48 protein-coding genes, 1 tRNA gene and 1 pseudogene (1 of these 50 running past the window's edge) are annotated in these 57,671 nt (G+C 67.2%); 33 read left to right on the top strand and 17 right to left on the bottom strand.

Annotated elements, in window-relative coordinates:
- Window positions 1–132 (top strand): annotated as a pseudogene (locus VEC57_08710) (transposase).
- 643 nt (window positions 133–775) lie between these two features.
- Here VEC57_08710 and VEC57_08715 read toward each other — a convergent pair.
- On the bottom strand, window positions 776–2,425 hold the full coding sequence (locus tag VEC57_08715) for a YifB family Mg chelatase-like AAA ATPase (protein ID HYB99204.1): 1,650 nt from the start codon (window positions 2,423–2,425) through the stop codon (window positions 776–778).
- Window positions 2,426–2,719: 294 nt separating this feature from the next.
- Here VEC57_08715 and VEC57_08720 point away from each other — a divergent pair, with 294 nt between their 5' ends.
- Together VEC57_08720 and VEC57_08725 are read left to right on the top strand one after the other, a co-directional pair.
- Window positions 2,720–5,269, top strand: coding sequence for a hypothetical protein (locus tag VEC57_08720; GenBank protein ID HYB99205.1), 2,550 nt, complete (start codon window positions 2,720–2,722; stop codon window positions 5,267–5,269).
- A 149-nt stretch (window positions 5,270–5,418) separates the two neighbouring features.
- Window positions 5,419–6,201 (top strand): ankyrin repeat domain-containing protein, encoded by a 783-nt coding sequence (locus VEC57_08725; GenBank protein ID HYB99206.1) that lies wholly within the window; start codon window positions 5,419–5,421, stop codon window positions 6,199–6,201.
- Between the two features lie 20 nt (window positions 6,202–6,221).
- On the opposite strand, the gene VEC57_08730 is transcribed toward VEC57_08725, so the two are convergent.
- On the bottom strand, window positions 6,222–6,938 hold the full coding sequence (locus tag VEC57_08730) for a hypothetical protein (GenBank protein ID HYB99207.1): 717 nt from the start codon (window positions 6,936–6,938) through the stop codon (window positions 6,222–6,224).
- 278 nt (window positions 6,939–7,216) lie between these two features.
- Here VEC57_08730 and VEC57_08735 point away from each other — a divergent pair, with 278 nt between their 5' ends.
- A complete protein-coding gene (locus VEC57_08735; GenBank protein HYB99208.1) occupies window positions 7,217–8,536 on the top strand; it encodes a pectin acetylesterase-family hydrolase in 1,320 nt (439 codons plus the stop codon).
- Window positions 8,537–8,703: 167 nt separating this feature from the next.
- On the opposite strand, the gene VEC57_08740 is transcribed toward VEC57_08735, so the two are convergent.
- Together VEC57_08740 and VEC57_08745 are read right to left on the bottom strand one after the other, a co-directional pair.
- Window positions 8,704–9,969 (bottom strand): RNA polymerase sigma factor, encoded by a 1,266-nt coding sequence (locus VEC57_08740; protein ID HYB99209.1) that lies wholly within the window; start codon window positions 9,967–9,969, stop codon window positions 8,704–8,706.
- Window positions 9,947–10,336, bottom strand: coding sequence for a YciI family protein (locus VEC57_08745; protein ID HYB99210.1), 390 nt, complete (start codon window positions 10,334–10,336; stop codon window positions 9,947–9,949). Before VEC57_08745 ends, VEC57_08740 begins: the two co-directional genes overlap by 23 nt.
- A gap of 301 nt (window positions 10,337–10,637) precedes the next feature.
- Here VEC57_08745 and VEC57_08750 point away from each other — a divergent pair, with 301 nt between their 5' ends.
- From VEC57_08750 to VEC57_08770, 5 genes are all read left to right on the top strand, one after another.
- A complete protein-coding gene (locus VEC57_08750) occupies window positions 10,638–11,753 on the top strand; it encodes a hypothetical protein (GenBank protein ID HYB99211.1) in 1,116 nt (371 codons plus the stop codon).
- Window positions 11,750–12,046 carry a MoaD/ThiS family protein gene (locus VEC57_08755; GenBank protein ID HYB99212.1) on the top strand — a complete coding sequence of 99 codons (297 nt, stop codon included), beginning with the start codon at window positions 11,750–11,752 and terminating at the stop codon, window positions 12,044–12,046. Before VEC57_08750 ends, VEC57_08755 begins: the two co-directional genes overlap by 4 nt.
- A 22-nt stretch (window positions 12,047–12,068) precedes the next feature.
- Complete coding sequence (locus tag VEC57_08760; GenBank protein HYB99213.1) at window positions 12,069–12,434, top strand: YciI family protein; 366 nt, start codon at window positions 12,069–12,071, stop codon at window positions 12,432–12,434.
- A gap of 102 nt (window positions 12,435–12,536) precedes the next feature.
- On the top strand, window positions 12,537–14,129 hold the full coding sequence (locus VEC57_08765) for a YdiU family protein (protein ID HYB99214.1): 1,593 nt from the start codon (window positions 12,537–12,539) through the stop codon (window positions 14,127–14,129).
- A 40-nt stretch (window positions 14,130–14,169) separates the two neighbouring features.
- The gene (locus VEC57_08770; protein HYB99215.1) at window positions 14,170–14,742 is read left to right on the top strand and encodes an aminodeoxychorismate/anthranilate synthase component II; all 573 of its coding nucleotides are present in this window, start codon (window positions 14,170–14,172) and stop codon (window positions 14,740–14,742) included.
- A 20-nt stretch (window positions 14,743–14,762) separates the two neighbouring features.
- Here VEC57_08770 and VEC57_08775 read toward each other — a convergent pair whose 3' ends face one another.
- A complete protein-coding gene (locus tag VEC57_08775; GenBank protein HYB99216.1) occupies window positions 14,763–15,293 on the bottom strand; it encodes a gamma-glutamylcyclotransferase in 531 nt (176 codons plus the stop codon).
- A 105-nt stretch (window positions 15,294–15,398) separates the two neighbouring features.
- Here VEC57_08775 and dprA point away from each other — a divergent pair, with 105 nt between their 5' ends.
- From dprA to VEC57_08825, 10 genes are all read left to right on the top strand, one after another.
- Complete coding sequence (gene dprA, locus VEC57_08780) at window positions 15,399–16,568, top strand: DNA-processing protein DprA (GenBank protein ID HYB99217.1); 1,170 nt, start codon at window positions 15,399–15,401, stop codon at window positions 16,566–16,568.
- A 27-nt stretch (window positions 16,569–16,595) separates the two neighbouring features.
- A complete protein-coding gene (topA, locus tag VEC57_08785) occupies window positions 16,596–18,965 on the top strand; it encodes a type I DNA topoisomerase (protein HYB99218.1) in 2,370 nt (789 codons plus the stop codon).
- Between the two features lie 169 nt (window positions 18,966–19,134).
- Entirely contained in the window at window positions 19,135–20,484 is a 1,350-nt protein-coding gene (gene trmFO / locus VEC57_08790) for a methylenetetrahydrofolate--tRNA-(uracil(54)-C(5))-methyltransferase (FADH(2)-oxidizing) TrmFO (protein ID HYB99219.1), read from the top strand.
- A gap of 150 nt (window positions 20,485–20,634) precedes the next feature.
- Window positions 20,635–20,904 carry an HU family DNA-binding protein gene (locus tag VEC57_08795; GenBank protein HYB99220.1) on the top strand — a complete coding sequence of 90 codons (270 nt, stop codon included), beginning with the start codon at window positions 20,635–20,637 and terminating at the stop codon, window positions 20,902–20,904.
- 157 nt (window positions 20,905–21,061) lie between these two features.
- On the top strand, window positions 21,062–21,835 hold the full coding sequence (locus VEC57_08800) for a hypothetical protein (GenBank protein HYB99221.1): 774 nt from the start codon (window positions 21,062–21,064) through the stop codon (window positions 21,833–21,835).
- A gap of 65 nt (window positions 21,836–21,900) precedes the next feature.
- A complete protein-coding gene (gene glnE / locus VEC57_08805) occupies window positions 21,901–24,954 on the top strand; it encodes a bifunctional [glutamate--ammonia ligase]-adenylyl-L-tyrosine phosphorylase/[glutamate--ammonia-ligase] adenylyltransferase (protein HYB99222.1) in 3,054 nt (1,017 codons plus the stop codon).
- A gap of 31 nt (window positions 24,955–24,985) precedes the next feature.
- Window positions 24,986–25,903 carry a branched-chain amino acid transaminase gene (locus VEC57_08810; GenBank protein HYB99223.1) on the top strand — a complete coding sequence of 306 codons (918 nt, stop codon included), beginning with the start codon at window positions 24,986–24,988 and terminating at the stop codon, window positions 25,901–25,903.
- Window positions 25,904–25,997: 94 nt separating this feature from the next.
- Entirely contained in the window at window positions 25,998–26,675 is a 678-nt protein-coding gene (locus VEC57_08815) for a rhomboid family intramembrane serine protease (GenBank protein HYB99224.1), read from the top strand.
- Between the two features lie 466 nt (window positions 26,676–27,141).
- Complete coding sequence (locus tag VEC57_08820) at window positions 27,142–27,927, top strand: alpha/beta hydrolase (protein ID HYB99225.1); 786 nt, start codon at window positions 27,142–27,144, stop codon at window positions 27,925–27,927.
- Window positions 27,928–27,986: 59 nt separating this feature from the next.
- Window positions 27,987–28,997, top strand: a complete 1,011-nt coding sequence (locus VEC57_08825; GenBank protein ID HYB99226.1) for a sulfotransferase — start codon at window positions 27,987–27,989, stop codon at window positions 28,995–28,997.
- Between the two features lie 8 nt (window positions 28,998–29,005).
- Here the strand turns inward: VEC57_08825 and VEC57_08830 are convergent, their stop codons facing one another.
- Window positions 29,006–29,890 carry a LysR family transcriptional regulator gene (locus VEC57_08830; GenBank protein ID HYB99227.1) on the bottom strand — a complete coding sequence of 295 codons (885 nt, stop codon included), beginning with the start codon at window positions 29,888–29,890 and terminating at the stop codon, window positions 29,006–29,008.
- A gap of 297 nt (window positions 29,891–30,187) precedes the next feature.
- Between VEC57_08830 and amt the strand changes: the two genes are divergently transcribed.
- On the top strand, window positions 30,188–31,657 hold the full coding sequence (amt, locus tag VEC57_08835) for an ammonium transporter (GenBank protein ID HYB99228.1): 1,470 nt from the start codon (window positions 30,188–30,190) through the stop codon (window positions 31,655–31,657).
- Between the two features lie 136 nt (window positions 31,658–31,793).
- Here amt and VEC57_08840 read toward each other — a convergent pair whose 3' ends face one another.
- The 4 genes from VEC57_08840 to VEC57_08855 form a co-directional block, all read right to left on the bottom strand.
- Entirely contained in the window at window positions 31,794–33,002 is a 1,209-nt protein-coding gene (locus VEC57_08840) for a VWA domain-containing protein (protein HYB99229.1), read from the bottom strand.
- 4 nt (window positions 33,003–33,006) lie between these two features.
- Complete coding sequence (locus VEC57_08845) at window positions 33,007–33,888, bottom strand: MoxR family ATPase (GenBank protein HYB99230.1); 882 nt, start codon at window positions 33,886–33,888, stop codon at window positions 33,007–33,009.
- Between the two features lie 85 nt (window positions 33,889–33,973).
- Window positions 33,974–35,137, bottom strand: a complete 1,164-nt coding sequence (locus tag VEC57_08850) for an acyl-CoA dehydrogenase family protein (protein ID HYB99231.1) — start codon at window positions 35,135–35,137, stop codon at window positions 33,974–33,976.
- Between the two features lie 288 nt (window positions 35,138–35,425).
- Window positions 35,426–39,856, bottom strand: a complete 4,431-nt coding sequence (locus VEC57_08855) for a DUF4215 domain-containing protein (protein HYB99232.1) — start codon at window positions 39,854–39,856, stop codon at window positions 35,426–35,428.
- Between the two features lie 542 nt (window positions 39,857–40,398).
- On the opposite strand from VEC57_08855, the gene VEC57_08860 reads away from it, so the two are divergent.
- Entirely contained in the window at window positions 40,399–40,845 is a 447-nt protein-coding gene (locus VEC57_08860) for a YkgJ family cysteine cluster protein (GenBank protein ID HYB99233.1), read from the top strand.
- Here the strand turns inward: VEC57_08860 and VEC57_08865 are convergent, their stop codons facing one another.
- The 7 genes from VEC57_08865 to gap form a co-directional block, all read right to left on the bottom strand.
- Window positions 40,846–41,397 carry a gamma-glutamylcyclotransferase gene (locus VEC57_08865; protein ID HYB99234.1) on the bottom strand — a complete coding sequence of 184 codons (552 nt, stop codon included), beginning with the start codon at window positions 41,395–41,397 and terminating at the stop codon, window positions 40,846–40,848.
- A gap of 8 nt (window positions 41,398–41,405) precedes the next feature.
- A complete protein-coding gene (locus tag VEC57_08870) occupies window positions 41,406–42,695 on the bottom strand; it encodes a hemolysin family protein (GenBank protein ID HYB99235.1) in 1,290 nt (429 codons plus the stop codon).
- 122 nt (window positions 42,696–42,817) lie between these two features.
- Window positions 42,818–42,903: transfer RNA gene (locus VEC57_08875), tRNA-Leu, on the bottom strand.
- Between the two features lie 25 nt (window positions 42,904–42,928).
- Window positions 42,929–43,717 carry a preprotein translocase subunit SecG gene (secG, locus tag VEC57_08880; protein HYB99236.1) on the bottom strand — a complete coding sequence of 263 codons (789 nt, stop codon included), beginning with the start codon at window positions 43,715–43,717 and terminating at the stop codon, window positions 42,929–42,931.
- Window positions 43,714–44,478 (bottom strand): triose-phosphate isomerase, encoded by a 765-nt coding sequence (tpiA, locus tag VEC57_08885; protein ID HYB99237.1) that lies wholly within the window; start codon window positions 44,476–44,478, stop codon window positions 43,714–43,716. The genes secG and tpiA overlap by 4 nt, the downstream gene beginning before the upstream one ends.
- Window positions 44,475–45,668: a phosphoglycerate kinase gene (locus VEC57_08890; GenBank protein HYB99238.1), complete on the bottom strand. Its 1,194-nt coding sequence runs from the start codon at window positions 45,666–45,668 to the stop codon at window positions 44,475–44,477. The genes tpiA and VEC57_08890 overlap by 4 nt, the downstream gene beginning before the upstream one ends.
- A gap of 19 nt (window positions 45,669–45,687) precedes the next feature.
- A complete protein-coding gene (gene gap, locus VEC57_08895) occupies window positions 45,688–46,692 on the bottom strand; it encodes a type I glyceraldehyde-3-phosphate dehydrogenase (protein HYB99239.1) in 1,005 nt (334 codons plus the stop codon).
- Window positions 46,693–46,989: 297 nt separating this feature from the next.
- Here gap and VEC57_08900 point away from each other — a divergent pair, with 297 nt between their 5' ends.
- From VEC57_08900 to pyrH, 12 genes are all read left to right on the top strand, one after another.
- Window positions 46,990–47,652: a MotA/TolQ/ExbB proton channel family protein gene (locus tag VEC57_08900; protein HYB99240.1), complete on the top strand. Its 663-nt coding sequence runs from the start codon at window positions 46,990–46,992 to the stop codon at window positions 47,650–47,652.
- Between the two features lie 10 nt (window positions 47,653–47,662).
- Window positions 47,663–48,076 (top strand): protein TolR, encoded by a 414-nt coding sequence (gene tolR, locus VEC57_08905; protein HYB99241.1) that lies wholly within the window; start codon window positions 47,663–47,665, stop codon window positions 48,074–48,076.
- A gap of 11 nt (window positions 48,077–48,087) precedes the next feature.
- Entirely contained in the window at window positions 48,088–49,158 is a 1,071-nt protein-coding gene (locus VEC57_08910; protein HYB99242.1) for a TonB family protein, read from the top strand.
- A 17-nt stretch (window positions 49,159–49,175) separates the two neighbouring features.
- Window positions 49,176–50,492: a Tol-Pal system beta propeller repeat protein TolB gene (gene tolB / locus VEC57_08915; protein HYB99243.1), complete on the top strand. Its 1,317-nt coding sequence runs from the start codon at window positions 49,176–49,178 to the stop codon at window positions 50,490–50,492.
- A 67-nt stretch (window positions 50,493–50,559) separates the two neighbouring features.
- Window positions 50,560–51,102 carry an OmpA family protein gene (locus VEC57_08920; GenBank protein HYB99244.1) on the top strand — a complete coding sequence of 181 codons (543 nt, stop codon included), beginning with the start codon at window positions 50,560–50,562 and terminating at the stop codon, window positions 51,100–51,102.
- A gap of 10 nt (window positions 51,103–51,112) precedes the next feature.
- A complete protein-coding gene (ybgF, locus tag VEC57_08925) occupies window positions 51,113–51,907 on the top strand; it encodes a tol-pal system protein YbgF (protein ID HYB99245.1) in 795 nt (264 codons plus the stop codon).
- A gap of 18 nt (window positions 51,908–51,925) precedes the next feature.
- Entirely contained in the window at window positions 51,926–52,858 is a 933-nt protein-coding gene (locus tag VEC57_08930) for a bifunctional riboflavin kinase/FAD synthetase (protein HYB99246.1), read from the top strand.
- A gap of 22 nt (window positions 52,859–52,880) precedes the next feature.
- Window positions 52,881–53,810 (top strand): RluA family pseudouridine synthase, encoded by a 930-nt coding sequence (locus tag VEC57_08935; GenBank protein HYB99247.1) that lies wholly within the window; start codon window positions 52,881–52,883, stop codon window positions 53,808–53,810.
- A 340-nt stretch (window positions 53,811–54,150) separates the two neighbouring features.
- The gene (rho, locus tag VEC57_08940) at window positions 54,151–55,494 is read left to right on the top strand and encodes a transcription termination factor Rho (protein HYB99248.1); all 1,344 of its coding nucleotides are present in this window, start codon (window positions 54,151–54,153) and stop codon (window positions 55,492–55,494) included.
- A gap of 155 nt (window positions 55,495–55,649) precedes the next feature.
- Complete coding sequence (gene rpsB, locus VEC57_08945) at window positions 55,650–56,495, top strand: 30S ribosomal protein S2 (GenBank protein ID HYB99249.1); 846 nt, start codon at window positions 55,650–55,652, stop codon at window positions 56,493–56,495.
- Window positions 56,492–57,409 (top strand): translation elongation factor Ts, encoded by a 918-nt coding sequence (gene tsf / locus VEC57_08950; protein ID HYB99250.1) that lies wholly within the window; start codon window positions 56,492–56,494, stop codon window positions 57,407–57,409. Before rpsB ends, tsf begins: the two co-directional genes overlap by 4 nt.
- Before the next feature lie 62 nt (window positions 57,410–57,471).
- Window positions 57,472–57,671: the start of a UMP kinase gene (pyrH, locus tag VEC57_08955; GenBank protein ID HYB99251.1), read on the top strand. Its footprint extends 514 nt past the window's final position; the window shows 200 of its 714 coding nt (coding positions 1–200); the start codon lies at window positions 57,472–57,474; its stop codon lies off the right edge, out of view.

The following is a 57,671-nucleotide window of genomic DNA, read 5'->3' on the forward strand; positions in this document are numbered from 1 at the left end:
ATCCAGATTCGCTACATCCAACCCGGCAAGCCCGATCAGAATGCGTTCGTGGAGCGGTTCAACCGCAGCTTCCGCCAGGAAGTGCTCGACGCTTACCTGTTCGGTTCTGTCGCTGAGGTGCAGGAACTCAGCGACGATTGGTGTGGCGCGACACGCCATCCTCGTCGTAAGGCGACAGCCAGTTTCGCGCACCCTCTGACCTGACGCCGCGGCGGCTTCCGGCCAGATTCCCGCATCAGCGGGAGGTGGTCGGGCGGTGAAGCTGGGCGTTGATGCGAGGGTGACAATGAGGCATCTGGCAGAGTTGGGGACGGGTAGCCGGCAGATCGCGCGGCTGCTGGGCGTCTCCGAGAGCACCGTCCGCTACCACTTGGCCCGGCAAGCCGCCGGCGCCAGGGACGGACGCGCCGATCAGCCGCAGCGCGCCGCCGGCATGGCCGAGGCAATCACGCAGTACGTCGAGTCGACCGGCGCCGGCCCCGTCAACTACGTTCCGCCGGCGGAATTCGAGCAGGCCTACTACGGTCTGCAAAACAGCGCCGTCATGTCGGCGGTACTCAACTACCAGAGTCTCCGGAGAAACCGGGGCGGTTCAAGTATTCATAAGCTTCCTCAGCGCGAGTCGAACCGAACTCGACGCTCCTATAACGAGGCTATGCCCTGGGGAGTACCGAACGAAGAAATGGCCGACCGAGGTCCGGATGGAAGGCAAGGGCCTGAAACTTCGGTCACCGCCAGCAACCTCGGAAGAACCTGCACACGAGTTCACGCCCGGTCACGATGCGCAACCTCCGGATGTCGTGCGCGGCCTGGAGGCAGCGCCGCGCCGGAGTTTCCGCGGCACGGCGTTGACATGCTGGCCAGCGCTCGCACTCGGGATCGCTGCGGCCTCGCGTAGCACAGTCGACGAGGGCGATGCCTCCAGGCTGGTGCGGTACTGGACCGCCTCGGCAGCATGCTCATCGCCGACCCGTTCGGCCAGCGCGAGATGCGCAATCGTGCGCGCCACCGCCAGGCACCGCTCGATGGCACGCGCCGACATCGCAAAGCGCCCCGCCGCCTCTTCGAGCTGCAGGCGCGCGGCGTCGGTCACCTCGAGCACGCCTGCGCGCCTGCGATGCTCGATCGCCGCCAGCACGCGCTCACGTACAACCGATGAGCTTTCCCCGCCCTGCCGCCGCCGCAGCTCGCCGTAGTCGGTGCTCGGCACCGCCACGTGCAGATCGATGCGGTCCAGCAGCGGCCCGGAGAGCCGTCCGCGATAGCGCATCACTGCGCTGTCGGCGCAGCGGCACTCGCGCACGCCGGTCTGCCAGTAGCCGCAAGGACAAGGATTCATCGCTGCGACCAGAAGAAACCGCGCGGGGAACGTCACCTTGGCGCCGGCGCGGCTGATCGTCAGCCGCTTGTCCTCGAGCGGCTCGCGAAGCTGGTTGAGCACGACCGGCGAGAACTCGGGCAGCTCATCGAGGAACAGCACGCCGTTGTGCGCCAGACTGATCTCGCCCGGAACCGGGAAGGAGCCGCCGCCGACCAGTCCCGCGCCCGAAGTCGTATGGTGCGGCGCGCGAAACGGACGCTCGGTCACGAGCGGCGTCTCGGCCGACAGCCCGGCAACGCTGTAGACCGACGTGGTCTCGATGGCTTCCTCGACGGTCAGCGGCGGAAGAAGAGTGGGCAGCCGGCGCGCGAGCATGGTCTTGCCGGCGCCCGGCGGCCCGCACATCAGCAACGGGTGGCCGCCCGCCGCGGCGATCTCGAGGGCGCGCCTCGGCATGACCAGCCCGCGCACGTCCGACAGGTCGATGTTGGCATCGCGGCCGCGCGAGCTCGCGAGCAGATCGGCGGCGTCGGTGCGGACGGGCGCTTCGCGATAGCCGGTGCTGGCCAGTCGCAGCGCATGCGCCAGGTCGCGCGCGGCCAGGATATCGATGCTGGCTGCGACGCTGGCCTCGTGCGCGTTTGCCGACGGCAGCACCAGGCGCTCGCGGCCGGCACGTCCGGCGGCGATGGCGGCGGGCAGGCTGCCGCTGATTCGGCGCAGCCCGCCGTTCAGGCCGAGCTCGCCGATGAAGACGCTGCGCGCCAGCGCGGAAGCCGGACACTTCTTGTCCGCCGCCAGGATCGCCATGGCGATGGCCAGGTCGAACGCCGAGCCTGCCTTGCGCCGCCACGCCGGCGACAGGTTCACGACGCAGCGGCCCTGCGGGAAGGCTCCGGTAGTGGCGCGGATCGCCGCGCGGACACGCTCGGCGCCTTCGCGAACGGCGGCATCGGGCAGCCCCACGATGATGAACTGCGGCAGGCTGCCCGTGGTGATGCGCGCCTCGACGCGCACGAGGAAGCTGTCGACGCCGTGATGAGCGGCGGTCGTGGTGGCGGCGTACACGGTGTCTTCATCGCGCGCACCCGAATGCCCGCGCAATGCCGGTCGCGAATGAATCGCGGGGCCACGGGCCGTGCGCGAGCGGGCGGCGGTGTGCGCCGGCTGCCAAACCGTCGGCCGCCGAAACGGCCACGCCGCTGCCGTGCGGCCGCACACCGAAAGCCCTTTTCTGCTCTGGCTTTAGCCCGGCTCCTGAGGGCATAGTCGGCCGCTGCATTCCAACCGGCGAGGCCTGGGGGCCTCGCCAATCACCAGGGGAGATTCATGGCATTCCAACTCGTGGGGAGACCTTCGTTTTTTTCCGTCCTGACGGCCGCGTGCCTGCTTGGGACCATGCCGGCAGGCGCCGACGCCGCCGGCGAGTTGTGCGCGCAGGCCGTCGTCAAGTCGGTGGCCAAGTGCGTCAAGAAAGCGGCCGGAACGCACGCCAAGTGCTACAAGCTTACCGGCGCGCCGTGCTTCGAGAACGATGACAAGATTGCCGGCGCCGGCCAGGGCGCGGCCAAGGTCATTCGCGCCAAGTGCGCCGATGCGACCGAGGTCGATGCAGCGGGCTATGGACCGCTGAGCCCCAACGCACTCGCCAACAACTTCGGCGACACCTGCGTGATCCAGGGCAAGGCCGTGGCCTCGCGTACGTTCGGCCACGACGGGTCGCTGTATGCGAACGCGGACGATGACGGCAAGAAGTGCCTGCTCGGAGCAGCCAAGGAAGCCGCCAAGTATCTGAGCGCCGCGCTCGGCGTGCACGCCAAGTGCATAGGCGGCGACTGCACCGGCGAAGCGACGGACGCCGCCATCGCCGCGCTGGCGACGGCGACCGCAACCAAGATCGACGACAAGTGCGACGACTTCACCAGCATCCACGGCACGGATGCCGCCAGCTACGTCGCTGCCGCCACCGACCAGGTTCCGTCGGCAGTGGCCTCGCCGTGCGATCCGCTCGATACGAGCCGCTGCGCCTTCCCTTTCCCAAGCGATCATTTCTCGGTGCCGGGCGCGGGCACGCCCTCCGGCCGCCAGGTCGCCATCGGCCGTGACGTGTTGCCGGCCCATCGTCTGGGCCGCCCCATCGTCACAACGGGATGGAACCGTCACGACGGCTTCAGCGTCGGCCCCATGCTGCTGATGAACGATCCGTCTATCGATCTGACGATGACCGGCGCGGCGCCGCTGACCGACCTCGCGCGCTCGCTCGATGCCGATGCGCCGGTCGTCCTCATCGACGCCGAAACCGGTGAGAAGCAGCTGCTGTGGGTCGAGCGCGATCTTCGCGGCGCCACGGCGGCCGACCAGCCGATCATCATTCGCGTCGGCCGCAACCTGAAGAACTCGCACCGCTACATCGTGGCCATGCGCAACATGAAGGACTCGGCCGGCAACGTTTTGAGCCCGAGCGCGGGCTTTGCGCTGTATCGCGACAACACGCCCACGGACATTCTGGCGGTGGAACTGCGCCGCCCGCACATGGAGGAGATCTTCACGACGCTCGAGAGCGCCGGCATCGAGCGCGACGAGTTGTACCTGGCGTGGGACTTCACGACGCAGAGCGAGGACAGCACGGCCGGCTCTCTGCTCGAGATGCGCGACGATGCCTTCGCCACGCTAGGGACCGACGCGCCTTCCTTCACCGTCACCTCGGTGACCGAGCCGCTGGACGCGCAGATCTTCCGTCGCATCGACGGTACCTTCCAGGTGCCCTCGTACATCCTGAATCCGAACCTCACCCAAACCAGCCGCGTCGGCTCGCCGCTGCGCAGGGACGCATTCGGAACGCCGTACGCCGACGACGTCGTCACGGCCAAGTTCCGCTGCATCATCCCCTACGCGGCCACTACCGGTGGCGCCGCTCCGGCGGTGCCTGCGCGCGCCTCGCTGTACGGTCATGGCCTGCTCGGCAGCCATACCGAGGTTACCGCGGGCAACGTTCGCGCGTTCGCCAGCGAGCACAACCTCGTCTTCTGCGCCACCGACTGGATGGGGTTTGCGGGCGACGATCTGTCGGTCGTGCTCAAGGTGCTGGCGGATTTCAGCAACTTCCCCTCCTTCATCGATCGGCAGCATCAGGGAATGCTCAACTTCCTGTTCCTCGGCCGTCTGATGATCCATGCCCAGGGCTTCGCCAGCCACTCGGCCTTCCAGGTGGGCGGCGAGTCGGTCATCGATCCGAGCGGGTTGTTCTATGACGGCAACAGCCAGGGCGGCATTCTCGGTGGCGTGCTGGCGGCCATCGCGCAGGACGTGACGCGGTTCTCGCTCGGCGTGCCCGGCATGAACTACAGCACGCTGCTCAACCGCAGCGTGGACTTCGACTCGTTCGACTTGCTGCTGACCGACTCCTATCCCAGCTCCGCCGATCGCAACCTGCTGCTGTCGGCGGCACAGCTTGTGTGGGACCGCACCGATCCGAGCGGCCACGTCAAGCACGTGCTCTCGGATACGTACGAGAACACGCCGCCCAAGAAGATCCTGTACCAGGTCGCGTTCGGCGATCATCAGGTGGCGCCGCTGACGGTGGAAGTGGCGGCGCGCAGCAACGGCGCCTCCATCCACACGCCGGTCGTCGATCCCGCCAAGCCGCTCCCGGACGTGACGCCGTACTACGACATCACGCCCATTCCCGCCTATCCGTTCGACGGCTCGGCGGTGGTGATCTGGGACAGCGGCAATCCGGCGCCGCCGACCGGCAACGTTCCGCCCGAGGCCATCACGCCGTCGGACCCGGAGTGGGCCGTCCTGGAAGCGTGCACCAGCGACGCCAACGGCGATCCGCACTCGTGCCCGCGCAGCGATCCGGACGCGCGCATCCAGAAATCGGAGTTCCTCAAGAACAACGGCATGGTCGTGGACGTCTGCGGCGGAGCTGCCTGCAAGGCGCAGTAGCTCGACGCCCAGCATCGAAGCGATCGACGGCCCGCTCCGGCAACGGAGCGGGCCGTCTTTCGTTGGGGCACTTCGATCCGCAATCCGCACTGGTATGAGCGTGCTGCGGTGCTGACGTGCCGCAAAACCGTGGGAGCAGCTCACACCCGATGAATCAGCCCACCTCCTCGGCGCACGCGCTTGCCGCCGCGGCAGCTCTCTCATTTATGGTCTCGGCCGCCATCGTCGATGCGGCTGCAAGGTCGACCGATGCCGCCGTGCCGGAGGCTCCCCCGCCGCCAGCGGCACCGGCCGAGGTCTCTCCGCCGTCGGGGCTGCTGCCCAAGCGCGGGGCGCCGGCGCCGGCCGCCTTCCGTCTTGAGGACCGCTACCTGGACGCAGCCGCACGCGGTGACATGGCGATGGTGCGCACCTGCATCGACAAGGGCGTGGATGTGAAGGTCAGGGACAGCTTCGGGCGCTCGGCGCTGCTGCTGGCTGCCATGACCTCGCGCGACCTGGAGCTGGTCAAGTTCCTGCAATCCAAGGGATTGCCGGTGGACGAGCCGGACAACCAGTCTCGCACCGCGCTGTCCTATGCGGCAGGAAACGGCGATGCCGCCATGGTCGCGTATCTCATCGACCAGGGCGCCGACGTGAAGCGCAAGGACTGGCAGGGGCAGACGGCGCTCATGAACGCCGCCCTTTCGGGCGACAAGGCGACGGTGGAGCGCTTGCTTGCAGCCGGCGCCGAAATCGATGCACGGGACAACTTCGACGACACGCCGCTGATCGGCGCGTGCACCAAGGGACAGGACGAGGTGGCGCGGCTGCTGTACGAGCGCGGGGCGGACCCGGCACTGCGCGACCAGGAAGGCCGCACGGCCAGGGAGCGCGCGCTGGACACGTCGACGTTCTGCCGGAGCATGCCCGAGATCCGGGCCGGCAAGTAACGCAGCAAAGGGCGGCTCGTTCAGCCAGGCTCGTGGCCGCTCGGCGCATCGCCGAACTCGGCCTGCTGGCGTTGCCACTCTTCACGCGCCCTGGCGCGCTGGCGGCTGTGCTCGATCGACATCTGGCGGTCGTTCGGGATCTGCGCCAGGCGCGCGGTGTGCAGCTTGATCGCCAGGTCGAGCATGCCCGCAAAGCGCTCGTCGACCTTGTCGCCGAAGCGGCGCTTCACGTAGTCGGCGAACTCGAGGAAATCGGTGGAAAGGCGCTCGCGGTAGTCGTAGTAGGCATGGACCTCCTCCTCGTTGGCATCGCCCGCGAGGACGCGGCCGTACTCTTCATTGCGACGCGCCTTTTCCTTGGCCCGCGCTTCCAGGACGGCCTCGTCCTTGGTCGGCGAGGCCAGCTCCCAGTAGAGATTGTCGGGCATCACCAGCTGGACCTCGCGCAGGTCGAGATCGCCGTAGAGCCATCCATCGATGTACGGGGGCGGCTCGACGGCCGGTGCCTGCGCCGTTGCCGCACCTTCCGGTGAAGGATCGGAGGGCCCGCGAAGGCGCGGGCCAGGCTCGCGCTTTCGTTGCGAAGGCGTCTCCGATGATTGCGGCTTGGCCGTCGTTACACTGTTGTCGGGAGCCGATGGCTTCTGCCGGGCCAAAAGTGTGAGCACGAGCGCAAGCGCCGTCAGCCCGCCGATGACGGCGAGCCAAACAACCGGCCGGATCGATCGATCTTGCATCGGAGAACCGTACATCGCGTCGGCGTCGCAGGCCAGAGGCGCCTCTCCATGCGCAGCACCGCCTCGACCTACGACGCACTGCACTGACATGAGCGTACGCATTCATTCCCGGTGACGGCAGCGAGCTGTCTGGCTGCTACGCGGACACGTCGTCGTGTGCGGCGATGCGCATCGCGTAGATCTTGTTCTATCCGCTCCGGCAGCGTAACGATGAACGCTCGGCCTCACCGCTCAGGGGAATCCACCGCAGGCCGTTTTTCCGAACAGGAGGGTAAGTGATGCATAAGGACCGAACCAGGTTGCGGCGTATCGTGCTGGCCTTCGCGGCAGCCGCACTCCTTCCGGCCAGCACTGCGCTGGCACAGATGGAGCTGATCGTCGACATCGCGGTCGACGGCGGCAACAGCTACAACTGGCAGAGGGTAGCGTTACCGGGCACGGTTTGCGGCAACGGATCGCAGTACAAGTTCTGGTACTACGACTCTCCGACGTCCAACAACATGGTCGTCATGTTCGAAGGCGGCGGCGCCTGCTGGGACTATGACACGTGCAGCGGCCGCGCCGGCGTCCTTGGCGCATCCAACGCCAACGGGCTTCCCGACAACTACATCGACGGCATGGCGCCGCGCTACGTGTCGCCGATCGTCAACGGCGCCGATCCGGGGCTGCCGTTCCGCGCCAAGAGAAACATCGCAACCAACGGCTGGGACATGGTCTACATGCCGTACTGCACCGGTGACGTGCATACCGGCAACGCGACCGCGACCTACTACGATCCGACCGGCGCCAACCCGCCGCTGGTCTGGCGGCACGCCGGCTACAACAACACGGTGGCCGCGGCCAACTTCCTGCGCGGCCGCTTCCCGTCCATCGGCAAGCTGCTCGTCACCGGTTTCAGCGCCGGCGGCGTGGGAACCGCAACCCAGTACTTCGTCATGCGCCGCACGTTGCGGCCGACGGTCAAGGGCTATTCGCTGAACGACTCGGGCCCTCTCTTCCCTGCTCCCAACTCGAGCTACAAGAGCTGGCTGCTGCACCGCAAGATCGAGGTCTCGTGGAATCTGGCAACGGTCTATCCGACGTTCCCAGCCAGCTTCACTCCCAGCGACATCGGTACCGCCACCCGCGCGCTGGCCACCGAGTTCCCGACCGATCAGCACGCCTACACCGGCTACATGAGCGACTACAATTTCTCGCGCTTCTCCTACGAGAGGTTCTACCCGGGCATCACGCAGGCCACCGTGCTGTCGTACTGGCGCACCGACTCCAACAACCTCGTCAACGTGATGAGCCAGTACGCCAATTTCAGCTGGCACATGCCCTGGCACCGCCCGCTCAACGACAGCCACTGCTCCTCGATCATCACGTTCGTGGGCAGCCACGCGTGCTCGTCGATCCGGAAGAAGTACTGGTACGAATACGTGCTCGAACCCTGGCAGAGCTGGAAATGCACGGGCACGTTCAAGCCGTTCGAGACCTTCTTCGACCAGTGGGTCATCAACGGCACGCGCAGCCGCATCAAGGAGACCGAGAACTACTACAACAACGAGGATCCGGGCATGGTCATCCTCAACGACCTGATCAGCGCCGCGCTCTGAGCGGCAGCTTTCGCGCCGTTCTCCGAGCGGCGCTTTTCGGCAGGGGCTCCGAAAGGGGCCCCTGCTTTTTTGTGCCGACCGCTGGCCCAAAAGACGCCGGTCCGGGCATGCGGCGTCGTACGTTTTCGGCGACAGCGTACGACCGCGCCCGGTCATGCCATGGACGTTCATGCAGGCAGCTCGGCGAGCCGCCGTTCCAGAAAACGCTTCTCCGGCTCCTGTCGCGCAAGCTCCAAAGCCCGCTCGTAGCTGGCGCGCGCTTCGCGCGTGCGCCCGAGACGCCGGCACAGATCGGCGCGGGCGGCATGCGCGAAGTGATAATCGGCCAGTTCGCCGCGCCGAAGAATCTCGTCGATGAGCTCGAGCCCCGCCTCCGGGCCGTCGCGCATGGCGACGGCCACCGCGCGATTGAGCTCGATGACCGGCGACGGCTCCACGCGCGCGAGCACGTCGTAAAGCCCGACGATCTGCGCCCAGTCGGTGGCCTCGGGGGTCGAGGCCTGCGCGTGCACCGCGGCAATGGCCGCCTGCAGCGTGTAGGGGCCGAAGCGTCGCGAGCCCATCGCCCGCTCCACCAGCGCCATCCCTTCGGCGATGAGCGCACGGTTCCATAGCGTTCGGTCCTGATCGTCGAGCAGGATCACCTCTCCGGCGGCCGAGGCTCGCGCCTCGCGCCGGGACTCGTGCAGCAGCATCAGCGCCAGCAGCCCCATCGCCTCCGGCTCCGGCAGTAGCTCGATGAGCAGCCGGCCCAGGCGAATGGCCTCGCCCGACAGATCGGCGCGCGTCAGCGAGGCTCCGGAAGATGCCGAATAGCCCTCGTTGAACACGAGGTAGATGACCTGCAGGACGGCGTCGAGGCGCTCGGCGAGCTCGGCGCGCGCGGGAACCTGGTAGGGGATGCGAGCGTCGCGAATCTTGGCCTTGGCCCGCACGATGCGCTGAGCCACCGTGGGCGCGGCGGTCAGAAACGCGCGCGCGATCTCTTCGGTGGTCAGCCCGCATACTTCGCGCAGCGTCAGGGCGACCTGCGCCGGCGGCGGAAGCGCCGGATGGCAGCACGTGAAGATCAGCCGCAGGCGGTCGTCGTCGAGCCCTTCGTCGTCGGCTGGAGCTTCGTCGGCGTCGGCGCCCAGGCGCTCGGCGATCTCGCCGAGACTGGCCTGGAAGCGCGCGCGTCGCCTCAACGTGTCGATGGCCTTGAAGCGGCCGGTCGAGACGAGCCATGCCCGCGGGTTGTCGGGCTCGCCGTCGCGCGGCCAGCGCTCGGCGGCCGCCATGAATGCCTCGTGCAGCGCCTCTTCGGCCAGATCGAAATCGCCGAGCAGACGGATGAGGGTGGCCAGCACGCGCCGCGACTCGCGGCGATAGATCTCCTCGACCCTGTCGCGCGCTCGTTGCGCCGTTTCCTCATTGCCCGGATTCGATGCCATCGCCCTCTGCATGCGGCCGCGCGAGGTCCCGTACCGGCCGCACCTCGACGGCGCCAAAGCGCGCGGGCGGAATGCGGGAGGCGAGCTGAATCGCTTCATTCAGATCGCGGGCCTCGACGAGAATGAAGCCTCCCAGCTGCTCCTTGGTCTCGGCGAAGGGGCCGTCGGTGGTGGCCACGCTGCTGCTGCGCACGCGCAGAGTGGCCGCCGCGTGCGATCGCTCCAGCGCCTGACCCATCACGAAGTGCCCGCCCCGCCGTAGCTCCTCGTCGTAGGCCAGCGCCTCGGCCACCAGCCTCTCGTACTCGGAGCGGGGCAGGGCGTCCAATGCGCGTTCGTCGCAGTAGATCATGCAGAGGTATTTCATCGTGCCTCGTCTCCTTGCGGGCGCTCCCGCCTCGCGCACTGGTGGTCGCGGCAGAGGAGCCGGGATCGACAGCGCCGGATTTTTTTCGCAAAGGATTGTCGATCCACGGCCGCCGCGACGACCAGGGGCAGCAAGGCAAGCCCGGATCGATTTCCGGCGGGGCCGCGGGCGTGTCTGCGGCGGACCGCGCCGCGCTTCGCGCTTCGTGTCCGCCGTGGACACGCCCGCGGCCGCGCCTCTTCGGCCTCGGCCGCAAGCATCGACACTTGCTCGAGCGCACGATCAGGAGAAGGAGGACGGAATGAGCGGAGTACGAGTACTGGTGGGGACGCGCAAGGGAGCCTTCGTGCTGACGTCCGACGGGAAACGGCAGAGCTGGGAGGTCAGCGGCCCGCATTTCGCCGGCTGGGAGATCTTTCATGTGAAGGGCTCGCCCGTCGACCCCAACCGCATCTATGCCTCGCAGACCAGCGGCTGGTTCGGGCAGGTCGTCCAGCGCTCCGACGACGGCGGCAGGACCTGGGAGCCGATGGGCAACGAGTTCAAGTACGATGGCGTTCCCGGGACGCACCAATGGTACGACGGCACGCCGCATCCCTGGGAGTTCGCGCGCGTCTGGCATCTGGAGCCTTCGCTGTCGGATCCGGACATCGTCTACGCGGGCGTGGAGGACGCGGCGCTGTTCCGCACCACCGACGGCGGCCGCACCTGGAGCGAGATGTCGGGGCTGCGCAAGCATGGCTCGGGCCCGCACTGGCAGCCGGGCGCCGGCGGCATGTGCCTGCACACCATCATTCTGGACCCGACCAACCGGCAGCGGATGTTCATCGCGATCTCGTCGGCCGGTGCATTCCGCACCGACGACGGCGGCGAGAGCTGGCAGCCGATCAACCGCGGGCTGGTTTCGGAGGGGATCCCCGATCCCACGGCCGAGGTCGGTCACTGCGTCCACCACATCACGATGCACCCGTCGCGGCCGAACGTGCTGTTCATGCAGAAGCACTGGGACGTCATGCGCAGCGACGACGGCGGCGACTCGTGGCGCGAGGTCAGCGGAAACCTGCCTTCCGACTTCGGATTCCCCATCGACGTGCATGCGCACGAGCCCGACACCGTCTACGTGGTGCCCATCAAGAGCGACTCCGAGCACTTTCCGCCCGATGGCCGCCTGCGCGTCTACCGCAGCCGCAGCGGCGGCAACGAATGGGAAGCCCTGACCAAGGGACTGCCGCAGAAGGACTGCTACGTGAACGTGCTGCGCGATGCGATGGCCGTGGATTCGCTCGACCGTTGCGGCATCTACTTCGGCACCACCGGCGGCCAGGTCTATGCGTCGGCCGACGAGGGCGATTCGTGGAACGCGATCGTGCGCGACCTGCCGGCGGTCCTGTCGGTGGAGGTGCAGACGCTGCCATGATCCGCGTCGTGCTGCCGCAGCATCTTCGCACGCTGGCCCGCGTCGGACGTGAGGTTGGCGTCGAGGTGCGCGGCGACGTCACGCTGCGTGCCGTGCTCGATGCGCTGGAGGAGCAGTATCCGGTGCTGCGAGGAACCATCCGCGGCCACGGCGGCGGGCAGCGGCGCGCGTTCGTGCGGTTCTTCGCGTGCGAGCAGGACCTGTCGCACGAGCCGCCCGATACGGTGTTGCCCGCGGCCGTTGCGAGCGGACGCGAGCCGCTGCTGATCGTCGGAGCAATGGCCGGCGGATGATCCAGGCCGGCGAGGACCTACGATGAAATACATGCTTCTGATCTATGGCGACGAGAATGCGCTCACCCAGGACGAGCGCGAGCAGTGCTACGAGGAGTCGGCGGCGCTGGCGCGCAAGCTGCACTCGGCGGGACAGTTCATCGCAACGGCCCCCCTGCAGCCGACCGCACTGGCCACGAGCCTGCGCGTGCGCGACGGCAAGCGCGTGGTCACCGATGGCCCCTTCGCCGAGACGCGCGAGCAGCTGGGAGGGTTCTTCCTCATCGACGCCACCGACCTGGATGCGGCGCTGGCGGTGGCGGCCCAACTACCGATGGCAAAGAAGGGCACGATCGAGGTGCGACCGGTCATCGAGATCCCCGGGCTGCCGTCGGTCGCCGCCGCCTGATCCTCGCGTCCGCCCCCGAGGCGCCCGCAGATCTGCCTCTTCAGGACCGGAACGCGCGCCGGGGCGTGGCACTGAGCGCCGGCTCGTGATGCCATCGGTAACGTGAACGCTCTGGAGCAACTGCGGTTCGACAACACCTTCGTTCGCGACCTGCCCGCCGACCCGGAAACGACGAACGCGCGCAGGCAGGTGCTGGGCGCGTGCTACTCGCGCGTCCAGCCGACGCCCGTGGCGCGGCCGCGCACCATCGCCTGCTCGCGCGAAGTGGCCGAGATGCTCGGCCTGACGCTCGAGGACTGCCGCAGCGAGATGTTCGCGGAGGTCTTCGGCGGCAACCGGCTGCTGCCGGGCATGGACCCGTACGCGGCCTGCTACGGCGGCCATCAATTCGGAACCTGGGCCGGCCAGCTCGGCGACGGCCGCGCGATCACCCTCGGCGAAGCGATAGGCGCCCAGGGGCAGCGCCTGGAGCTGCAGCTCAAGGGCGCAGGACCCACGCCGTACTCGCGCACCGCCGACGGACGGGCCGTCATGCGCTCGTCGGTGCGCGAGTTCCTGTGCAGCGAAGCGATGCATCATCTGGGCGTTCCGACCACGCGTGCGCTGTGCCTGGTGGAGACCGGCGACATCGTCGTGCGCGACATGTTCTACGACGGCCATCCGCAGGGCGAGCCGGGAGCGGTGATCTGCCGCGTCGCACCCTCGTTCCTGCGCTTCGGCAACTACGAGATCTTCGCGTCGCGGCGCGACACCGAGACGCTCCGGCGCCTGGCCGACTACACCTTGCGCATGCATTTCCCCGAGCTCGGGCAGCCGGGCGTGGACACGTACCTGCGCTGGTTCGAGGAAGTCTGCCGCCGCACCGCCGTCATGATCACACACTGGATGCGAGTCGGTTTCGTCCACGGCGTGATGAACACCGACAACATGTCCGTGCTCGGGCTGACCATCGATTACGGCCCGTACGGATGGCTCGAGCCCTACGATCCGCACTGGACGCCGAACACCACCGACGCCGAGGGGCGGCGCTACCGCTATGCCAACCAGCCCGGCATCGCCGTGTGGAACCTGGCCCGATTCGCCAGCTCCCTGCTGCCGCTGACCGGCGGCGCCGGCGAGCTCGAGAGCATCCTGCGCGCGAGCGCCGCCGATCTGGAGCGGCAGTACCGGCAGATGCTCTACCGCAAGATCGGCCTGGCCCCGCTCGACGATGACGACACCCTGGCCGAGGATCTGCTCTCCGTGCTCCAGCTCGTGGAGACCGACATGACGATTTTCTACCGCAGCCTCGCCGGCTTGGAGGCGAGCGAAGGCGTGCTGCAGCAGGACGACGCGCGCCTCATCGCGCCGTTGTCCGATGCGTATTACTCGCCCGAAGAGATCGGCGACGAGGCGCGCGGCCGCATGGCCGCATGGCTACGCCGCTACCTCGACCGGCTGCTGCAGCAGCGCATCCCCGACGCCGAGCGGCGCGCCGGCATGAACGCCGTCAATCCCAAGTACGTGCTGCGCAACTACATGGCACAGCTCGCCATCGATCGCGCGGAGAAGGGCGACGGCTCTCTCGTGCTCGAGATGCTCGACGTCCTGCGCCGTCCGTATGACGAGCAGCCGGGCAAGGAGGAGTTCGCGGAGAAGAGGCCGGAGTGGGCGCGGCATCGGCCGGGCTGCTCGATGCTCTCGTGCAGCTCGTGAGGGCGCTGGACCTCGACGCGGTTTCCCCTAGGATCGCCGCGTGCTTCTGGTGATCGATAACTACGACTCCTTCACCTACAACCTCGTCCAGTATCTGGGCGAGCTGGGCGCGGAGGTGGAGGTTCGTCGCAACGACGCAATCGACGTCGCCGGCATCGAGACGATGGCTCCCACCGGCATCGTCATCTCACCGGGACCGTGCACGCCCAACGAGGCACGCGTCTCTCTCGAACTCATCCCCGCGCTGGCCGGCAGGATCCCCATCCTCGGCGTCTGTCTCGGCCACCAGTGCATGGGGCAGGCCTTCGGCGGACGCGTGATCCGCGCGCCGCGGCTCATGCACGGCAAGACCAGCCCGATCCATCATGACGGCCGCAGCATCTTTCGCGGCCTTTCGCAGCCGTTCACGGCCACGCGTTACCACTCGCTGCTCGTGGAGCGCGAGTCGCTGCCCGATTGCCTCGAGATCAGCGCCTGGACCAGCGAAGGCGAGATCATGGGGCTGCGTCACAAGACGCTGCCCGTCGAAGGCGTGCAGTTCCACCCCGAATCGATCCTGACGGTGGAAGGCAAACAGCTGCTATCGAACTTCCTCGGCTCGCTGCCGGGCTGACGCTTTTCGCTGCAGCGCGCTCAGGTTCGCTTCATCGCGTGGTCGAGAACCGGGCGCCACAGTGCGGCCTCCGGCGTCTCCGGCCTCGTGGCGAACGAGCGCAGGTGCTCGATGTAGGCCTCGGGCAGGCCGTGCTCGAGAGCGCCGTCGATGAGAAGCCCCATGTAGCGCGCCGACGGCAGAATCCCTTCCGTACGACGCTGCGACACGTAGGTGAAGGCGGCGACGTCGCCGGTGCCCTCGCTGTCGTGCAGGGGCCGCACGATGATCTCGATGCGTGTGTAGTTGCCGATGAGGACGCCTTCGGTCAGATCCAGATGCGCGAGGTCGTCTTCGGAGATCTCGTAAAGCACTCCGCAGACGCGGCTTTGCGTGTCGGGAAGGATGTTGGCCATGCCTTCTTCCGCGATCATCAGGCTGGGCTTGTCGAGCACCAGGCGCCAACCTTCCGTACACGCCGCGGTCGCGCAGGCCGGCTCGATGGTGCGGCGGCCGCGCAGCGTGTGGGACTGCATGTTGGAGCCGTAGGCGAAGTAGCGGACGAGCGCCACGAGCCGTCTCTGCCGCAGCGGCGCGCGCGATGCCAGCGCGGCATCGCACCGCCCATGACATCGTCGTCATTGACCATGCCTGCCTCCGGGCTCTAACCGAATGCGGTGAGCGCAGGCGGAGACGAGACGCTGCGGGCGTGGGTGGCGCTGGGGCTGGCGGCATGGAGCGCAACGCAGCCGTGGCTGCAACTCGTCACCGGGCTCGGCGGGGATGCGCTAGCCGTCTTCGCCGCCGATGACGAGGAGTTGGCGGCGGCGGGCGCCCGGCGGCCCGTCAAGGAGGTGCTCGCGGCGGCATGGGAGGAGAGCGAGCGCGCGCTCGAGTCGGCGCGGCGTCTCGGCCTGGGCATCGCGTCGTTCGCCTCCGACGATTATCCGCCGCTGCTGCGTGAGATTCCCGATCCGCCGCTCGTGCTGTACTGGCGCGGCCGTCCGCCCGTGCAGTGCGGGGCGGCGGTCGCCATCGTCGGCTCGCGCCGCTGCAGCACCTATGGCCTGCGCGTCGCGACCTCGCTGGCGCGCGAGGTGGCGGCGGCCGGGATCGTCGTGGTCAGCGGTCTGGCCCGCGGCATCGATGCGGCCGCTCACCGGGGCGCGATGACGAGCGGCGTGACGGCGGCGGTGCTCGCCGGCGGCCTGGACCGCATCTACCCGGCGGCACATTCTTCGCTCGCAGGCAGCATCGCCGACCATGGCGGCTGGGTCCTCTCGGAGCAGCCGCCGGGGCGCGCGCCGGTGCCGCGAATGTTCCCGTATCGCAACCGCATCATCACCGGGCTGGCGCGCGCCACGGTCGTCGTCGAAGCCGGCGAGCGCAGCGGCTCACTTGCCAGCGCGCGTCACGCGCTGGCGCAGGGGCGCGACCTGTACGCGGTCCCCGGCCCGATCGATTCGCCCTGCTCGCGCGGCACCAACGCTCTGGCGCAGGAGGGGTCCTACCTCCTGACTGAGGCAGCCGACCTCGCGGCGACTCGCGAACTTTCCAACCTGGCCCGCCCGCAGCCGCGAAAGCCGGCGCCGAATGTTAAGGATTTCGCCAGCTTGTCTGATGCGAAGGCCCGTATGCTGCTGGCGATGCTGCAGCGCGGCGGCATGGACCTCGATGGCCTCGTCGAGGGCACGTCACTTGACGGCGGACGAGTTCTGGCGTTGTTAACTGCGCTCGAAATGGACGGGCTGGTCGAGCGGGGATGGGCGGGCACCTATTCGTGCAGCCCTCTGGCGGCCGGCCTCAGCCTCCCCGGCGCGGCATTCGGCGCCTCACGTCATCCTTAAGAGAAGAAGCGGAGCAGCGTAGTACCCATGGCAGCCAAAAACCTCGTCGTCGTCGAATCGCCCGCCAAGGCCAAGACCCTGGCGCGCTACCTCGGCCGCGACTACGAGGTGAAAGCCTCGGTCGGCCACCTGGTCGACCTTCCCAAGAACAAGCTCGGCGTGAACGTCGACGGCGACTTCGAGCCCGACTACGAGGTCATCCGCGGCAAGGGCAAGGTCATCAAGGAACTGAAGAGCGCCGCCAGCGGCAAGGACCGCATCTATCTGGCGCCCGACCCCGACCGCGAAGGCGAGGCCATCGCCTATCACATCGCCCAGCACGTGGTGCCGAAGAGCTTCCGCGGCAAGGTGCACCGCGTCCTGTTCAACGAGATCACCAAGTCGGCGGTCCAGTCCGCCATCAAGAACCCCGTGGAGATCGACGAGCACAAGTTCGAGGCCCAGCAGGCGCGGCGCGTCATCGACCGTCTGGTGGGCTACCAGATCTCTCCGTTGCTCTGGGACAAGGTCCGGCGCGGGCTGTCGGCCGGGCGCGTGCAGTCGGTGGCCGTTCGCCTGATCGTCGAGCGCGAGCGCGAGATCCAGGGCTTCCAGGCGATCGAATACTGGCAGATCACCGCCAAAGTGGCGCCCGGCAAAACCGGCAACGGGCAATTCGAGGCGCGCCTGGTCGAGGTCGACGGGCGCAAGATCGATCTGAAGAGCGTGCGTGCGGCCGACGGCAGCGGCGACGGCGCCGCCTCCAAGGCCTTCTACATTGCCGACGAGAAGCAGGCTCGCGAGCTCGAGGCGCGGTTCCGCGCCGCCACCGAGTGGAAGGTCCTCGACGTCAAGAAGAGCGAGCGCCAGCGCCGCGCCGCGCCGCCGTTCATCACGTCCACGCTGCAGCAGGAGGCGTCGCGCAAGCACGGCTTCCAGCCGCGGCGCACGATGAGCGCCGCGCAGCGCCTGTACGAAGGCATCGAGCTCGGGGATGCCGGCATAACCGGCCTGATCACGTACATGCGCACCGATTCCACGCGCGTCTCGGCCGAGGCGCAGGCCGCGGCGCTGTCGTACATCCGCTCCACTTTCGGCGACGCCTACGCGCCCGAGACGCCCAACACGTTCCGGCAGAAGAAGGGCGCGCAGGATGCGCACGAAGCGATCCGGCCCACGTCGCTCGAGTTCCCGCCCGATCGCGTGCGCCAGTATCTGCCGCCCGACGAGTTGCGCGTCTACACGCTGATCTGGAACCGCTTCCTGGCGAGCCAGATGTCGGCAGCGCGCTACGACCAGACCAGCGTGGACATCGAAGCGGCCGGCGGTCGCTTCCGCGCCAGCGGCCAGGTGATCAAGTTCGATGGCTTCCTGCGTGTCTATGAGGAAGGGCGCGATACGCCCGAGGAGAGCGAGGAGGCCGAGGGCCTTCTGCCGGAGCTGCGCCAGGGGCAGCTCCTGGACCTGCGCGAGCTGCTGACCACGCAGCACTACACGCAGCCGCCGCCGCGCTTCACGCAGGCCTCGCTGATCCGCGAGCTCGAGGAGCAGGGCATCGGACGCCCGTCGACCTACGCCACGATCATGTCGACGATCCTCGGGCGCGAGTACGTCAAGCAGGACGACAACAAGCGGCTGCTGCCGACCGAGCTCGGCATCCTGGTGACCGATCTGTTGGTGGAGGCGTTTCCCGACATTCTCAACGTCGAGTTCACCGCCGGGCTGGAGGATGAGCTGGACGAGGTCGAGGCCGGCAAGAAAGGCTGGCTCGACACCACCAAGCACTTCTACACGCCGTTTCGCGCCGACCTCGAGCGCGCGCGCGTCGAGATGCGTGACGTCAAACGCGAGGTCACCGAGACCGAGCTGCCCTGCCCGAACTGCGGCAAGCGCCTGGTGGTCAAGTGGGGACGCAACGGCGAGTTCGTCGCGTGTCCGGCCTATCCGGAGTGCAAGTTCACGGCGAACTTCACGCGCAAGGAAGACGGTTCCATCGAGCTCGAGGAGCCCGAGACGACCGAGGAGGTGTGCGAGAAGTGCGGCGCGCCGATGCGCTACAAGTTCTCCAAGTTCGGCCGCTTTCTCGGCTGCTCGGCGTATCCGGAATGCAAGAACGTCAAGTCCGCCAATCAGCCGATACCGATCGGCGTGGCCTGTCCGGCCGTGCTCGGCGGATGCGGCGAAGGCGAGATGGTGCAGAAAACGTCGCGCCGCGGGAAGATCTTCTTCAGCTGCAACCGCTATCCCAAGTGCAAGTTCGCGCTGTGGGACAAGCCGGTGCCGGTGCCCTGTCCGGAGTGTGAGGCGCCGGTGGTGGTGGAGAAGACGACGAAGCGCGCGGGGACTGTGAGGCGATGTGCTCGAGAGGGTTGTGGGTACATGGAGTCCCTCGACGAGGGCATGTCGCTTCAAGAGTAGATGCGGGCGGTGGTGCTTCGAGAGTAGGCGGGGCGCGCGGAGCGGGCCATCCGCGTCGTCGCCCGTCCCGTGCTCGCTCCGGAGGGCCTCCAGCGCGCCTGCGCTCCGCGCGCGCCGGGCGCCTTGCGGCTGACCCGGTGCGCCCGCCCGCTCAGAGACCGACGGCGGAATGAACAAAAAGAACATCAGGATTGTTGGTGGCGGCCTTGCCGGCAGCGAGGCTGCCTGGCAGCTCGCGCGGCGCGGCGTGGAGTGCGAGCTCTGGGAGATGCGGCCGGAGCGGGGGACCGAGGCGCATCAGACGTCCATGCTGGCCGAGCTGGTCTGCTCCAATTCCCTTCGTGACGATTCGGAGATGACCGCGGTGGGTGTGCTCAAGCGCGAGCTTCGTGCGATGGGCTCGCTGATCATGCGCGTGGCCGACGAGGTCCGCGTGCCGGCGGGATCGGCACTGGCGGTGGACCGGGTGCTGTTCGCCGAAAAGATCACGGCGGCGATCCAGGCGCTGCCGCAGGTCACGATCCGGCGCGGCGAGGTCACGAGCATCCCCGATGACGGGCTGACCATCCTTGCCACCGGCCCTCTGACCTCTCCGGCGCTGAGCGAAGAGCTCGGACGCTACGTCGGCAGCAGGCACCTCTACTTCTACGACGCCATCTCCCCGATCCTGACCGCCGAGTCCGTCGACATGGACGTGGCGTTTCGCGCCTCGCGCTACGGGCGGGGCAGCGACGACTACGTCAACTGCCCGATGGACCGCGAGCAGTACGAGAAGTTCGTCGCCGACATCCTGGCGGCCGAGACGATGCCGCTGAAGAGCTTCGAGCGCTGCATCTACTTCGAGGGCTGCATGCCGATCGAGGAGATGGCGCGGCGCGGCCGCGACACGCTGGCGTTCGGGCCGATGAAGCCCGTGGGCCTGGAGAATCCGCGCACGGGCCGACGCGCGCACGCAGTCGTTCAGCTGCGGCAGGACGACGTGGAGGGACGGCTGCTGAGTATGGTCGGCTTCCAGACCAAGATGACCTACCCCGAGCAGCGCCGGATCTTCCGCACCATTCCCGGTCTGGAGCGCGCCGAGTTCGTGCGGCTGGGCAGCCTGCATCGCAATACGTACATCGACTCGCCGGCGTCGCTGACGCCGCTTCTGGCGCTGCGCGCGCGTCCCGACGTCATGGTGGCCGGGCAGCTGGTGGGCGTGGAGGGATACGTCGAATCGACGGCCACCGGGCTGCTGGCCGGGATGTATGCGGCGGCGCTGGCGCGGGGACAGCAGCCCATCGCTCCTCCGCCGACGACCGCCGTGGGCTCGCTCATCGCGTACGTCACCGACCCTCAGCGCCGCGATTTCCAGCCGATGAACGCCAACTACGGGCTTTTTCCTCCGCTGCCGCGCCGCCTGCACGGCCGCGACAAGAAGGAAGCCCTGTCACGCCGGGCCGCGGTCGATCTCGACGCGTGGATGGCCGCCGTGGAAGCGGATTTTTCGCCCGCGGCGTGCGCGGCAGGCCCGATCTAGCGAGATATTTCGCGCACTGTGCGCTGCATTCGTTGACCCATGGGGGTCGCGGGCGCATCATCGTTTCAACGCCCCGTGTTTTCGGCGGAGCGGAGGAAGGGACCCGGTCGCAACGACGCGGGTCGTGTGGATGGAAAGCAGGAGGCAATCATGACCAAGCAGGACCTCGTCGAGGCCGTTGCCAAGAAGACCGGCATGTCCAAGAGAAGCGCCGCCGGCGCTCTCGATGCCTGTCTGTTCGGCATCGCCAAGGCGATCAAGAAGGACAAGCGTCTGGCCATCTCCGGCCTCGGGACGTTCACCGTGCGCAAGCGCAAGGCACGCATGGGCCGCAATCCCAAGACCGGCGAGCAGATGATGATCGGCGCGAGCAAGACGGTCGGCTTCAAGCCGGCACAATCGCTCAAGCGTTCACTCTAAGCGGCCGAGGCGCATCCCGAACAAATGCGCGGCGAAGCACGGCCGCCCGCAACGCGGCCGTGCTTCGCTTCCGCATCCCGCGCGGCTGTCGCAATCTGCACGGCAGCTCACAAAGTCGGTTGACGAAGCGGTGGCGTGCGGCAGAAAGTGCCCCCCCATGACACTCACTGCCCGCCGCGCCCTTCGCTCGATCCTGAACGTCGCCGTGACTGTGCCGGTCCTCACGGCGGCTCCGGCATTCGCCGCCGACGACGGCTGCCGCTTCAATGTGGTGACTCGCGACAAGGGCGTGAAGGCCAGCTTGATTCGCGCTTTCGCCGCCTGTCCATCCACCGAGAACACCGGCGGCTACAACAATCCCAATACCGAAACGACGACAGGGGTTCCGGCGTGCTCTCCGGTGGCGCCGCCGTGGGACGAGACTGGCCAGGGGCAGGGGTCCAGGTACGAATTCTCGGACCGAGGCATGTGCTCGTTGCAGATGCGCGGTGCCATCGTGGCCGATTGTGGCGTCCTGACCGATGATGATGGCTTCCCGCTCGGGCTTCCCGCCGGCCCCTGCCACGTCACTCGCGTCTCGTCGCGCTGCTCGGGCATAGTGACGATCCAGGATCAGGCGTTGATCGACGGGAACGATCACGCCGGCTGGTCGCTGCACGTGGTGACCCGCGCCACGATCAACGACTCAGCCAACGGCGACATGACGGTGATCGACCTTCCCGTGCGCTATCTCTACGACACACCTGCGGAAGGTGAGATCGAGCTTTCCGGAAACAGCGCCGAGGCGCTGCTGCCCATCGTCGGGCCAGCGCTGGCCGCACTTCCCACGTGCTCGCAACTGCAGCCCGTCGTCGTCCGCGTGATGGATCCCGACGGCGCGCCCTTTGCCGTGCCCGGAGTCGGCACCCACGGCAAGGCGGACCTGGAGTAGGGCCGCCCGGCCTGCATGCGTAGCGTCGCGCGCAATGTGCGCGTGTCGGTGCTATGTGCAGCGGCTTGGTTGCCGCAGCTTCCACCAGACTGCAGGCGCTCCTCGAGCGCGTCCGCGACCCCGCACTGGCGGCGCCGCTCGAGCACGCTGTCGAGAACGCCCCGTCGCCCGTCCATGCAGTCGGCGCGTTCGAGCGCTTGCTCGACGAAGGCGGCGAGACGGCGTTCCGGAACTGGCCGGCGCAGGAATGGGCGAATCTCGCGATCGTCTGTGGATCGAGCCCTTCAATGGCGCGGTGGCTGGTCGCTCGTGGGCCGGCATGGCCGGCGGCCGCTGCTGCCTATCACGACGCGCTGCCTAGCTTCGAGGAGTTGTCGCGTCGCGCGGCCGTGGCCGACGAGGACAGCGCCACGGTTCTGGCGCGCAAGCTGCGCCAGCTCGCGTCCGCCGAGATGTATCGGATCGGCGCCCGCGACCTGCTCGGCATCGCCACACTGGACGAAACACTGACGAGCCTGACCCGTCTGGCCGACGTGACGCTCGAGCTCGCGGTGACGCACCATCGCAAGCTCCTTGCGCGGTCCGGCGGCGACGTGAAAAAGAGCGACGGCACGCCGGTCGGCTTCGTCGTCATCGGCATGGGGAAGCTCGGCGGGCACGAGCTCAACTTCAGCTCCGACATCGACCTGGTGTACCTCTACGAGACCGACCAGGTCGCGCAGGACTCGCCGCCCGCGCGCCAGTTCTTCACGCGCCTGGCAACGGCCGTCACGCGCGCGATGAGCGAGAACCTCGCCGATGGTCACGTCTTTCGCGTCGACCTTCGGCTGCGGCCCGAGGGCATCAACGGCGAAGCGGTCACCACGGTCGACGCTGCTGTGCTGTACTACGAGGGCTGGGGCGACACCTGGGAACGCGGCGCGCTGGCCAAGGCGCGGCCGGTGGCCGGCGACAGAAAGCTCGGCCAGTCCTACATCGATGAGCTCGAGCCGTTCATCTACCGGCGGCATCTGGATTTCCAGACCATCGAAGACATCCGCAACATGAAGGACCGCATCGACGCGGAGCTGATCCTGCTGGCGCCGGGCACACGCAACGTCAAGATCGGCCGCGGCGGCATCCGCGAGCTGGAATTCGTCGCGCAGGTTCTGCAGCTCATCCACGGCGGTCATGCTCCCGCCGTGCGCGGCGCGGGCACCCGTGCCGCCATTGCTGCGCTGGAAAAGGAGGGCTTTCTATCCTCGGAGGAAGCCCGCGACCTGCTGTCGGCCTACACGTTCCTGCGCAACGTCGAGCACGCGATCCAGATCGAGGAGAAGCGTCAGACCCAGACGCTGCCGCAAACCGAAGAAGGCCTTCGATGGCTCGCGCGTCGTCTGGGCTATGGCACCGGACGGCGCGGTGCGCCCGGCGCGCGCGACGACCGCGGCGAGCCGCTCGACGAGATCGCCGCCTTCGAGCACGACTGGGACCGGCACACGCGGCGCGTGCACGAGTTGTTCGTGCGCTTTCTCGAGCTGCGCATCGAAGGCGCGCCCCGCCAGCGCGCCGCCGATCCCGTCTCATTGGCGGTGCTGGGGCAGATCAGCGAGGGACATTTCGAGGAAGCTGGCGCGCTGCTCGCACGCATGGGCATTCCGGGCGGCGAGCAGGCGGCGCACAACCTGGCGCGCATCTACCGCGGACGGCTGCGCGGGCCGGCAAGCCCGCAGCGGCGGCGCGCCGTCGAAGCGCTGGCGCCGGCGCTGCTCGATGCCGTGGCGCGTTCGTCCGATCCCGAGCGCGCGCTCGATGGGCTCGTCGAGTTCCTCATCCGCACCGGTGCCCATACGAGCTACCTGGCACTGCTCGGGAGCTCGCCGAAGACCATGGAGATCCTGGTCTCGTTGTTCGCGAGCAGCCCGTATCTGGCCGGCCATCTCGTCGGGCATCCCGAGCTGCTCGACTCGATGGTCCGCGCCGATGCAGCCAGCGCCGAAGCGACCACCGGGCGGCTCGAGCAGGCGCTGGAGGCGATGCTGCCGGCCGACCGCGCCGATGAAGAGGCGGTGATGGCGGCGCTGCGCCGATTCCGCATCGGCGAGCTGTTGCGCGTGGGTCTCAACGATCTCTCCGGCACGCTCGACACCGATGCGGTGCATCGTTCGCTGTCGACGATCGCCGAGGTCTCCCTGTCCGCTTCCGCCGAGCTGGCACGGACGCTGGTGCAGAGGCGGATGCCCGGGCCCTGGCAGCGGCTGACGCTTGCGGTGATCGGAATGGGCAAGCTCGGCGCCCGCGAGATGTCGTATGGCTCCGATCTCGATCTCATCTTCGTCTACGACAGCGGCTCGGGCGGTTACGATGCCGATGCGCACGTTCTGGCGACCAAATGGGTGCAAAAGCTGATCTCGCTCCTGAGCTCGCGCACGCGCGACGGCGTCGTCTACGAGGTCGATGCGCGGCTGCGCCCTTCGGGGCGCAGCGGGCCTCTGGTGACTTCGCTGGAGCGCTTTCTCGAATACCATTCGGGCGAAGCGGATCTGTGGGAGCGGCAGGCGCTGATCCGCGCGCGCGTCGTCTACTGCTCCGCATCGCCACACGCTCCTTCGTCGCTCGCGCCAGCCATCGAGGAGGCGATGGCCAGGCGCATCTGGTCGGAAGGACTGGACGAGGCTGGCATGCGCGAGATCGCCGATCTTCGAGCGCGCGTGGAGAACGAGCTGGCCGGTGAAGGCCGCTCGCGCTTCAACATCAAGACGGGCCGCGGCGGCATCGTCGATGTGGAGTTTCTCGTTCAGATGCTTCAGCTCCGTTATGGCCACGACCACGAAGAGGTACGGCAGCGATCGACGCTCGACGCGATCGACGCGCTTCGCCGCATCGGCGCGCTCGGTGAGGCCGATGCCGAGGAGCTGGCGCGCCACTACCGTTTTCTTCGACGGCTGGAAGCGCGGCTGCGGCTGGAGCGTGATCGTCCGGTCGAGGAGATCGGCACCGAGGCGGCGGCGCTGGCGCCGCTGGCCACGCGCCTGGGCATCGAGCAGGACGATCCGGGAGCCGCTCTGCTGGATGCATACACGGCCACGCGCGAGGCGGTGCGCGCCATCTACGACCGTCACTTCTCCTCATCACGTTGACGTTGAGCGCCTGGGCCGCTACGAGCAGAACGTGGAAAAAGCCAAATCCATCTGGATGAACGGGACCCTGGTGCCTTGGGACGAGGCCAAGGTCCACGTTCTCACCCACACGCTTCACTATGGTCTGGGCGCCTTCGAAGGCATTCGCTGCTACGACTGCGGCGGCGGCCGCTCGGCCGTCTTTCGCCTGCGAGAGCATCTGGTGCGGCTCGATCAATCGTGCCGCATCCTCGGCATCGAGTGCCCGTATTCGGTCGAGGAACTGACGCAGGCCTGCCTGGAAACGATCCGCGACAACGGCCTGCGCGCCTGCTACATCCGGCCGCTCGTCTATGTGGCCGAGGGCGAGATGGGGCTCGGCTCGGCAACCGTCAATCCCGTGCACGTCAGCATCGCCTGTTGGGCATGGGGCTCCTATCTGGGCGATGAAGGCCTGGCCAACGGCATTCGCGTGCGCACCGCCAGCTTTCAGCGCATGCACGTCAACACGCTGATGACCAAAGCCAAGGCCGTCGGCCACTACGTCAATTCGATCCTGGCCAGCGTCGAGGCGCGCCGCGCCGGCTACGACGAAGCGCTGATGCTGGACGTGGACGGCTACGCGGCCGAAGGCTGCGGGGAGAATCTCTTCATCGTGCGCGGCGCACGGGTGAAGACGCCGCCCATCGGCACGGTGCTCGAAGGCATCACGCGCGACACGGCCATCGCGCTGCTGCGCGGCCGCGGCATCGAGGTCGTCGAGGAGAGGTTCACGCGCGACGAGGTATATATCGCCGACGAAGCGTTCATGACGGGCACCGCCGCCGAGATCACGCCTCTGCAGTCCCTCGATGACCGTCGCATAGGGCAGGGCAGGCCGGGACCGGTCACGACCGCGCTGCAGGAGGAATACTTCGCGACCTTGCGCGGCAAGCGGCCGGAGCATTCCGCATGGCTGACCTACCTCTGACCGCTGCGGCGGAGCCGCGGGGATCGGCGTGAACCCTGGAGGACGATGGGTCCATCGCCCGTCGACGCCGTTCCGGCTCGGGCCACAGGGACCCGTGCCGATCGGCGTCAAGCGGCTGATCATCGCCAACGTCGCGGTCTTCGTCCTGCAGCTGGCCACCGACTCGTGGCTGACGCAGAAGTTCGGCCTGAAGCCGGCGCTCGTCGTCGACGACTTCGAGCTGTGGCGCCTGTTCACCTACCAGTTCCTGCACGGCGGGGTCGTGCACCTGGCGCTGAACATGCTGATGCTGTGGATGTTCGGCTCCGAGCTCGAGCATCGCTGGGGGCACCGCTTCTTCACGAAGTACTATTTCGTGTGCGCCGTCGGGGGCGGACTTGCCTTCACGCTGGTGCAGTGGGGCGAATGGGTGACGAGCGTGGGCGCCTCCGGCGCCATCTACGGCGTCCTCATGGCGTACGCGTTGTGGTTCCCGAACCGGCAGGTCTACCTGTACTTCCTGTTTCCGATCCGGGTCCGCTACCTGGTGATCTTCCTGATCCTGCTCGAACTGATCCAGGCCATCGACGCCACCGGCACCGTCGCTCATACCGCGCACCTTGGCGGAATGGCGTTCGGCTACGGTTACCTTCGCTGGTACGGGATGCGCGGACTGGAGTCGTTCGCGATCCCACGCCCCGCCGATCTGCGGCGCGCGTACGCGCGCTGGAAGCTGCGCCGGTTGCAGAAGCGACGGTTCGGCCAAGGCCCGACCGGCCCGACCTACCACTGACGCGGCCGTTGTCCGCAACACGGCGCGCCTGACCCGCCGCGAAATCGAAAGGCGAGACCGGACGACGACCGACGCTTCGGCAGCGTCAGCGGCGCCCACAATTGCGAAGGGCAGCGAAGCATGGCTCCGCTGCCCTCGTGGATACTGGCTATAGGACTGGATGTGCTCCGGAATCAGGCTTCCGGAAAGAACCAACCAATCAGCACTAGCCCCGCAACGATCAGTGCCGATTCCAACATTGAACTACTCTCCTCAAAAACCCCCACGAATCTCGAACAGGCCGCGAGTTGTACTGAAACGGCCGAAGTGCGTCAACCCGATTTTAGGGGATTCTCAGATTGGTCCAGCACTCCGCACCGGGCCGTTTTTCTAGGTCCTTGCCAAAGGTTCGACAAGCCCTGCCGCAAGAATTTTTGGGGTCCGATTTGGCCTCGACTCGAGCCCGTCGCCGGCCTATACGGCTGTGATGCCCTGCGTCGAAAACAGCTTCGAAGGGACGGGAGGCGTTCCGATTTTCTATCGCGTCTGGCAGCCGGAGGGTCGGCCGCGGGCGCTGTTCATCCTGGTCCATGGCATGGGCGAGCACAGCGGGCGTTATGACCCCGTGGCCCGTTTCCTGGCCGGCCGCGGCCTGGTTGTCTGGGCCCTGGACCATCGCGGTCACGGCCGGTCGGGCGGCGAGCTGGGGACAGTGGAGCGCTTCGAGCACTTCCTCGACGACCTGGAGGCCTTCCACCGGCGTGCGCTGGAGGTCCATCCGGACCTGCCGACGGTCCTGTTCGGCCATTCCATGGGCGGCCTGATCGTCACGCCGTATCTGCTGGAGCGTCCGCTGCGGCCGGACCTCGTGGTCCTTTCCGGCCCGGCCCTGGTCCCGATCCTGGACCCCCACGACAACACGATCGACCCGACGCGGCTGTCCCGCGACCCCGAAGCCTGGAAAGCCTACCTGGAGGACCCCCTGATCCTGCGCGAGCGCGTGCAGCAGGGGCTCTTCGTCGCCCTCGCCGAGGGCCTGGCGACGATCGTCGGCCGCGCCGCCGAGCTCGACCATCCCATCCTGCTGCTGCACGGATCGGCCGATCGTCTGTGCAGCGCCGAAGGGGCGAAGGCGTTCCTCGAATCGTCGTCGAGCCGCGATCTGACGATCAAGATCTACCCGGATGGCCGGCACGAGATGCTCAACGAGATCAATCGCGACGAGGTTCTCGAGGACATGTGGGCGTGGCTGGATGCGCGCCTTCCCAGGTAGGCATCGTGGAACCGGCAATCGTTTGACCGTCGATTCGTTCTGCTAGGATGCCCGCACACATGGAAGACAACGTAATGTTCGTGGTCGGCTCGCCGCGTTCGGGCTCGACGATGCTTGCGCGCATGATCTCCTCGCACTCGCAGATCTACGGGCGCCCCGAGCCGCATCTGCTGACGCCGCTGGCGCATCTCGGCTACTACGGCAACGTCGACAAGGCTCCTTACGATCACGTCCTGGCAGCTGAATCGACCAAGGAATTCGTCGCCGACCTTCCGCGAGGCGAACAGGACTACATCGACGCGTGCCGCGCCTATTGCGACACGCTGTACGGTCGCATGCTCGCGACCAAGCCGGACAAGAAGATCTTCCTGGACAAGACGCCGGCGTATGCACTGGTGCTGGATTTCATCGCGCGCATCTATCCGAACGCGAGATATGTGGTCCTGACCCGGCATCCTCTGGCGGTGTTCAGCTCGTATGCGGAGTCGTTCTTCGACAGCGACTACCAGACGGCGCACCAGTACAATCCGCTGCTGGAGCGCTACGTGCCCGCGATCGCCAAGTTCCTTCGCGAGCGCAAGGTGCCCATCTTCCACGTCGTCTACGAGAAGCTGGTGGCCGATCCCGAGCCGATGCTGCGCGGGATCTTCGAGTTCGTGGGTGTGCCGCACGAGGAATCGGCGGTCGAGTACGGCAAGCACAAGCACGAGGCCAAAGGTCTCGGCGATCCGATCGGCGTGGCCAAGCATTCGCGTCCGAGCACCGAGTCGATCGACAAATGGGCCGTCGAGATTGCCAGCGACCCCGCGCGGCTCGCGCTTTGCCGCGACATGATCGCACGCCTGGATCCGGCCGATCTCGCGCTATGGGGCCATCCGCTCGAAACGCTGTGGGATCCTCTGGAACGCGCCGCGGCCAGCGGCAGGAAGCCGGCACCGAAGAAGCTCGATCGCTATCGCCTCGAGCGACGCGCCATCGTCACGTTGCGGGCGCAGGTGCAGAAGAGTCCGCAGCTTCGCAAGCTGTTGCAGAGAGTGCGGCTGGCTTCGGACGTGCTGCTCCGCGAGTAGCACCGCATTCAGGCCAAGAGGTCGGGGAATCGCGAGGTGCAGATGCTGACGAAGCTGCGTTGGGACGCCGTGAGCACGTCGTTGGCACGGCGGACCAGGCCCCAGGTCCGGTAGAGGCCGCGAGGGCCCAGCGGACGGACGACGAGGTCGCCCGCCAGTTCCTCCTTGCGCACCGCCCATCTCGCAACGAGTGAGACTCCCAGACCGGCGGCCACCATCTTCTTCACGGCCTCCAGGTCGCTGATCTCCATCGCAATGCTGGGGAAAACTCCGGCTTCGAGAACGAAGCGCTCGAGCAGACGGAACGTCTGGCTCCGGCGGTCGTAGACCACCAGCGGCTGCCCGGCAAAATCCTTGGCTTTGACCCGCTCGAGCGCGGTCCACGCGTGATCGCGCGGCGCGATCGCAACGAGCTCGTCGCGGCCGAGCTCGGTGACCACGAGACCGGACTCCTGCACCGGCAGCAGAAGGATGCCGAGATCGACGGTGCCGTCGAGCGTGCGCTGCAGCGTTTCGATGGAGAAGCCCGAGAGCACCTGCACATCGATCTTGCCGAAACGCGACGAGAACTCCCGGACCAGGTCCGGGAGGATGTGATGACAGACCGCGCCGCCGCTTCCCACCGACACGCGCCCGCGCCCCATGCCTTCGAAATCCGACACGACCGCGCGAGCTTCCTCGACCTTGCGTACGATCTGGCGCGCATACGGCAGCAGGACGCTGCCGGCCTGCGTCAGCGTCACCTTTCGTGTCTGGCGTGCGAACAGGGTGGAGCCGAGGTCCTGCTCCAGCGCACGCACCTGCTGGCTCACCGCCGATTGCGTCACCCGCAGCCGCTCGCCGGCTCTTGTGAAGCTGCCGGTCTCGGCCACCGTGAGAAAGGTCGCGAGCATTCTGAGGTCCATCGTGCCGTAGCCTAATCGATCTTCTTTCCTTATCGAAGCTGGGGACTTGCGGATCGGGCGCGCCGCCTTGGGGCGGGCTGCCTGCATCCAAGGCACGGCAGTGCCGGGGAAAGCAGCAGCAAACGTTGGGTTTGACGCCCTTTTGCGCTCTCCGACTGCGAAAAGAGCCGATGAATCACGCCTTGCGGCCGTGCGGAAGGGCGCCCCGGCGCTGGCACTGATTCTGCTTATCGCGGGGTGACGATTCACAACCGACTCTTATCGGTTAGGACGGGGGTTTTCTTCATGCGCACTCGATCGACAATCATCACCACCGCTTTGGCGCTGTTGCTGGCATCGGCCGCCAGCTCCTTCGCAGAAGAAGCTCCGGCCGGAATCCCTCCGGTCGCCATCGACACCTTCTGGGTGCTGCTGACGGGCGCGCTGGTGTTCTTCATGAACACCGGCTTCGGCTTGCTCGAAAGCGGTCTTTGCCGCGCGAAGAACGCGGTCAACATCCTGGCCAAGAACTTCACCGTGTTCGCTGTCTCGTCCCTGGCCTTCTGGTTCATCGGGTGGGGCTTGATGTTCGGCAACGGCAGTCCGTTCTTCGGGAGCGAGGGACTGCTGATGCTGACGGGCGCCGACAACAGTCCGGCCACCGGCGATGCCTACCAGGGCGCCTATTCGGCCATCGCCTGGACCGGCGTGCCGCTGGAAGCGAAATTCTTCTTCCAGCTCGTGTTCGCAGGCACCGCTGCCACGATCGTGTCGGGCGCGGTGGCCGAGCGTGTGAGGTTCCTGTCGTTCATCGTCTTCTCGGCGGTGCTGACGGCGATCCTCTATCCCGTCACCGGGCATTGGATCTGGGGCGGCGGCTGGCTGGCCGGGCAGGGCTTCTGGGACTTTGCCGGATCGACCGTCGTGCATTCGGTCGGTGGCTGGTGCGCACTGGCTGGAATCCTGGTGCTCGGGCCGCGCCTCGGAAAGTACACCAAGGACGGCAAGATCGCTCCCATCACCGGCCACAACATGACCAGCGTGTTCACCGGCTGCTTCATCCTGTGGCTCGGCTGGTTCGGCTTCAACGCTGGCAGCACGATGACGGTCGGCAACGGCGTGGACATCGCGCACATCTTCGTCACGACCAACATGGCCGCTGCGGCCGGGTCGGTGACGGCGATGCTCGCGGCATGGCTGGCGCTGGGCAAGCCGGACTACACGATGATCGCCAATGGCTGTCTTGCCGGCCTCGTTGCCATCACCGCACCGTGCGCGTGGGTGAGCACCCCGGCAGCCGTGCTGATCGGCGGCATCGGCGGCGTCCTGGTCGTCTACGCCGTGCTGTTCTTCGACAAGGCGAGAATCGACGATCCGGTCGGCGCGCTGTCGGTGCACCTCGTCAACGGTGTGTGGGGAACGCTGTGCGTGGGGCTGTTTGCGAGCCCGGACTACAGCAACGGCGCTGCGCTGCTCGAGAACGGCCGCATGGCGTTGATCACCGCGCAGCTGACGGGCATCGTCTCGGTTGCGATCTTCACGCTCGTCGCCTCGTTCGCGAGCTGGTTCGCGATCAAGGCGATCATGGGGATTCGGGTGTCGGCCGAGGAGGAGATCGAAGGCCTCGACGCCGGCGAGCATGGCCTCAGCGCCTACCCGGATTTCAGTTCCACTAGGATCGGGTCCATCCACCCTGCGATGGCGGCAGCTTCGGGCGGCGCGATGGCGAACTCGGTCCTCGCGCGCGAGTACCGCCTCGGAGAGGCCGCGCAGTAGTCGACGGGTGGCGGCGGCGCGCCGGTGACCGGTCCCCTACCGGCGCGTCGCCAATTTCCACGGTGGGACCGGGTGTGGAGGTTGCATGAGGCTCGAAATCGAGCCTGCGGGGTTGGGAAGCCGATGCCCGGGCCGCTTACGCGGCCCGGGCGTTGCTCGCTTTGCCCACGCCGACCAGTAGGCGGACGGCATCCGTGATTCCATCGACGGTCAGCGGGAACATCGGGAAGACGCGCTCGAGAATCCGAGTCGTATGAGTGTGCGTCCAGACCTTGCGGTCTTCGGGATTGAGCCACACCGCGCGGTCGAAGTGCTCGGCCACCCGCTGCATCCACGTCAGACCGGTCGTGGCGGTGGTCTGCCTGGGATCGATGCCGCCGAACGGCTCGAGCAGCTCGGCTGGATGCATGGCTGCATCGCCGACCAGGATCACCTTCCAGAACGGCTCGTGCGTGCGCAGCACCTGCGTGGTGGGCACGGCGCTCGCGCGCGTCAGGCGGGCGCTGGTGTAGACGTGGTCGTAGATGCAGTTGTGGAAGTAGTAGGACTCGAACGCCCGCAAGCCGCGCTGCTCGTGCAGTGCCGTCAGCAGCCGGCTGACGGGCTCGTAGTACGGGGTCATCGTCCCGCCCACGTCCATCAGCAGCAGCACGCGCACGTCGTTGCGGCGGGGCGGACGAAACACCATCTCGATCTCGCCGGCGTTGCGGCAGGTCTCGTCGATCGTTTCGTCCAGATCGAGCTCGACGGCGCTGCCGTGACGGGTGAGCTGACGCAGGCGGCGTAGCGCAACCTTGAGCTGGCGCACGTCCAGCTTCACGTCCGTTCGGTAATCCTCGAAATGACGTTCCTCGGCTACCTTCATCGCCGAACGGCTGCGGCCTGGGCCGCCAACGCGGATGCCGGTCGGATGGACCCCGCCATGACCGAAAGGAGAGCGGCCGCCGGTGCCGACCCAGCGGTTTCCGCCGTCATGGCGCTCGTCCTGCTCGGCAAGAGTCTCCAGGAAGCGGCGCATCAGCTCATCGCCGGTAAGGCGCTGGAGCTCAGCCAGCTGCTCGGGCGTCAGCTGCGGGAAGCTCTTGGGATCGCGCAGCCACTCCAGGATCTCCTCGGTCAGCTTGTCCAGGCTCCCCTCGACGCCGTGGAACACGCGCGCGAAGACGCGATCGAACGCGTCGAAGTGGCCCTCATGCTTGATCAGGCAGGCGCGGGCGAGGTGATAGAAGCGCTGCAGGCTCGAGCCGTGCAGGCCCATGGCCATCGCATCCATCAGCGTGAGCCATTCCTGCGTTCCGACCGGAACGCCCTCGTCGCGCAGACCGTAGAAGAGCTCGAGGAACATCCGCCTACTGGTTGTAGCGCGGGCCCAGCTCCGACCAGCTGGACGGGTAGCTGCCGCCTTTCTTGTTGTAACGGTCCAGCGCCTCCGAGTCCTGCTCCGTCTTGAGGAGGCTGCCCACGAACGGGATGTGCTCCTCGATCTTGTCGGCGCCGATCCCCGCCCGGCGCAGCGCGGCGATCCAGTCGATCAGTTCGGACGTCGAAGGCTTCTTTCGCAGCTCGGGCTGCTCGCGCAGCCAGTAGAACTTGATCAGCACCTGGTCGAGCAGGTTGGTGTCCAGGTTCGGGTGATGCACGGCCACGATGCGGCGCATGAGCCGTACGTCCGGGAATTCGATGTAGTGGAAGATGCAGCGGCGCAGGAACGCGTCCGGCAGCTCCTTCTCGTTGTTGGACGTGATGAGGACGATCGGGCGCTCCTTGGCGGCGATCTCGTCGCCCGTCTCCACGACGGTGAAACGCATCTCGTCGAGCTCGTGCAGAAGATCGTTGGGAAACTCGATGTCCGCCTTGTCGATCTCGTCGATCAGCAGCACGCGCCGCTCGTCGGCGACGAAGCAGCGGCCGACCGGGCCCAGCTTGATGTACGAGCGGATGTCGGCGACGTTGCCGCCGCCGAAACGGCTGTCGTTCAGCCGCTGGACCGTGTCGTACACGTACAGGCCTTCGGCTGCTTTGGACGTCGATTTGACGTGCCAGCTCTCCATCTTCAGCCCCAGTGCGGCACTGATGTGGCGAGCGAGCAAAGTCTTTCCGGTGCCGGGCTCGCCACGCAGGAGCAGCGGTCGCTGCAGTGCGATGGCGCAGTTGACGGCGTCGACGAGCGACTCCGAGGCGATGTAGCCGTCGGTGCCTGTGAAGCGGTAGAAGGGTTGCTGGTCGGACATCGTATTCCTTTCAGAAGCAGGCAGCGTATCTCGAACGTCGGTGGCTATGCGACATCCCGCGGCGGCCGCAAAAGCTCATGCCGCCCTAGAAGCCGAGGCTCTTGGCGATCACCTGTTTCATGACTTCGTCGGCGCCGCCGCCGATGGAAGCCAGGCGCGAATCGACGAACATGCGGCCCGCCGGGTTGTCGGTCAGGTAGCCGGCGCCGCCGTACATCTGCATGCAGGTGGTGGCGACGTACTGCTGGGCCTCGATGCAGAAGATCTTCGCCATCGAGATTTCGCGCGTCGCATCCTCGCCGTCGATCCGCTTGCGCACGCATGCATAGCCGAGCTCGCGCGCCGCCTGGATCCGAATCAGCATGTCGACGAACTTGAACTGGTTGACCTGAAACTTGGTCAGCGGCTTGCCGAACACGATTCGCTGCTGGCAGTAGTCGCGCGTCTTTTCCCAGCAATCCATGGCGGCGGCGCTGGAGGCGAGAACGGCGATGAGGCGCTCGTCCTGAAACTGCACCATCTGCTGCTGAAAGCCGCGTCCGGGATCGCCGATCGTGTTGGATATCGGGACGCGAACGTCCTCGAAATAGATCGTTCCCGTGTCCGAGCCCCAATTGCCGATCTTGTCGAGCAGCGTGTAGCTGATGCCGGGGGTGTCGGTCGGGACGATGATCTGGGTGAAGCCGCCGTAGCCGGCTTCGGGATCCGATACCGCCAGGAGGCAGAAGAAGTCGGCCGTGGCGGCGTTGGTGATGAAGGTCTTGGAGCCGTTGATCACCCAATCGTCGCCGTCGCGCACGGCACGCGTCCTGATCGCCGAGACGTCCGAGCCCGCCGTCGGCTCCGTGACGGCGATGGCGCCCACGGCCTCGCCGCGGATGGCGGGGGCTAGCCAGCGCTCCCGCAGTTCGTCCGAGCCGAACTGGGCGAGGGCAGGCGTGGCCATGTCGGTCTGAACGAAAATGCCCATGGCCACGCCGGCGTTGTCGCAGCAGCCGACCTCTTCGGCCAGGATCGCCGAGAAGCTCCAGTCCAGGCCGGCGCCGCCGAAGCGCGGGTCGTAGCGGATGCCGAGCATCCCCAGCTCGCCCATCTTCGGATACAGGCTCTTGTCGATACGGCCCATCTCGTCGAACTCGCGCGAGCGCGGGACGAGCTCCTCCTGGACGAATTTTCGGATGCTGGCGCGAAATGCGCGGTGCTCGGGCGTGGCGAACATCTCGTGTTCGCTGAAGATCTCGTTCGGCATGGCGCTTCGTACGCGAGGAAAAGGGGCTACGCAATGGCGGCGGCGGAGGCACCGCGGGAAGCGACCGGTGGTTGGCCGGCCGGCCTGCAAGGGGGTAACAGGCCGACCGGCCGAGCGTCCCGCTTTCGCGGAGCGCTGACCACCTGCCTCTCGCTTACGCGAGAGGCCAGCGCGCCGGTGCCGACCCCAAGGGGGTTAGAGTCGACGTCGGACGTGCATTGGTAGCGATGCGAAGCTGAAGCAATTGCAGTCGCATCGCAATCCTTTTTGTCATCCCACCGTTCACGGTTACTGCGCGTTGAGGATGCTCATCGACAGCTCCCAGCCTTTCGGGTAGCTGCCTGCCCACGTAGCCGTCAACGAGGCGATGTCCGTTCCATACATGATCTCGGTCGTCATCTCCGGAAGCGTCGCCTTCGAGAAATCTCCGTACACCTGGAACGTGAACGGATAGGTCAGGACGCCGTTGATGAGCTTGGCCTTGATCTGGAACTTGGCGATTCCGCTGCGGCGCCCGCGGCCCATGCGCGCCAGCGAGTCCGTGTACTTGAACGCGGTCCCCTTGCTGTTGCCCTTCAGGTCACCCGGGAACAGCGATGCCCGGTAGATGATGCCGTTGGCATTGCTGAGCGAGAAGCGCACCGGCTCGGTAAACAGGTCGATTGAGGTGTAGGGTTCGAACCGGGCGTGCATGCTCATCACGTCGGGCGCGCCGTTCTTGCCGAACTTGATCCTGGCCGGATCGTTCAGGATCGGCTGGCACTGCGGCACGATCTCGCAGCTCAGGCTGCAGGTGGGCTGGCCGGTGAGGCAGTCCGGATCGCTGCAGTCGATGAGGCCGTCGAAGTCGTCATCGAACGTATTGGCGCAATCTTCGCCGCTCGGCGGATCGCACTGCTCGCCAACTTCCACGATGCCATTGCCGCAATCGCTCGTGCCGGGATCCGTCGACGGCGGCAGAACGTCCGTCGGCTCTTCGTCGGAGTCGTTGCTCGCGTTGGTGTCGTTCGAGGAAGTCGTGACGGCGGCGATGTTGCAGAGATCGCTGTTGCCATCGCACAACCCGAACTGGTTGGAGCCGCTCGTCGGGGCGGTCTCGAGCACGTCGACCTGGATGTCGAACGTCACGGACTCGCCTGAGAGCAGAGCACCGAGGTTGCAGCGCAGGCCGATGCCGGCCAACGGGGCGCATGGCATGGTGGCGCTGACGAAGGTCGTGTTCGGATCGAGGTTCTCGATGACCTCGACGTCGAAGGCAATGCCGGGACCGTTGTTGGTCACCGTCAGGGAGTAGCCGAGGCGGTTGCCCGCGCGCACCGAGTCGGGCGAATCGGACTTCCTGATCGACAGGTCGACGACGTCATTGCCCGATTCGATCGTGCAGGTTGCGCTGCATCCGTCGCCGTCGACCAGGTTGAGGTCGTCGCATTCTTCCACGCCGGTCTGCACGAAGCCGTCGCCACACGCGGCGTCCTCGCAATTGCTCAGGCAGGCGTCATCGTTGGCTGCGTTGCCGTCGTCGCAGGCCTCCGTCACGTCCACGACGCCGTCGCCGCACTGATGCAGACCGAAGTCGAAGGTCAGGTTCTGCGTGCCCGAGGAGAGGCTGAAGTTGGAGGTGCGCGCCGTCAGCGGATCGCCGTCGCTGTCGAGGCTTCCGTCGGCGCCGGCGTGCGCGTCCGTTAGGAACCAGCCGGCAGGAGTGACGATCTGTATGTAGTAGTTGCCGGCGGCGAGCCGCTCGAACAGGTAGTAGCCCTGCACGTCGGTGGTCTGCTCATCGACGAGCTCGCTGCTGCCCCCGGCGAGAACGCGGTAGAGCTGCACGAGGACACCGGACAGGCCTGGCTCGCTGCCGTTGCGCGCCTGGATGCCGTCGCGGTTCGTGTCGAGCCAGACGTGGTCGCCCACAGAGGCCAGATTCTCGATCTGGCACGTGGAGCCGCAGCCGTCGTCGGCGGTGGCGTTGCCGTCATCGCACTGTTCGACGCCCGCGCGTACGAAGCCGTCGCCGCACGTCGCGGTGGCGCAGGTCGTCAGGCATGCGTCGGTGTTGACGGCGTTGCCGTCGTCGCACTGCTCGACGCCCGTGCGCACGAAGCCGTCGCCGCAGACCGCGGCGGTGCAGGTGGTCAGGCATGCGTCGGTGTTGGAAGCGTTTCCGTCGTCACAGGACTCCACACCGGCCCGCACGAAGCCATCGCCGCAGGTGGCGGTGGCGCAGGTGGTGAGGCAGGAATCGGTGTTGGAGAGATTCCCGTCGTCACAGGACTCGACCCCGGCCCTCACGAAGCCATCGCCGCAGGTGGCGGGCAGGCAGGTGGAAAGGCAGGCGTCCGTGTTGAGGACGTTGCCGTCGTCGCAGGTCTCGACGCCCGTGCGCACGAAGCCGTCGCCGCAGCGGGCGGCAGCGCAGGTGTTGGTGCAGGCATCGGTGTTCGACGCGTTGCCGTCATCGCACGATTCGACGCCGGCCCGCACGAAGCCGTCGCCGCAGCGGGCGGCTTCGCAGGTCGTCGTGCAGGCATCGGTGTTGGACGCATTGCCGTCGTCGCAGGCTTCGACACCCGTGCGAACGAAGCCGTCGCCGCAGCTGGCGCTGATGCAGGTGTTGAGGCAGCCGTCGGTGTTGACGGCATTGCCGTCATCGCACAGCTCGCCGGCGTCGATGACGCCGTTGCCGCAGGCCTCGGTCGCGCAGGTGGAGGAGCAGCCGTCGCCGCTGGTGGCGTTGCCGTCGTCGCAGGCCTCGACGCCGGAGCGGACGTGACCGTCGCCGCAGCGGGCGGCAACGCAGGTGGTCAGGCACGCGTCGGTGTTGGACGCGTTGCCGTCGTCACAGGCTTCGACGCCGTTGCGTGCATATCCGTCGCCGCAGCGCGCGTTCGCGCAGGTATCGAGGCACGCATCCGTGTTGACGGCGTTGCCGTCGTCGCACTGTTCGCCCGGGTCGACCACGCCGTTGCCGCAGACCTCGGTCGTGCAAGTGGCGGAGCAGCCGTCGCCCGCGGTCACGTTGCCGTCGTCGCAGGATTCGCTGCCGGTGCGGATGTGGCCGTCGCCGCAGGCGGCGGCGGCGCAGGTGTTCAGGCAGGCGTCGTTGTTGGATGCGTTGCCGTCGTCGCACGCCTCGACGCCGGTGCGCGTGTAGCCGTCGCCGCAGCGCGCGTTCGTGCAGGTGTTGAGGCAGGCGTCGGTATTGACCGCATTGCCGTCGTCGCACTGCTCGCCGGCGTCGACGACGCCGTTGCCGCAGGCCTCGGTCGCGCAGGAGGCGGAGCAGCCGTCGCCGCTGGTGACGTTGCCGTCATCGCAGGTCTCGCTGCCGGTGCGGACGAACCCATCGCCGCAGGTGGCGGTGACGCAGGTGGCGAGACAGGCGTCGGTGTTGGAGGCGTTGCCGTCGTCGCAGGCCTCGACGCCGGTGCGAACGAAGCCGTCGCCACAGGCGGCCGCGGCGCAGGTTGTCAGGCACGCATCGTTGTTGGACGCATTGCCGTCGTCGCACGCTTCCACGCCGGTGCGAACGATGCCATCGCCGCAGCGCGCCGCCTGGCAGGTCGTTGTGCAGGCGTCGGTGTTGACGGCGTTGCCGTCATCGCACGCCTCGACGCCGGTTCTGACGAAGCCGTCGCCGCAGGCTGCGACCACGCACGTGGTGAGGCAGGCATCGGTGTTGGAGGCGTTGCCGTCGTCGCAGGCCTCGACGCCGCTGCGCACGAAGCCGTCGCCGCAGGCGGCGGGCACGCAGGTATTGAGGCAGGCGTCGGTGTTGACGGCGTTGCCGTCGTCACAGGCCTCGACGCCGGCACGGACGATACCGTCGCCGCAGCGCGCGCTCGTGCAGCTGTTGGTGCAGGCGTCGGTGTCGATCGCGTTGGCATCGTCGCACTGCTCCGTACCCACGTGCAGGTAGCCGTCGCCGCAAGCGGCCGCCACGCAAGTGGTCAAACAGGCGTCGCTATTGGATGCATTGCCGTCGTCGCAGGCTTCGACGCCGCTGCGGACGATGCCGTCGCCGCAGCGCGCGACCGCGCAGCTGTTGGTGCAGGCGTCGGTGTTGATGGCGTTCGCGTCGTCGCAGCCTTCGATGCCGGCCTGGACGAACCCGTCACCGCAGCGCGCGGTCTGACAGGTCGTGGTGCACGCGTCGGTGTTCGAAGCGTTGCCGTCGTCGCACTGCTCGGTGCCTTCCTTGACGCCATTGCCGCAGACGCTGCGCAGCGTGCAGCTGTTCGAAGGGCCCGTCAGCGTGCCGGTGCTGAAGGTGCTGCCGTATTTCAGCGCCACCACTGTGGTCTCGGTGGCGTAATTCGCGTTGAGCGTGATGTAGTAGTTGCGCGTCTCGCCGGTATCGAACCCGGTATCGAACTTGACGCCGTAGATGCCGGTGGTCGGGTCGTTTCCGAAGACGACGGTGCGCGGGCTGAGGTCGTTCTGCGTCGGGCCCCAAACGCCCGCCGCCGAAAGCATGGAGGAGGACACGCAGGTCCCGAGCTGTATGGTCAGGTGGCTGATCGCATTGGCGCCGCTGTTGGACCGGAACGTGTAGTACCAGGTCGACTTGCCCGTGGTGGGATAGTCATAGCGCACCGCCACGAAGGTCGCTTCGTGCGGTCCGACGGCGACGGCCGGTGCTACGGCCGGCATCAAGACCGCAGTCAGTACCAGCATCCCCGCCAGCATCTTGCTGAGAGTGCCGGCGGGACGAGCTTTCAAGTTATGTTCGGGACGAGCACGTGGCTGGTCCCCCCTTTTCCGAAGCAGCATAACAACCCCCTTGCTTGCTGCAGCCGCCTACATCTTCATCAGATTTAGGCCGTGATAAAATTGACGAATGCATTCTTCACCCGGTGGCCAATTTTGCGCAAGCAGTTTTTGCCCCTGCCGCGCCCCACGGCGCTTTTGAGGAAGAATCGAGAACTTCAGAGCTTACGAACAAGTTGTAAGCACTGTTCACGTTTGTACGATTTTCTGGGGGGTTGCGTCTCCGCGTCTCTTGATGCTCAGCAAATTCGTCGTCAGTGGCGGGCGGCAAAAAAAATTTTGCTCGACCAAGAAAAGTGGTGCAGAGGGCGCGACTCAAACTGAGGGGAAGAGGGGGCGTCGCGAGCCGGGGCCGTGCGAGCAAGAATCGTCGGTGCGGTTGGTCGCCGAGCCGAGTGAACCGCCCGTAGCGGGCGCGGCGATGAGGCGAGGCTTCCGCGGCTTGGTAGAACGCGGCTTGCCATCGGGCCACGCCGCTCCCATCGTTGCCCGCCATGTCGACGAAGCCAGCGCCCGCCGCCGGAACCACCAACCTCCATTTCGAGTGCACCCAGTGCGGAAAGTGCTGCTGGACGCGGGGCGAGTACGCCCACGTCTACGTCAATCGTGACGAGATGGAGACTCTGGCGTCGGCGCTGGGGGTCGGCGTGCGGGACTTCCGCGACCGATACACCGTGCGCGACGCCGACGGCTGGACCGAGCTGGATTTCCCCGGCGGCCGCTGTGTCTTTCTCGACCCCGACACGAAGCTCTGCACCGTCTACGAGTCCCGCCCCACGCAGTGCCGAACGTTTCCGGTCTGGCCCGAGCTCATCCGCCGCGGGCGCTGGACAGCCGAAGCGCGAAGCATCTGCGAAGGCGTTGGCCAGGGACCGGCATTCTCGGTGGCCGAGGTGCAGGCGAGGATTGCTGCGCAGAAGCTGGCCGACGAAGCCGACTAATCAGTCCCCGTGCCGCGGCGCCGTGTCCGGACAAAGCGTACGAAGGATGGTTTCCAGCTCGAAGACATGCTGGTCGTGTACGCCGAGCCGTCGCAGCGCAGCAGCGAGCTCGAGCACGTAATCGACGTTGGCGCCGCTGGGACCCCGGCAGCCTGCGATCTGCGAGGCGATCCGAGGCAGAGACGCGTCCCCGAGATAATGGGGATTGCTGGGCTCTGCGACATAAGCCGTTGCGAGAAGCCGCGCGCCCGAAGCCGTCGTGATCTCCAGCCTTTCTCTCCGGTAGCCGCCGCGCTCGCGCTCGTCGAGCATCTGCAGGACGGCGTGGGAGTCCCTTGCCGCGACGCAAAAGGCCACTCCCTCGCAGGTCATCGCCGCGGCCGGTACCAGCGTGACGACGCGTCCGGGAGCGCCTGGCACGCCACGGTGGTCGGTGGACCCCTGCCAGAAGCGCCGCTGCCAGCCGTGCGCCACCGCCAGCATCGCGTCGCGATATGGGAACCCGGGCCTCCACATCAGCGAGCCATAGCCGAAGATCCAGCAGTCGTTCATCGATCCGTTCAGGCTTCGGTGCGCTCTTCGACGTCCTCTTCGTCGATCCTGCGGATGCGTACCTGGGTGATGCGACTGCCGGAGATGTCCACGACGACGATCTCGTAACCCGGCACGCGCACGCTCTCCCAGCGCCGCGGCGCCCGTCCGAGCTCGTTGAACACCAGTCCTGCCAGCGTGTCGCCACGCTCGGCATGGAGGCTCCAGCCTGTCTCGCGATTGAAGTCGAGCACCTTGACGCGTCCCAGCGCCTCGTAGTGGTCTTCGCCGAGGCGCCGGATGGTCAGCAGCTCCTCGCGATCGAACTCGTCGCGGATCTCGCCCACCAGCTCTTCGAGAATGTCCTCCTGCGTGACGATTCCGAGCGTGACGTTGAACTCGTCCTTGACGATGGCCATGTGCACGAAGGCGTGCTGCATGTCGGCGAGCAGCGGCAGGATGGGCTTGCGCTCGGGGACGCGCAGCACGTTCTTGAGGATGCCGCGCACGTCGGTACCGCCCTCCTGGACGAGCTTGACGAGATCCTTCAGGTGCACGACGCCGAGAATGTGATCGATCGATCCCTCGTACACCGGGACGCGCGTGTAGCGCTCCTCGAGCATGCCGTCGAGGATCGCGGTAGCGGGCGTTTCGATCGGAAATCCGGTGACTTCCGCGCGAGAGATCATGATATCCCTTACTGTCATCTGCGAGGCGCCGGCGGCCGCGCCGATGATCGCCGCCAGAGAGCCGGTCTGCGCGGAGGCCGGCTCGCCGCGCTGGGTCTGCCTGGCCAGGCGCAGGATCTCCTCGGTCGTGGTGGGAACGCCTGCACTGGCCCTGCCGCCGACCATTCTCTCCACCGCCGGGTCGATGAAGCGGTCGAACAGGATGTGCAGCGGCCGCAGGCTCTGGTGGATGAGGTAGAGCGGGATCGCCACGAACGTCGATGTGCCGCGAGGATGGTGGGCAGCCACGGCCTTGGGAAATACCTCGCCGGCGAGGAAGACGACGATCGTCATCACGATCGCCGACACCAGAACGCCGGCGTCCACGCCCAGCAGGTCGACGGCGACGGCCGATGCCACCGAGGCCGCAAGGATGTTGGCGATGTTGTTGCCGAGAAGGATCGTAACGAGCAGCCGTGACGTCGAGGAAAGCAGATCGCGGATCGCCAGCGCTGCCGGTCCTTTCTGCGCCTGAATCTCCTCCTCCAGCTCATGCTCGCGCAGCCGCAGCAACGCGGTCTCGGCAGCTGAGAAGAATGCCGCCAGCGCCAGACATGCAAGAAGGATCAAGGACGCGGCGAAGATGCCCATGAGGGTGAACCGATTGTAGAAACGTGGCTGCTACCGATGCAAAGCCACTGCGAACCATGCCACGACACCGGCGGCAAAAGCCGGTGCGACGATGACCGTGGAAGTGGATGCGATGTCTTTCGTGGTGCGAGGAGGGGGACTTGAACCCCCACGGCCTTTCGGCCACTAGGCCCTCAACCTAGCGCGTCTGCCATTCCGCCACCCTCGCAGTGAGAAAAGCTGGAGCGCCGTTTCTAGGGAGCCCCAGGGGACTCGTCAACCGGCGCTGCCGCTCCACCAGGAGCCGGTGCAGGCTTGTCGGCCGGCGCGGCATCGGGCGCAGCAGCTGGCTTCGCGCGTGCATCAGGCGCGGGCGCTGCGGCGTTCGACGGCGGCGCCGCCGGTGCGGCTTCCGCAGGCGGCGTCGGTGCCGCGGGAGGTGCGGCGTTGCCCTCGGGATTCCCTGCTGGTGCAGCGGCGTCCTGCGCTGCACCACCGCTTGCCGGTGCATTGGCGCCAGGCGCAGGTGCATCGGGCGCCGGCGCTGCAGGAGCAGCATCGGGCGCCGCTGGCGCGGCAGGCGGCGCTGCGGCATCCGGCGCGGCCGGCTGCGCAGGCGGTGCGCCATCGGCGGCATCGCCCGCGGGCTGCGCGGCTTTGGCAGCGTCCGAAGCCGGAGGCGCTTCGGCGCCGAATGGCGCATCGGTCTCGCCGCCGCCCGTTGCCGGAATGACGCCGGGCACTCCATCGGCGGGGGCCGTTTCGGCCTGCGGAGGAGCGGCGAGCGGCTCCGTCATCGCATCGAACACCGAGCCCTGCCGCGCCGACAGGACCGCCAGCAGCAGCGACGTGGCCATGAACGTGATCGCCGTGGCCGTCGTCAGCCGAGCCAGCGGGTTGGCCGAGCTGCCCGAGCCGAACATGGGCGAGCTGGCGCCGCCGAAAGCCGCGCCCATGTCGGCGCCGCGTCCGGCCTGTAGAAGCACGACCAGGATCAGCACCAGGCATGCGATGACGTGAACGGCTACGAGAAGGACTGTCACGATGGGAACTCCTGAAATTGGACGATGCGCAAAAAGTCATCGGCGGAAAGGCTGGCTCCGCCGACGAGCGCGCCATCGACGTCGGCACATGCCATGAGCTCGTCGACGTTGCCGGGCTTGACGCTGCCGCCGTAGAGAATGCGAACGGAATCGGCCACGTCGGGTGCGACGTCGCGCAGGATTGCCCGGATGTGGCCGTGGACTTCCTGCGCCTGCTCCGGTGTGGCCGTGCGGCCGGTACCAATGGCCCATACGGGCTCATACGCGATGACGAGCGTGGCCATGCCCTCGGCCGGCAGCTCGACGATGCCGTGCCGGACCTGCTTTTCGACCAGCGTCATCGTCTCGCCCGAGTCGCGCTGCGCCAGCGACTCGCCCACGCAGAGAATCGGCGCCAGTCCGCACGCGTGCGCCGCGGCGACCTTCTTGGCCACGGTGTAGTCGGTCTCGGCGAAGAATTGACGGCGCTCGGAGTGGCCGATGATGACGTACCGGCAGCCGGCGTCGATCAGCATTGGCCCCGAAACTTCTCCGGTGAAGGCCCCGCTGGCTTCCCAGTACAGATCCTGTGCGCCGAGGGCGACGGCCGATCCGGAGACGACGTCGGCCACCGCCGGCAGCGCGACGAACGGCGGGGCCACCATGACCTCACGATCGTGCACGGCTCCGCATCCGGCCACGACCGCGGTGGCCAGCGCGCGAGCTTCGGCCGCGGTGCCGGCGTTGAGCTTCCAGTTGCCGGCCAGCAGAGGCTTTCTCATGCGCAGCGTCCTTCCTTGGCGTCCAGTGCCGCGATGCCCGGCAGCACCTTGCCTTCCAGAAACTCGAGCGACGCGCCGCCGCCCGTCGAGATGTGCGTGATGTCGCCGGAGCGCCCCGATTGCGTCAGCGCCGCCACCGAATCGCCGCCGCCGACGACGCTGTGCGCGTGCGAATCGCCCACGGCGTTGGCGACGGCAAGGGTCCCGGCGGCATAGGCGCTCCACTCGAACACGCCCATCGGACCGTTCCACAGCACCGTAGCGGCGCGCGAGAGGATGTCCGCGTACTGCTGTCGCGTGCGCGGGCCGATATCGAGGCCCATCCAGCCCTGCTGAATCGACTCGCCATCCGTGACGCTCGGCGGCGCCGACTCCTCGAACTTCTGCGCGATCACGTGATCGACCGGCAGCGCAACGCGCACGCCGCGCTCTTCCGCCTCGGCCAGCAGGTCGCGGGCCATGTCGAGACGGGCCTCTTCGACGCGCGAGGCGCCGACCTCGACGCCCCTGGCACGCAAGAACGTGTAGGCCATCGCTCCGCCGATGAGCAGATCGTCGATGCGCGCCAGAAGGTTGCGCATGAGCGCGATCTTGTCGGAGACCTTCGCGCCTCCGACCACGGCCGCGAACGGCCGCGCCGGCGACTGCAGCAGCGTCGACAGCGCCCGCACCTCGGCGAAAAGCAGGAAGCCCGCGCCGGCATCGCCAACGTGTTCGACTATGCCGGCCGTGGAGGCATGGGCGCGATGCGCGGTGCCGAACGCGTCATTGACGTAGACGTCGCAGAGGCCGGCGAGCGCACGCGCGAACGCCGGATCGTTTGCCTCCTCCTCGGCGTGGAACCGCAGGTTCTCCAGCAGCACGACGTCCCCGGGAGCCATGGCCGCCACGTGCTGCTCGACAGTGGGACCGATGCAGTCCGGCAGCAGCGCCACCGGGCAGTCCAGGGCCGCGGCCAGCTCATGCGCCACCGGTCCCAGCGTCAGCTCCGGCTTGAACTTGCCGTCGGGGCGCCCGAGGTGCGAGGCGAGGATCAACTTGGCGCCGCGGCTGCGCGCGTAACGCACCGTCTCCAGCGCACCACGGATGCGCGTGGCGTCGGTGACCTTGCCGTCCTTGATCGGGACATTGAAGTCGACGCGGATGAAGACGCGCGCGCCCTGCAGCGCAAGCTGTTCGATGCTCTTCAAGGCCGAAACTTCGACCGCCTCAGAGGCTCTTGGCGATCATCGCCGTGACGTCGCACATGCGAGCCGAGAAGCCCATCTCGTTGTCGTACCACGACAGGATCTTGGCGAAGCCGGGCTCGAGGACCTTCGTGATGTCCGCGTCGAAGATGGAGGAGTGGCGGTTTCCGTTGAAGTCCGACGACACCAACTGCTCCTCGCAGTACTGCAGGATGCCCTTGAGCGGGCCCTCGGCCGCCGCCTTGACCGCCGCATTGATTTCTTCCTTGCTCGGCCTCTTGTCGGTCTCGAAGACCAGGTCCACGACGGAGACATTGGGCGTGGGGACCCGAATCGCCATGCCGTCGAGCTTGCCCTTGAGCTCGGGCAGCACCAGGCCGACGGCCTTGGCCGCACCGGTCGTGGTCGGGATCATCGACAGGTTGGCGGCGCGGGCGCGGCGAAGGTCCTCGTGCGGGAGGTCCAGGATGCGCTGGTCGTTCGTGTAGCTGTGGACGGTGGTCATCATGCCGCGGCGCAGGCCGAAGCTCTCGTGCAGCACCTTGGCAACCGGGGCCAGGCAGTTGGTGGTGCAGGAGGCATTGGAGATGACGTGGTGCTGGGCCGGGTCGTAGCTCTGGTGGTTGACGCCGTAGCATACGGTAAGCTCGACGCCGCTGGCGGGCGCCGAGATGATGACTTTCCTGGCCCCCGCCTCCAGGTGCTGCGCCGCCTGCTCGCGCTTGGTGAACATGCCGGTGGACTCGACCACCACGTCCACGCCGAGTTCCTTCCACGGCAGTTCCTTCGGATTGCGCACCGACAGCACACGGACCGTCTTGCCGTCGACGGCGATGTCATTGCCCGAGACTTCGACGGTGGCGGGGAAGGCGCCGTGAACCGAGTCGTGCTTGAGCAGATGAGCCAACGTCTGCGCGCTGGTGAGGTCGTTGACGGCCACGATCTCGAACTCGCTTCGACCGAGCGCCGCGCGCAGCATGTTGCGACCGATTCTGCCGAAGCCGTTGACGCCGACTCGCATGCTCATCCCTAAGTCCTCCCGATGTTTGGAACTTCTCTCTGTGATTGTGGCAAGAGGCCGGATTTCCAGGGAAAAGTATGCGCGCTCTTCTCACGGCCCCGGCTGCAAGTCAAGGTGCCGGCAAGCGCGCGCAAGAGCCTCTGAGAGACCTCACTTGATGGTGCGCAACGCGCTCGTGCACCGTTTCGCGCGACAAAATTGACAGCCTTCCACTCCGGGAATACCTTCGCCGCGGTGGCGTGAGCGGTGGATGCGGCAGCTCGTTAAGTGACACCTCAAGCTCAAGATCTTTCGTACTGGCACATGCTCACCGGGTCCGGCCCGGTCGTGCTCGCAGTGCTGTACTCGCTCATCGCGGCGTCGGTGGCGAGTTGGGGAATCATCCTCTTCAAGGCGCGACAGTTTCACGCTGCGCGCAAGGGGGCCGAGGAATTCCAGCGGCTGTTCTGGGAGACTCGCAACCTGGCCGAAGTCTCGCGCGCCTGCGCGCAACTCGGTTCGAATCCGCTGGCTGCCGTCTTCACCGCCGGCTACGAGGAGCTCCTGCGGCTGCGCAACAAGAAGAAGGCCGCCGCCGAAGAGGGCCTGACCACGGAGCTCGCCGGCGTCGCCAACGTCGAGCGGGCCATGCGGCGCGCGGCCACGCGCGAGCGCACCGAGCTGGACAAGCTGCTGACCTTCCTGGCCACGACCTCCAGCACCACACCCTTCATCGGGCTGTTCGGCACGGTGTGGGGCATCATGAACTCGTTTCGCGGCCTGAGCGCCGGCGGGCCCTCCAGTATCCAGGCGGTGGCGCCCGGTATTTCCGAGGCGCTGATCGCCACTGCCGCCGGACTGGCCGCGGCCATCCCGGCTCTGGTCGCCTACAACCACTACGCGCGGGCCGCTCGTGTCATCGCCAGCGAGATCGACAGCTTCATCTCCGAATTCCTGAACATCGCCGAGCGTCATTTCCTCAACTGAGAGGTCGGTCATGGGCGGCGGAGAGGAATCGGGCGAGGGCGGGACCGTAGCCGGCATCAACGTCACCCCGCTGGTCGACGTGATGCTGGTGCTGCTGGTCATCTTCATGGTGACGGCGCCCATCATCCAGCAGGGCGTGGACGTGCAGCTGCCGAAGGCGGGCGGCAATCAGATGCAGGGCGACGACGTGGCTCTGGTCGTCTCGGTGACCAACGAAGGCAAGGTCTACCTCAACGACACGCAGACCAATCCGGAAAAGCTTGCCACGACGATCAAGGGCATCCTCGCCGAGAAACCGCACCAGATCGTCTACGTGCGCGGCGACACGCGCGCCGACTATGGCATCGTCGTCGAGGTCATCGCTTCGCTCAAAGCGGCGGGCATCGACAAGCTCGGCCTCATCACCGAGCCCGGAGCGACATAGTGGCCACTGCCATGCGCGACCAGGCGCCCGAAAGCTTCGGGATGGCGCGCTTCGACCCCCGACTTCTGCGCGCCCTGCTGTGGTCGCTGGCCGGCCATGTCGCCGTCGTCGCGGCGCTTTTGCTTTACTCGATGTTCGCGCCGGCACCGCGGCCATTCGAGATGCCGGGCGGCGCGATGGTGGATCTGGTCTCTCCGCCGGGCGACTCGGCGGTTTTCAAAGTTGGGCCGCTCGCCGCGCCGAAAGGCGGCAAGACGCAGCCGGCCAAGCCGGCCGCTCCCAAGCCGCCCGAAGCAGCCAAGCCGCAGCCGAAGTCGCCGGCGCCGCCGGCGGCCGAGCCGACACCCAAGCCCAAGCCCGAGCCGCCGAAGGCCGAACCGAAGCCGGAGCCGAAGCCGGAACCGAAGCCGGAGCCGAAGCCGGAACCGAAGCCGGAGCCCAAACCGGAGCCGAAACCGGAGCCGAAACCGGAGCCGAAACCAGCACCAAAGCCCGAGCCCAAGCCGCAGGCGAAGCCGGCGCCGCAGCCTGCTGCCAAACCGGAGCCGCCCAAGGAAGAAGGAAAGCCCGCGGGCAAAGCGGATGCGAAGGACGAGCCGAAGAAGGAGCCCGTCAGGCCGTTGCCGAAGCCCGCACCTCTGGGGCCGACCGGATCCACGACACCGGCACCGTCCAAGCCAGGGCCCGCCTCGGCGGCATCGCCAGGTGCGGTCGAGCCCGGCGCCGGCGAACAGCCGGGCGGTGGATCCTTCGGAACGCCGGGCGGCGGTGGTGGCGGTGGGGCCACGCGCAGCCCCGAGTACTACGCCTACATCGCCTACATCTATTCGCTGGTGAAGTCGGAGTGGATCTGGAACGGCTCGCAGGATCCGGCGCTGGCCGTGGCAGTTCGAGTCAGCATTCTTCCCGACGGGAGAATCGCCGACACGCGCGTGACCGAGCGCTCCGGAAATGCGCTCTTCGACGAATCGGCGATCAACGCCCTCCGTGCGATCGGGTCGCTGGCGCCGCCGCCGCCGAGCGTACGGTCGGAATTCGCGGACATCACGCTGGTGTTCCATCCCCCGGGGAGCGACGAGTAGTGGCAGGACGAGGTGTCATGGAGATTTTCTCTCGCAGTCGAATCGTTACCGCGATGGCCGCGGCGCTGACGCTGGCCGCCGTGGCAGGAAGCGCGTCGGCGCAGCCACGCATCGACATCTACGGCCCCGGCGCCAACAAGGTGCCGATCGCGGTCGCTCCGCTGGCAGCGCTCGGCGGCGACGATCCTGCTCTCGAGCGGGAGTTCGCACGCGTCCTCGACCACGACCTCGAGCTGAGCGGCATGTACCGCGTCATCGACCGCTCGGCCTACATCGAAGGCGTGCCGGCGGGCCCGTTCGCGCCCGAGAAGGTGAACTTCCTGAACTGGCAGGCGCTCGGCGCACGCGGCCTGGTGCTCGGCCGCTACGAGCGACGCGGCGGAGAGGTGACTCTGGAGTTCGCCTACTTCGACGTGCCGGGCCGCTCGATGCTCGGTGGCCGCCGCATCCGCGGCTCTGCCGGCGACGTCGCGCGCATGGCGCACCGGACGGCCGATGCGATTCTCGAGTTCACCACCGGCATCCCCGGGCCCTTCGACTCCCGGATCGCCTTCATCTCCAACCGCAATCAGCGGATGAAGGACGTGCACGTGATGACGCTCGACGGCGCCGTCCAGAAGGTCACCGACCACCGCTCCATCACGATGGCGCCGTCGTGGAGCCCCGACCTCGGCTCGATCGTCTTCACCAGCTTCCGCGGCGGCAACGCCGGGCTGTGGAGCGTGCGGCTGGGATCGCGTGCCGAGACCCAGATCGCCGCCAAGATGGGACTGAACATCGGCGGCACCTGGCACCCCGGCGGCCGCGTCCTGGCGGTTGCCCGCGAGGAGGCTGGCAACACCGACATCTTCGCGCTCGAGATGGCCACCAGCGGACAGCAGCGCCTGACCGAGCACTGGGGCATCGACGTCGATCCGTCGTGGTCGCCCGACGGCCGGCGCCTGGCGTTCTGCTCGTCGCGCGGAGGCACTCCGCAGGTCTACACGATGGGCTATCCCGACAAGTCGGTTTCGCGCGTGACATTCCAGGGCAGCTACAACTGCGCTCCCGCCTGGTCGCCCGACGGCCGCTACATCGCCTACGCCGGGCGCGTCGGTCGCGACTTCCACATCTTCGTCGTTCCGGCCGGCGGCGGTACGCCGCGGCAAGTGACGTTCGTCGGCTCCAATGAAGACCCGTCATGGTCGCCAGACTCGCGCTTCATCGCGTTCTCGCGCGAGACCAAGAATCGCAAGAAACTGTGGCTTGCAGATGTCACAGGTCACTGGGAACACGAATTGACCACCGGCAATGGGGATGATACTTCCCCAAGTTGGTCGAGGCGGCTTGATTAGGGCGCAAAACGCCTTCCTGCGTCCCGTTTCGATGAACCAGTACAGCGCGCCGCGAGCGCTTCGGAGGATGACCATGGGTCTTGGACGTGTGTGGGTGGGGCGGGTCAGAGTGGCGACCGTCGTCATCGGTGTCGGCCTTGCGTTGGGGTTGACGAGCGGCTGCTCGTCGAAGCAATCGGACAGCGAGCTCGAATCGGACTCGTCGCTGAGCGACAGCGAATTCGGCGGCTCGCGCGGAAGCCTGGCCGATGCGCAGGCAGGCCGCCGCGTCGGCGGCGGCCGTTTCGAAGAAATCTATTTCGCCTACGATTCCTCCGAGCTCGATAGCGCGGGCACGCAGGCCGTCCGTTACAACGCCGAGCTGCTGCGCGCCGAAAAGGGACGCATCGAGATCGAAGGCCACTGCGACGAGCGCGGGACGGCCGAGTACAACCTGGCGCTGGGTGCGCGCCGCGCCAAGGCGGTCCGCGACGGCCTGGTTGCGGTCGGCATCAGCTCGTCACGCCTGTCGACGGTCAGCTACGGCGAGGAGCTGCCGGTGTGCCGCGAGTCCAGCGAGTCATGCTGGAGCCAGAACCGGCGCGCTCACCTCGTCGATCTGACGGAGTAGCCAGTCCGCGATGACCAACTCCCGCCTGCATGTTCTCCTGCTTGCCGCTCTGACGGCGACGCTGGCCGCCTGCTCCGCGCAGCAGGGCGGCAACGTCGAGCGTCGCTACGAAGACCTGCGCACGCTCGTTCTCGAGCAGCGCCGGGCCATCGAGGACCTGCAGCGCGAGCAGGAGACGATGCAGGCGGCGCTCGACGAGATGCGCTTCGGGCGGCGGCCGAGCAGCCGCCCCGTGTACGGTCCCTCCGGCGCAGGCCTGGAACAGGATCGCTACCGCCAACCGACCTCCCCGATGACTGCCCAGCCCGAGTTCCCCGTCGACGAGCCCGCCGACGAGGATCCGCGCGCGGGCGACGTTGCCTCGATCCCGCAGACGCAGCCGGACCGTCCGGCGCCGGCTGCACCGCAGGGAGGCTCGGTCCCGACCGACCTCGTCGGCACGAGCTATGATTCGGCAATGCGCTCGCTCAATGCGGGCGACCACGACGAAGCCATCCAGTCGTTCCGCAACTTCCTTCACGACAACGCGTCGTCGCCGTACGCGGACGATGCGCAGTACTGGATCGGTGAGGCCTACTTCCGCAAGGGTCTCTACCACCGCGCCATCATCGAGCTGAACCTGGTATCGACCAGCTACGGCTCGGGCGATCGTGCGCCTGCAGCGCTGCTGCGGCAGGCCGAAGCCTTCCGCATCGTCGGCGACCGCGTCGACGCGCGCCTGAGCCTGCAAAAGGTCATCAACCGCTACCCGGGCACCGACGAGGCCGCCAAGGCCTCGCGCATGCTCAACGAGATCGGCGGATGAGGACGCCTCGCTTCGCCGATGAGGATCGTCCGTAGTCTCGACCGCGCTCGCGGGTCGGTACGCGCACCGGTCGTCACGATCGGCAACTTCGACGGCGTCCACCACGGCCACCAGGTCATCCTCCGACAGCTGATTCGCGACGCTCGTGCCCGCCACGCGCCCGCGGTCGTTCTGACGTTCGATCCGCATCCGGTCGCCGTCGTGCGTCCGCAGGCCGCGCCGCGCCTGCTGATGACGCTCGGCGACCGCCTCGCCACGCTGGCCCGCCACGGCGTCGACGTCACGGTCGTGCAGCGCTTCTCGCGCGACTTCGCCGCCATCGAGGCCGACGACTTCATACGGCGCTTCCTCGTCGAGATTCTGGACGCGCAGAAGATCCTGGTCGGCCACGATCTCAATTTCGGTCGCGGCCGCAGCGGCAACGTCGATACGTTGATCGCGGCGGGAGCCCGGCACGGCTTTGCCGTCGAGGTGATCGGGCCGGTGGAGGTCGACGGCGTTCCGGTCCATTCGAGCCGCATCCGTGAGCTCGTCGCCGCGGGCGACGTGGCGTCCGCGCATCGCCTGCTCGGAAGGCCGCACCGCGTGCGCGGGCGCGTGCGGCACGGCGCCGGCCGCGGCAAGGGGCTCGGCTTCGCGACCGCCAACGTGCGGCCGCGCACGCCGCTGCCGCCCGGCGACGGCGTCTATGTCACGGTGGTCCATCTGGACGGACAGGAACTCGACAGCGTGACTTCCATCGGCAGCACGCCGACGTTCGGAGGCGGCGAGAGCGTCATCGAGGCCCACATCTTCGCGGACGTCGGGGACATCTACGGGCGCCCCATCGCGCTCGACTTTCTGGCCAGGCTCCGCGACCAGCAGCGCTTCGAGTCGCCCACAGCCCTGGTCGCGCAGATCGAGAAGGACGTCGCCGAGGCCAAGGCCGTGCTGGCCGCGCGCCGTGGCTGAGCGCGCGCCGCGAGAGTTTCTCGTGCCGCCCGGCGGCGGCGGTGCGCGTCTGGATGTGTGGCTGGCCGCGCAGCCCGATGCTCCGACTCGGTCGCAAATCAAGCTTGCTTGCGAGCAGGGCCGGCTGCGCATCGGCGACAGACCGGTGCGGCCCTCGATGAGACTGCGCGGCGGAGAGACGGTCGTGCTCGTGGGCTCGCCCGCCGAGGATGCCGAAGCGGCACCTGTCGCCGAAGCCATCGAGCTGCGCGTGCTCTACGAGGACGAGGACATCGTGGCGGTGGACAAGCCGGCGGGAATGGTCGTGCATCCTGCAGCCGGCAATCGCGCCGGCACCCTCGTCAACGCCATCCTTCACCGTTACTCGGCCTCGGCTGCGGCCGCTTTGCCTCATCGCGCCGGGATCGTGCACCGGCTCGATCGCGATACCTCCGGCGTCATTCTGGTGGCGCGCACGGTGGTGGCGCACGAAGCGCTATCCAAGCAATTCCGCGAGCGCAGCGTGCGCAAGGAGTATCTGGCACTGGTGCATGGGCTGGTGCGCAGCGGCGGGACCATCGATGCGCCGATCGGCCGCCACCCCAGCGACCGCAAGCGGATGTCGACGCACGCACGGCGATCGCGCAGCGCCGTCTCCGACTACGAGCCGCGCGAGCTGTTCGAGCGCGCCGGCGCCACCCTGCTCGAGGTGCGTCCGCGCACGGGACGCACGCACCAGATCCGCGTGCACCTGGCCGCCCGTGGGTGGCCGATCGTCGGCGACAAGGTCTACGGACGGCGGCCTGGCACCCGGCCAGCGCATCCTCGTCAGGCCCTGCATGCTGCGGCGATCGAAATCGAGCGGCCTTGCGACGGGCGGCGCATCCGCATCGAAGCGCCGCTGGCCGCCGACCTGCATGCGCTGCTGGACTCGCTTCGAGGGGGCGGGCCAGGCCGGGGGAATCCTGGTTGACTGCCAGCCATGGATGCTCTAGCTTCGCGACTGTCCCGCCCGGAAACGCGCCGTTTCCGACGTCCGGTCAAGCATCGCGCCAGCCGACGGAGTTGCCAGTTCGTAGGCGTATGCGCCGATGCCTGAGTTGGCCGGTCTCGAGGGAGCAGCCCGAGGGACCTCCGGGCCTCCATCAATCTAGCCTCAATGATCGCGGGTCCGGGCCCTTGGGAGAGGGAGACGGGTGCGCGATCGAACCAAGCGGTTCCACCTAGGTTTTATGCCCGAACGCACCGGCGAATCAGCCAGAGAAAGGAAACACGGCGAGGAGCGTCATCGCTCCGGCCGTCAGGACAAGTCCATGGGGCGCCAGAGGCACAACAACTCCCGTCCCAAGGACGACATCACGCCCGAGGAGGAACAGGCGGCGGCGGCACCGGTCCCCGGGATGCCCACGCTCGATCTCAAGGAGCTCAAGCAGAAGACGGCGCGCGAGCTGGCCGATATTGCGCGCGACCTCGGCGTCGAGGGCGTCGCCACGATGCGCAAGCAGGAGCTGATCTTCAAGCTCCTGGAGGCGCAGGCGGCCAAGAGCGGAAACGTCTTCGGTGAAGGCGTTCTCGAAATCCTCCCGGACGGCTTCGGCTTCCTTCGCGCCCCCGACTCGAACTATCTGCCCGGCCCGGACGACATCTACATCTCCCCCAGCCAGGTCCGCCGTTTCGGCCTTCGTACCGGCGACGTCGTCTCCGGCCTGATCCGCTCTCCCAAGGAAGGCGAGCGATATTTCGCGCTGCTCAAGGTCTCGGCGATCAACTACGACGAGCCGGAGAAGGCACGCGACAAGGTCCTGTTCGACAACCTGACGCCGCTGTATCCCAACGAGCCGCTCGTCCTGTCGCACGACCCGACCGACTACACCACGCGCGTCATCGACCTCATGGTCCCGATCGGCAAGGGCCAGCGCGCCCTGATCGTCGCCGCGCCGCGCACGGGAAAGACGGTGATGCTGCAGTCGATCGCGCACGGCATCGCCGAGAACAACAAGGAAGTGATCCTCATCGTTCTGCTCATCGATGAGCGGCCCGAGGAAGTCACTGACATGCAGCGCTCGGTCAAGGGCGAGGTCATTTCCTCGACGTTCGACGAGCCGCCGACGCGCCACGTGCAGGTGGCCGAGATGGTGATCGAGAAGGCCAAGCGCCTGGTCGAGCACGGCCGCGACGTGGTGATTCTGCTCGATTCGATCACCCGACTTGCGCGCGCCTACAACGCCACCGTGCCGCCGAGCGGCAAGATCCTGTCGGGCGGCGTGGATTCCAACGCCCTGCGCGGGCCGAAGAAGTTCTTCGGCGCGGCCCGCAACATCGAGGACGGCGGCAGCCTGACCATCATCGGCACCGCGCTCGTCGACACCGGCAGCCGAATGGACGAGGTCATCTTCGAGGAGTTCAAGGGCACCGGTAACTGCGAGATCCATCTGGACCGCCGCCTGATGGACCGGCGCGTGTTCCCCACCATCGACATCCAGAAGTCGGGTACCCGCAAGGAAGACCTGCTGCTGGAGAAGGACGCTCTGACGCGGGTGTTCGTCCTCCGCAAGCTGCTGACGCAGCTGAACACGGTCGAGGCGATGGAATTCCTGCTCGGCAAGATGAAGGGAACGAAGACGAACAAGGAATTCCTGGACTCGATGAACCAGTAGGCCACCACGACCCACGCGACCGCAGTCGCGCGGTCCGTCCGTGCCCGGGCCCTGACGCGTTGCATCCCGGAAAGTCTTTTGTTATTGGGCCGCGATTGGCCTGAGAACGGTGCTCGATAAGAGGTCTCGATAACGAGGTGAGGAATGGTAGCTCGATGAGCCAGGTTACGATGAAACAGCTGCTGGAAGCCGGAGTGCACTTCGGCCACCAGACCAGCCGCTGGAACCCCAAAATGCGCCCCTACATCTTCGGCGCGCGCAACGGCATCCACATCATCGACCTTCAGCAGACGGTCAATCTTTTCCGTGAGGCCTGCGATTTCGTTCGCGAAGTCACCGCCCGGGGAGGGACGCTGCTGTTCGTGGGCACCAAGAAGCAGGCGCAGGAGGCCATCAGGACGGAGGCCGAGCGCTGCGGTCAGTACTACGTCAACAACCGCTGGCTGGGCGGCACGCTGACGAACTTCCAGACCATCAAGCAGTCCATCGATCGCCTGCGCAAGCTCGAGGAGACCCTGGCCGATCCCACCAGCGCCACGGTCTACAAGAAGAAAGAGCGCCTGCTCATGCAGCGCGAGCTCGACAAGCTCCAGTTCAACCTCGAAGGCATCCGCGAGATGAAGCGCCCGCCCGATGCCATCTTCGTCATCGATCCCGACCGGGAGCAGATCGCGGTGGCCGAGGCCAACCGCCTGAAGATCCCCGTGGTCGCGGTGGTCGACACCAACTGCGATCCCGACCGTATCGCCTACTGCGTGCCAGGCAACGACGACGCGATCCGCGCCATCCGCCTTTTCTGCGCCGCAATGGCCGACTCGGCTTTGGAAGGAGCGGCCGAATCCAAGGAGCGCAGCGCGATCGCCGACAAGGGCGACAGCAACGCGTTCAGCTCGGCTGCGCTTTATTCCGACATGGCCGGCGCGGGCGCCGAGCACACGTTCTCGGACGGCTCCCAGACGCCGTTCGCTGCCGGCGACTTCGATACGGGTGCCAGCGAATGAGCATCGACGCCAAGACCGTCAAGGACCTGCGCGACCGTACCGGCGCGGGCATGATGGATTGCAAGAAGGCGCTGGCCGAGGCCGAAGGTGACCTCGAGCGCGCGGTTTCCATCCTCCGCGAAAAGGGCCTTGCCGGTGCGTCCAAGAAGGCCGGCCGCGTGGCCGCCGAGGGCGCCATCGGCATCTACTCGAGCGCCGATTCCAAAAGCGCGGTGATCCTCGAGCTCAACTGCGAGACCGACTTCGTCGCCAAGACCGAGCCGTTTCGCCAGCTTCTCGACAAGCTCGGCAACGCGCTGCTCGCCGCTTCCGCCACCGAGGGAACCGGCGAAACCGCGGCCGACGTCACGATTGCCGGTGGCCAGCCCATCGGCGAGGTGCTGCGCGAGGCGGTTGCCTCCATCGGCGAGAACATCGGGCTGCGGCGCTTCACCAGGTACACCACCAGCGGCATCGTCGGCAGCTACGTGCACGCCGGCGGCAAGATCGGCGTGATCGTCGAGCTCGACGGCGCCGACTCGCGCCACGAGGAGCTCGCAAAGTCGCTCGCCATGCAGGTGGCCGCGGCCTTTCCGCGCTACGTCTCGCGCGACCAGGTCGCCGAGCACGAGCTGGCGGGCGAGCGCGAGATTTTCAAGCAGCAGGCGCTCGCTTCGGGCAAGCCCGAGAAGATCGTCGAGAAGATCGTCGATGGCCGCATCGAGAAGTTCTACGGCGAGACGTGCCTTCTCGAGCAGGAGTACGTGCGCGACTCCGACGTCACCATCACCAAGCTCATCGCCGGCGTCGCCAAGGAAACGGGCGCCACGCTCCAGGTGAAGCGCTTCGCGCGCTATCAGCTCGGCGAGGGCATCGAGAAGAAGCAGAGCAATCTCGCCGCCGAGGTCGCTCAGACGATCGGCCACAGCGCCTGAGCGCGCATCCTCCGATGTCGGACGCGGCGACGACCCCCCGGCTACAGCCACGGTACCGGCGGGTGCTGCTCAAGCTGAGCGGTGAGTCGCTGGCCGGCGAGGGGGATTACGGCATCAGCCCGAGCATGGTCGGGCAGCTCGCGGGCGAGATTCGCGACGCGCATCGCCTCGGCACCGAGCTGGCTCTGGTCGTCGGCGGCGGCAACATCTTCCGCGGGCTCAAGGCCGCCGACATGGGCATGGACCGCGCCACCGGCGACTA

Source organism: Candidatus Limnocylindrales bacterium, assembly GCA_035626395.1.
Classification (GTDB): Bacteria; Desulfobacterota; Binatia; order UBA1149; family CAITLU01; genus DASPNH01.

Coding starts and splice junctions, on each gene's coding strand:
- VEC57_08720 (HYB99205.1), top strand. CDS start 2,720: ATGCCGGCAGGCGCCGACGCCGCCGGCGAGTTGTGCGCGCAGGCCGTC.
- VEC57_08725 (HYB99206.1), top strand. CDS start 5,419: ATGAATCAGCCCACCTCCTCGGCGCACGCGCTTGCCGCCGCGGCAGCT.
- VEC57_08730 (HYB99207.1), bottom strand. CDS start 6,938: ATGCAAGATCGATCGATCCGGCCGGTTGTTTGGCTCGCCGTCATCGGC.
- VEC57_08735 (HYB99208.1), top strand. CDS start 7,217: ATGCATAAGGACCGAACCAGGTTGCGGCGTATCGTGCTGGCCTTCGCG.
- VEC57_08740 (HYB99209.1), bottom strand. CDS start 9,969: ATGGCATCGAATCCGGGCAATGAGGAAACGGCGCAACGAGCGCGCGAC.
- VEC57_08745 (HYB99210.1), bottom strand. CDS start 10,336: ATGAAATACCTCTGCATGATCTACTGCGACGAACGCGCATTGGACGCC.
- VEC57_08750 (HYB99211.1), top strand. CDS start 10,638: ATGAGCGGAGTACGAGTACTGGTGGGGACGCGCAAGGGAGCCTTCGTG.
- VEC57_08755 (HYB99212.1), top strand. CDS start 11,750: ATGATCCGCGTCGTGCTGCCGCAGCATCTTCGCACGCTGGCCCGCGTC.
- VEC57_08760 (HYB99213.1), top strand. CDS start 12,069: ATGAAATACATGCTTCTGATCTATGGCGACGAGAATGCGCTCACCCAG.
- topA (HYB99218.1), top strand. CDS start 16,596: ATGGCAGCCAAAAACCTCGTCGTCGTCGAATCGCCCGCCAAGGCCAAG.
- trmFO (HYB99219.1), top strand. CDS start 19,135: ATGAACAAAAAGAACATCAGGATTGTTGGTGGCGGCCTTGCCGGCAGC.
- VEC57_08795 (HYB99220.1), top strand. CDS start 20,635: ATGACCAAGCAGGACCTCGTCGAGGCCGTTGCCAAGAAGACCGGCATG.
- VEC57_08800 (HYB99221.1), top strand. CDS start 21,062: ATGACACTCACTGCCCGCCGCGCCCTTCGCTCGATCCTGAACGTCGCC.
- VEC57_08820 (HYB99225.1), top strand. CDS start 27,142: ATGCCCTGCGTCGAAAACAGCTTCGAAGGGACGGGAGGCGTTCCGATT.
- VEC57_08825 (HYB99226.1), top strand. CDS start 27,987: ATGGAAGACAACGTAATGTTCGTGGTCGGCTCGCCGCGTTCGGGCTCG.
- VEC57_08830 (HYB99227.1), bottom strand. CDS start 29,890: ATGCTCGCGACCTTTCTCACGGTGGCCGAGACCGGCAGCTTCACAAGA.
- amt (HYB99228.1), top strand. CDS start 30,188: ATGCGCACTCGATCGACAATCATCACCACCGCTTTGGCGCTGTTGCTG.
- VEC57_08840 (HYB99229.1), bottom strand. CDS start 33,002: ATGTTCCTCGAGCTCTTCTACGGTCTGCGCGACGAGGGCGTTCCGGTC.
- VEC57_08845 (HYB99230.1), bottom strand. CDS start 33,888: ATGTCCGACCAGCAACCCTTCTACCGCTTCACAGGCACCGACGGCTAC.
- VEC57_08850 (HYB99231.1), bottom strand. CDS start 35,137: ATGCCGAACGAGATCTTCAGCGAACACGAGATGTTCGCCACGCCCGAG.
- VEC57_08860 (HYB99233.1), top strand. CDS start 40,399: ATGTCGACGAAGCCAGCGCCCGCCGCCGGAACCACCAACCTCCATTTC.
- VEC57_08865 (HYB99234.1), bottom strand. CDS start 41,397: ATGAACGACTGCTGGATCTTCGGCTATGGCTCGCTGATGTGGAGGCCC.
- VEC57_08870 (HYB99235.1), bottom strand. CDS start 42,695: ATGGGCATCTTCGCCGCGTCCTTGATCCTTCTTGCATGTCTGGCGCTG.
- tpiA (HYB99237.1), bottom strand. CDS start 44,478: ATGAGAAAGCCTCTGCTGGCCGGCAACTGGAAGCTCAACGCCGGCACC.
- gap (HYB99239.1), bottom strand. CDS start 46,692: ATGAGCATGCGAGTCGGCGTCAACGGCTTCGGCAGAATCGGTCGCAAC.
- VEC57_08900 (HYB99240.1), top strand. CDS start 46,990: ATGCTCACCGGGTCCGGCCCGGTCGTGCTCGCAGTGCTGTACTCGCTC.
- tolR (HYB99241.1), top strand. CDS start 47,663: ATGGGCGGCGGAGAGGAATCGGGCGAGGGCGGGACCGTAGCCGGCATC.
- VEC57_08910 (HYB99242.1), top strand. CDS start 48,088: ATGCGCGACCAGGCGCCCGAAAGCTTCGGGATGGCGCGCTTCGACCCC.
- tolB (HYB99243.1), top strand. CDS start 49,176: ATGGAGATTTTCTCTCGCAGTCGAATCGTTACCGCGATGGCCGCGGCG.
- VEC57_08920 (HYB99244.1), top strand. CDS start 50,560: ATGACCATGGGTCTTGGACGTGTGTGGGTGGGGCGGGTCAGAGTGGCG.
- ybgF (HYB99245.1), top strand. CDS start 51,113: ATGACCAACTCCCGCCTGCATGTTCTCCTGCTTGCCGCTCTGACGGCG.
- VEC57_08930 (HYB99246.1), top strand. CDS start 51,926: ATGAGGATCGTCCGTAGTCTCGACCGCGCTCGCGGGTCGGTACGCGCA.
- rho (HYB99248.1), top strand. CDS start 54,151: ATGGGGCGCCAGAGGCACAACAACTCCCGTCCCAAGGACGACATCACG.
- rpsB (HYB99249.1), top strand. CDS start 55,650: ATGAGCCAGGTTACGATGAAACAGCTGCTGGAAGCCGGAGTGCACTTC.
- tsf (HYB99250.1), top strand. CDS start 56,492: ATGAGCATCGACGCCAAGACCGTCAAGGACCTGCGCGACCGTACCGGC.